This window comes from Pseudomonas sp. Os17 (assembly GCF_001547895.1).
Classification (GTDB): domain Bacteria; phylum Pseudomonadota; class Gammaproteobacteria; order Pseudomonadales; family Pseudomonadaceae; genus Aquipseudomonas.
The window spans coordinates 1,901,217-1,957,023 of the sequence record NZ_AP014627.1 but is presented as its reverse complement, the minus strand read 5'-3'; the positions used below and the strand labels follow the sequence as shown (position 1 = coordinate 1,957,023).

At 62.4% G+C, this 55,807-nt stretch carries 51 protein-coding genes, 4 tRNA genes and 2 pseudogenes (1 of these 57 running past the window's edge); 17 read left to right on the top strand and 40 right to left on the bottom strand.

The genetic code is table 11. From position 1 onward, the window contains the following. The 3 genes from POS17_RS08855 to POS17_RS08845 all read right to left on the bottom strand — a co-directional run. Positions 1 to 924, bottom strand: the 5' portion of a protein-coding gene (locus tag POS17_RS08855; protein WP_060838223.1) for an ABC transporter ATP-binding protein. It extends 9 nt beyond the left edge of the window; 924 of the gene's 933 nt are visible here — the first part of the coding sequence; its start codon is at positions 922 to 924; its stop codon lies beyond the left edge, outside the window. A gap of 131 nt (positions 925 to 1,055) precedes the next feature. Next, on the bottom strand, positions 1,056 to 1,679 hold the full coding sequence (locus POS17_RS08850) for a glutathione S-transferase family protein (RefSeq protein ID WP_060838222.1): 624 nt from the start codon (positions 1,677 to 1,679) through the stop codon (positions 1,056 to 1,058). Positions 1,680 to 1,721: 42 nt separating this feature from the next. Next, complete coding sequence (locus POS17_RS08845) at positions 1,722 to 2,381, bottom strand: transglutaminase-like domain-containing protein (protein ID WP_060838221.1); 660 nt, start codon at positions 2,379 to 2,381, stop codon at positions 1,722 to 1,724. Positions 2,382 to 2,609: 228 nt separating this feature from the next. On the opposite strand from POS17_RS08845, the gene POS17_RS08835 reads away from it, so the two are divergent. Together POS17_RS08835 and POS17_RS08830 are read left to right on the top strand one after the other, a co-directional pair. Continuing rightward, positions 2,610 to 5,057, top strand: a complete 2,448-nt coding sequence (locus POS17_RS08835; RefSeq protein WP_060838219.1) for an acyl-CoA dehydrogenase — start codon at positions 2,610 to 2,612, stop codon at positions 5,055 to 5,057. Between the two features lie 86 nt (positions 5,058 to 5,143). Next, positions 5,144 to 5,551 (top strand): PA2817 family protein, encoded by a 408-nt coding sequence (locus POS17_RS08830; protein ID WP_016968255.1) that lies wholly within the window; start codon positions 5,144 to 5,146, stop codon positions 5,549 to 5,551. Between the two features lie 157 nt (positions 5,552 to 5,708). Here the strand turns inward: POS17_RS08830 and POS17_RS08825 are convergent, their stop codons facing one another. Beyond that, complete coding sequence (locus tag POS17_RS08825; protein ID WP_060838218.1) at positions 5,709 to 6,662, bottom strand: LysR family transcriptional regulator; 954 nt, start codon at positions 6,660 to 6,662, stop codon at positions 5,709 to 5,711. A gap of 89 nt (positions 6,663 to 6,751) precedes the next feature. Between POS17_RS08825 and POS17_RS08820 the strand changes: the two genes are divergently transcribed. Both POS17_RS08820 and POS17_RS08815 read left to right on the top strand, forming a co-directional pair. Then, positions 6,752 to 7,378, top strand: a complete 627-nt coding sequence (locus POS17_RS08820; protein WP_060838217.1) for a hypothetical protein — start codon at positions 6,752 to 6,754, stop codon at positions 7,376 to 7,378. A gap of 46 nt (positions 7,379 to 7,424) precedes the next feature. Then, on the top strand, positions 7,425 to 8,057 hold the full coding sequence (locus POS17_RS08815) for a LysE family translocator (RefSeq protein WP_060838216.1): 633 nt from the start codon (positions 7,425 to 7,427) through the stop codon (positions 8,055 to 8,057). Between the two features lie 124 nt (positions 8,058 to 8,181). On the opposite strand, the gene POS17_RS08810 is transcribed toward POS17_RS08815, so the two are convergent. The 4 genes from POS17_RS08810 to POS17_RS08795 form a co-directional block, all read right to left on the bottom strand. After that, positions 8,182 to 8,257: transfer RNA gene (locus POS17_RS08810), tRNA-Gly, on the bottom strand. A 3-nt stretch (positions 8,258 to 8,260) separates the two neighbouring features. Next, positions 8,261 to 8,336, bottom strand: a tRNA-Glu gene (locus POS17_RS08805). 105 nt (positions 8,337 to 8,441) lie between these two features. After that, a tRNA-Gly gene (locus tag POS17_RS08800) sits at positions 8,442 to 8,517 on the bottom strand. 2 nt (positions 8,518 to 8,519) lie between these two features. Next, positions 8,520 to 8,595: transfer RNA gene (locus tag POS17_RS08795), tRNA-Glu, on the bottom strand. A 367-nt stretch (positions 8,596 to 8,962) separates the two neighbouring features. Here POS17_RS08795 and POS17_RS08790 point away from each other — a divergent pair. Continuing rightward, the gene (locus tag POS17_RS08790) at positions 8,963 to 9,733 is read left to right on the top strand and encodes a hypothetical protein (RefSeq protein ID WP_016968251.1); all 771 of its coding nucleotides are present in this window, start codon (positions 8,963 to 8,965) and stop codon (positions 9,731 to 9,733) included. A gap of 68 nt (positions 9,734 to 9,801) precedes the next feature. Here POS17_RS08790 and POS17_RS32645 read toward each other — a convergent pair whose 3' ends face one another. From POS17_RS32645 to POS17_RS08780, 3 genes and pseudogenes are all read right to left on the bottom strand, one after another. Then, on the bottom strand, positions 9,802 to 10,665 hold the full coding sequence (locus POS17_RS32645) for a methyl-accepting chemotaxis protein (protein ID WP_430523208.1): 864 nt from the start codon (positions 10,663 to 10,665) through the stop codon (positions 9,802 to 9,804). Next, a pseudogene (locus POS17_RS32640) lies at positions 10,663 to 10,887 on the bottom strand (HAMP domain-containing protein); the annotation flags it as partial. The pseudogene POS17_RS32640 and the gene POS17_RS32645, both read right to left, overlap by 3 nt. A 1,082-nt stretch (positions 10,888 to 11,969) precedes the next feature. Continuing rightward, positions 11,970 to 12,731 carry an SDR family oxidoreductase gene (locus tag POS17_RS08780; RefSeq protein WP_060838214.1) on the bottom strand — a complete coding sequence of 254 codons (762 nt, stop codon included), beginning with the start codon at positions 12,729 to 12,731 and terminating at the stop codon, positions 11,970 to 11,972. Positions 12,732 to 12,967: 236 nt separating this feature from the next. Between POS17_RS08780 and POS17_RS08775 the strand changes: the two genes are divergently transcribed. Next, positions 12,968 to 13,972: an NADP-dependent oxidoreductase gene (locus POS17_RS08775; RefSeq protein WP_060838213.1), complete on the top strand. Its 1,005-nt coding sequence runs from the start codon at positions 12,968 to 12,970 to the stop codon at positions 13,970 to 13,972. Positions 13,973 to 14,013: 41 nt separating this feature from the next. Here POS17_RS08775 and pyrF read toward each other — a convergent pair whose 3' ends face one another. After that, entirely contained in the window at positions 14,014 to 14,715 is a 702-nt protein-coding gene (gene pyrF, locus POS17_RS08770) for an orotidine-5'-phosphate decarboxylase (RefSeq protein WP_060838212.1), read from the bottom strand. A gap of 315 nt (positions 14,716 to 15,030) precedes the next feature. Here pyrF and POS17_RS08765 point away from each other — a divergent pair, with 315 nt between their 5' ends. The 3 genes from POS17_RS08765 to xopAW all read left to right on the top strand — a co-directional run bounded on the left by POS17_RS08765 (position 15,031) and on the right by xopAW (position 17,804). Next, a complete protein-coding gene (locus tag POS17_RS08765; protein WP_047302778.1) occupies positions 15,031 to 15,795 on the top strand; it encodes a response regulator in 765 nt (254 codons plus the stop codon). Further along, entirely contained in the window at positions 15,795 to 16,847 is a 1,053-nt protein-coding gene (locus POS17_RS08760) for a sensor histidine kinase (RefSeq protein ID WP_060838211.1), read from the top strand. Before POS17_RS08765 ends, POS17_RS08760 begins: the two co-directional genes overlap by 1 nt. A 111-nt stretch (positions 16,848 to 16,958) precedes the next feature. Next, positions 16,959 to 17,804, top strand: coding sequence for a XopAW family type III secretion system calcium-binding effector (gene xopAW, locus POS17_RS08755; protein WP_060838210.1), 846 nt, complete (start codon positions 16,959 to 16,961; stop codon positions 17,802 to 17,804). Between the two features lie 40 nt (positions 17,805 to 17,844). On the opposite strand, the gene POS17_RS08750 is transcribed toward xopAW, so the two are convergent. The 10 genes from POS17_RS08750 to POS17_RS08705 all read right to left on the bottom strand — a co-directional run bounded on the left by POS17_RS08750 (position 17,845) and on the right by POS17_RS08705 (position 26,407). Next, positions 17,845 to 18,897 (bottom strand): AI-2E family transporter, encoded by a 1,053-nt coding sequence (locus POS17_RS08750; protein ID WP_060838209.1) that lies wholly within the window; start codon positions 18,895 to 18,897, stop codon positions 17,845 to 17,847. Positions 18,898 to 18,966: 69 nt separating this feature from the next. Further along, on the bottom strand, positions 18,967 to 19,770 hold the full coding sequence (locus POS17_RS08745) for a DUF4892 domain-containing protein (protein WP_060838208.1): 804 nt from the start codon (positions 19,768 to 19,770) through the stop codon (positions 18,967 to 18,969). Between the two features lie 8 nt (positions 19,771 to 19,778). Then, complete coding sequence (locus POS17_RS08740) at positions 19,779 to 20,438, bottom strand: glutathione S-transferase family protein (RefSeq protein ID WP_060838207.1); 660 nt, start codon at positions 20,436 to 20,438, stop codon at positions 19,779 to 19,781. Between the two features lie 50 nt (positions 20,439 to 20,488). Continuing rightward, the gene (locus POS17_RS08735; RefSeq protein WP_060838206.1) at positions 20,489 to 21,343 is read right to left on the bottom strand and encodes an alpha/beta hydrolase; all 855 of its coding nucleotides are present in this window, start codon (positions 21,341 to 21,343) and stop codon (positions 20,489 to 20,491) included. After that, the gene (locus POS17_RS08730; RefSeq protein WP_060838205.1) at positions 21,340 to 22,140 is read right to left on the bottom strand and encodes an alpha/beta fold hydrolase; all 801 of its coding nucleotides are present in this window, start codon (positions 22,138 to 22,140) and stop codon (positions 21,340 to 21,342) included. Before POS17_RS08730 ends, POS17_RS08735 begins: the two co-directional genes overlap by 4 nt. A gap of 114 nt (positions 22,141 to 22,254) precedes the next feature. Further along, positions 22,255 to 22,698, bottom strand: a complete 444-nt coding sequence (locus POS17_RS08725; RefSeq protein ID WP_060838204.1) for a hotdog fold thioesterase — start codon at positions 22,696 to 22,698, stop codon at positions 22,255 to 22,257. 31 nt (positions 22,699 to 22,729) lie between these two features. Next, complete coding sequence (locus POS17_RS08720) at positions 22,730 to 24,397, bottom strand: AMP-binding protein (RefSeq protein ID WP_060838203.1); 1,668 nt, start codon at positions 24,395 to 24,397, stop codon at positions 22,730 to 22,732. Positions 24,398 to 24,569: 172 nt separating this feature from the next. Continuing rightward, positions 24,570 to 25,019: a phosphohistidine phosphatase SixA gene (sixA, locus tag POS17_RS08715; protein ID WP_060838202.1), complete on the bottom strand. Its 450-nt coding sequence runs from the start codon at positions 25,017 to 25,019 to the stop codon at positions 24,570 to 24,572. Beyond that, positions 25,016 to 25,363 (bottom strand): DUF4389 domain-containing protein, encoded by a 348-nt coding sequence (locus POS17_RS08710; RefSeq protein ID WP_060838201.1) that lies wholly within the window; start codon positions 25,361 to 25,363, stop codon positions 25,016 to 25,018. The genes sixA and POS17_RS08710 overlap by 4 nt, the downstream gene beginning before the upstream one ends. 18 nt (positions 25,364 to 25,381) lie before the next feature. Next, positions 25,382 to 26,407 (bottom strand): NAD(P)H-dependent glycerol-3-phosphate dehydrogenase, encoded by a 1,026-nt coding sequence (locus POS17_RS08705; protein WP_016965784.1) that lies wholly within the window; start codon positions 26,405 to 26,407, stop codon positions 25,382 to 25,384. Between the two features lie 195 nt (positions 26,408 to 26,602). Here POS17_RS08705 and POS17_RS08700 point away from each other — a divergent pair, with 195 nt between their 5' ends. The 5 genes from POS17_RS08700 (at position 26,603) to fabB (ending at position 33,550) form a co-directional block, all read left to right on the top strand. After that, positions 26,603 to 28,726, top strand: coding sequence for a TonB-dependent receptor plug domain-containing protein (locus POS17_RS08700; protein ID WP_060838200.1), 2,124 nt, complete (start codon positions 26,603 to 26,605; stop codon positions 28,724 to 28,726). A gap of 34 nt (positions 28,727 to 28,760) precedes the next feature. Beyond that, complete coding sequence (locus tag POS17_RS08695) at positions 28,761 to 29,657, top strand: ABC transporter substrate-binding protein (RefSeq protein ID WP_430523204.1); 897 nt, start codon at positions 28,761 to 28,763, stop codon at positions 29,655 to 29,657. Then, complete coding sequence (locus POS17_RS08690; protein WP_060838199.1) at positions 29,654 to 31,555, top strand: ATP-binding protein; 1,902 nt, start codon at positions 29,654 to 29,656, stop codon at positions 31,553 to 31,555. Before POS17_RS08695 ends, POS17_RS08690 begins: the two co-directional genes overlap by 4 nt. Positions 31,556 to 31,802: 247 nt before the next feature. Further along, the gene (gene fabA / locus POS17_RS08685; protein ID WP_011060067.1) at positions 31,803 to 32,318 is read left to right on the top strand and encodes a 3-hydroxyacyl-[acyl-carrier-protein] dehydratase FabA; all 516 of its coding nucleotides are present in this window, start codon (positions 31,803 to 31,805) and stop codon (positions 32,316 to 32,318) included. Between the two features lie 11 nt (positions 32,319 to 32,329). Then, the gene (gene fabB, locus POS17_RS08680; RefSeq protein ID WP_016963486.1) at positions 32,330 to 33,550 is read left to right on the top strand and encodes a beta-ketoacyl-ACP synthase I; all 1,221 of its coding nucleotides are present in this window, start codon (positions 32,330 to 32,332) and stop codon (positions 33,548 to 33,550) included. 79 nt (positions 33,551 to 33,629) lie between these two features. Here fabB and POS17_RS32635 read toward each other — a convergent pair whose 3' ends face one another. Together POS17_RS32635 and POS17_RS32630 are read right to left on the bottom strand one after the other, a co-directional pair. Next, positions 33,630 to 34,493 carry a methyl-accepting chemotaxis protein gene (locus tag POS17_RS32635; RefSeq protein WP_375136255.1) on the bottom strand — a complete coding sequence of 288 codons (864 nt, stop codon included), beginning with the start codon at positions 34,491 to 34,493 and terminating at the stop codon, positions 33,630 to 33,632. After that, a pseudogene (locus POS17_RS32630) lies at positions 34,485 to 35,255 on the bottom strand (MCP four helix bundle domain-containing protein); the annotation flags it as partial. The gene POS17_RS32635 and the pseudogene POS17_RS32630, both read right to left, overlap by 9 nt. Before the next feature lie 348 nt (positions 35,256 to 35,603). Between POS17_RS32630 and POS17_RS08670 the strand changes: the two are divergent. Both POS17_RS08670 and POS17_RS08665 read left to right on the top strand, forming a co-directional pair. Continuing rightward, positions 35,604 to 36,020, top strand: coding sequence for an OsmC family protein (locus POS17_RS08670; protein WP_042942143.1), 417 nt, complete (start codon positions 35,604 to 35,606; stop codon positions 36,018 to 36,020). 63 nt (positions 36,021 to 36,083) lie between these two features. After that, the gene (locus POS17_RS08665; protein ID WP_060838197.1) at positions 36,084 to 36,956 is read left to right on the top strand and encodes a pirin family protein; all 873 of its coding nucleotides are present in this window, start codon (positions 36,084 to 36,086) and stop codon (positions 36,954 to 36,956) included. 103 nt (positions 36,957 to 37,059) lie between these two features. On the opposite strand, the gene POS17_RS08660 is transcribed toward POS17_RS08665, so the two are convergent. The 4 genes from POS17_RS08660 to POS17_RS08645 form a co-directional block, all read right to left on the bottom strand. Continuing rightward, positions 37,060 to 37,788: a dienelactone hydrolase family protein gene (locus POS17_RS08660; RefSeq protein ID WP_060838196.1), complete on the bottom strand. Its 729-nt coding sequence runs from the start codon at positions 37,786 to 37,788 to the stop codon at positions 37,060 to 37,062. Between the two features lie 71 nt (positions 37,789 to 37,859). Beyond that, positions 37,860 to 39,764: a molecular chaperone HtpG gene (gene htpG / locus POS17_RS08655; protein WP_060841901.1), complete on the bottom strand. Its 1,905-nt coding sequence runs from the start codon at positions 39,762 to 39,764 to the stop codon at positions 37,860 to 37,862. Between the two features lie 90 nt (positions 39,765 to 39,854). Beyond that, positions 39,855 to 40,307 carry a PaaI family thioesterase gene (locus tag POS17_RS08650; protein ID WP_060838195.1) on the bottom strand — a complete coding sequence of 151 codons (453 nt, stop codon included), beginning with the start codon at positions 40,305 to 40,307 and terminating at the stop codon, positions 39,855 to 39,857. Further along, on the bottom strand, positions 40,304 to 40,780 hold the full coding sequence (locus tag POS17_RS08645; RefSeq protein ID WP_060838194.1) for a PaaI family thioesterase: 477 nt from the start codon (positions 40,778 to 40,780) through the stop codon (positions 40,304 to 40,306). The genes POS17_RS08650 and POS17_RS08645 overlap by 4 nt, the downstream gene beginning before the upstream one ends. Positions 40,781 to 40,938: 158 nt before the next feature. Between POS17_RS08645 and POS17_RS08640 the strand changes: the two genes are divergently transcribed. Next, a complete protein-coding gene (locus POS17_RS08640) occupies positions 40,939 to 41,190 on the top strand; it encodes a hypothetical protein (protein WP_016968094.1) in 252 nt (83 codons plus the stop codon). A 68-nt stretch (positions 41,191 to 41,258) separates the two neighbouring features. Here POS17_RS08640 and POS17_RS08635 read toward each other — a convergent pair whose 3' ends face one another. From POS17_RS08635 to sdhC, 12 genes are all read right to left on the bottom strand, one after another. After that, positions 41,259 to 41,660 carry an MAPEG family protein gene (locus POS17_RS08635; protein ID WP_060838193.1) on the bottom strand — a complete coding sequence of 134 codons (402 nt, stop codon included), beginning with the start codon at positions 41,658 to 41,660 and terminating at the stop codon, positions 41,259 to 41,261. Beyond that, entirely contained in the window at positions 41,660 to 42,397 is a 738-nt protein-coding gene (locus tag POS17_RS08630; protein ID WP_060838192.1) for a DUF599 domain-containing protein, read from the bottom strand. Before POS17_RS08630 ends, POS17_RS08635 begins: the two co-directional genes overlap by 1 nt. A 162-nt stretch (positions 42,398 to 42,559) precedes the next feature. Next, a complete protein-coding gene (gene brnQ / locus POS17_RS08625; RefSeq protein ID WP_060838191.1) occupies positions 42,560 to 43,873 on the bottom strand; it encodes a branched-chain amino acid transport system II carrier protein in 1,314 nt (437 codons plus the stop codon). Between the two features lie 460 nt (positions 43,874 to 44,333). Then, complete coding sequence (gene sucD, locus POS17_RS08620) at positions 44,334 to 45,215, bottom strand: succinate--CoA ligase subunit alpha (protein WP_003223019.1); 882 nt, start codon at positions 45,213 to 45,215, stop codon at positions 44,334 to 44,336. Continuing rightward, positions 45,215 to 46,381, bottom strand: a complete 1,167-nt coding sequence (sucC, locus tag POS17_RS08615; RefSeq protein WP_009047768.1) for an ADP-forming succinate--CoA ligase subunit beta — start codon at positions 46,379 to 46,381, stop codon at positions 45,215 to 45,217. The genes sucD and sucC overlap by 1 nt, the downstream gene beginning before the upstream one ends. Before the next feature lie 230 nt (positions 46,382 to 46,611). Beyond that, a complete protein-coding gene (gene lpdA, locus POS17_RS08610; protein ID WP_060838190.1) occupies positions 46,612 to 48,048 on the bottom strand; it encodes a dihydrolipoyl dehydrogenase in 1,437 nt (478 codons plus the stop codon). A gap of 103 nt (positions 48,049 to 48,151) precedes the next feature. After that, complete coding sequence (gene odhB, locus POS17_RS08605; protein ID WP_060838189.1) at positions 48,152 to 49,372, bottom strand: 2-oxoglutarate dehydrogenase complex dihydrolipoyllysine-residue succinyltransferase; 1,221 nt, start codon at positions 49,370 to 49,372, stop codon at positions 48,152 to 48,154. A gap of 42 nt (positions 49,373 to 49,414) precedes the next feature. Then, the gene (locus POS17_RS08600) at positions 49,415 to 52,246 is read right to left on the bottom strand and encodes a 2-oxoglutarate dehydrogenase E1 component (RefSeq protein ID WP_016968088.1); all 2,832 of its coding nucleotides are present in this window, start codon (positions 52,244 to 52,246) and stop codon (positions 49,415 to 49,417) included. Positions 52,247 to 52,509: 263 nt separating this feature from the next. After that, positions 52,510 to 53,214 carry a succinate dehydrogenase iron-sulfur subunit gene (locus tag POS17_RS08595; RefSeq protein ID WP_022643104.1) on the bottom strand — a complete coding sequence of 235 codons (705 nt, stop codon included), beginning with the start codon at positions 53,212 to 53,214 and terminating at the stop codon, positions 52,510 to 52,512. A gap of 12 nt (positions 53,215 to 53,226) precedes the next feature. Then, positions 53,227 to 54,999 (bottom strand): succinate dehydrogenase flavoprotein subunit, encoded by a 1,773-nt coding sequence (sdhA, locus tag POS17_RS08590; RefSeq protein WP_060838188.1) that lies wholly within the window; start codon positions 54,997 to 54,999, stop codon positions 53,227 to 53,229. Between the two features lie 3 nt (positions 55,000 to 55,002). Next, complete coding sequence (sdhD, locus tag POS17_RS08585) at positions 55,003 to 55,371, bottom strand: succinate dehydrogenase, hydrophobic membrane anchor protein (protein WP_011060049.1); 369 nt, start codon at positions 55,369 to 55,371, stop codon at positions 55,003 to 55,005. Next, on the bottom strand, positions 55,365 to 55,739 hold the full coding sequence (gene sdhC, locus POS17_RS08580) for a succinate dehydrogenase, cytochrome b556 subunit (protein ID WP_011060048.1): 375 nt from the start codon (positions 55,737 to 55,739) through the stop codon (positions 55,365 to 55,367). Before sdhC ends, sdhD begins: the two co-directional genes overlap by 7 nt. Positions 55,740 to 55,807 lie beyond the last annotated feature (68 nt).

Genomic DNA, 55,807 nt, shown 5'->3' with positions numbered 1-55,807 from the left:
CACCTTCGACAGATTCTTCTCCACCAGGGACACGAACAGCTCCTCAAGTCGGTTGGTTTTGTTACGCAGGCTCAAGACCTCGATGTTCTGCAGGGCCAGCTGACCGAACAGCGCGGTGATGCCGACGGCCTTGTCCACCTGGACTTCCAGGGTGTGGCTGTCGACCAGCCGGGTCGGATAGCCGGCCAACTGCGGCGCCACGCTGAGGTCGTGCTTGAGGTCGAGCAGGAAGGTTTCCACATGCAGCTGACTCAGCAGCTGACGCATGCTGGTGTTCTCGACGATGGTGCCGTGGTCGATGATGCCGATGTTGCGGCACAGCTGTTCAGCCTCTTCCAGGTAATGGGTGGTGAGGATGATGGTGATGCCTTTCTGGTTGAGCTCGGTGAGGAAGGTCCACATCGAGCGACGCAGCTCGATGTCGACCCCGGCAGTGGGTTCGTCGAGGATCAGCAGGCGCGGCTCGTGGACCAGGGCCCGAGCGATCATCAGGCGTCGCTTCATACCACCGGACAGGGAGCGTGAAGGCACATCGCGCTTGTCCCACAGGCCGAGCTGGGTCAGGTACTGCTCGGCCCGCTCCTTGGCGATTCTTGCCGGAATGCCGTAGTAGCCGGCCTGGGTCACGACGATGTCGAAGGTCTTCTCGAACTGGTTGAAATTGAATTCCTGCGGCACCACACCGATGCAGCGCTTGAGCGCCGCCGGCTCACGATCAAGGTCGTGGCCGAAGACATTGACGCTGCCGCTGGTCTTGTTCACCAGGGTCGAGAGAATGCCGATGGTGGTGGATTTACCGGCCCCGTTAGGGCCGAGCAGGGCGAAGAAATCACCTTCGGCGACGTCCAGATCGATACCACTCAGGGCCTGGAAACCGTTGCCGTAGGTTTTGGTTAGCTGCCGGATGGACAGAGCGGAACTCATATCGGATTCATGCACCAAGAAGGGGAATTGAATAAGTAAGGGCGGTCCGGTCGGATTGCAACGACGCCGGACGCACGCCATGGTGCGGGTCCAAGCCACGCAAGTACAGTCACGCTTGTTGATAGTGGGTATTAAGTCAAAGCGGTCATGACTGCCTGACGATAGGCCGGGCGCTGCTTCAAACGCTCATACCAGGCTTGCAGATGGGGCATCGACGGCCGCTCGATGGGCATTTCAAACCAGGCATAGATGAAGCTGCCCAGCGGGATATCGCCGACCCCGATCTCCTCTCCCGACAGATAGGGCTGCCCGGCCAGTGTCTGCTCGACCCGGGCCAGCAGCTCGACGCAGGTTGCCTTGGCGGCATTGATCTGTTGCCAGTCCTGCTGCGCCGCCGGAGTGCGCAATATGCCCCAGAACAGATGGCGGAAAGGTTCGGCGAAGGTCGAGGTGGTCCAGTCCATCCACTTCTCGGCACTGGCCCGGGCCTGCACATCGGCCGGATACCAGTGGCTGTTGGCGGCATGCCGAGCAGCCAGGTAACGCACGATGGTGTTGGACTCCCAGAGCACGAAGCCGTCGTCTTCAATCAACGGGATGCGCCCGTTGGGGTTCAGCGCCCGGTAGGCCGGAGTGTCCACCACGCCAAAGGCGCCCCCGGCATCCAGGGACTCATAGGCCAGCCCCAGCTCTTGGGCACACCACAACGCCTTCCTGACATTCGACGAGTTCTTGCGACCCCAAATCTTCAGCATGACCATCCCTCAGTTATGAATGCCGGGGCAGTCTACGCCGGATCAGCCGCGACTCAAATCACGGCGGATGTCCCCCTGCAGAACGCCTCCCTGCTCGCCGAACAGATGGGGATAGCATGCCTGCAGGTGGCTGAAGAACAGCGCCTGCGGCACATCGGCGAAGTGCCCATGGTCCACCAGGTACTCCATCGACTGGTCGCCCTGACGGTTGAAGGGGTGAAAGACACTGTCCTGCACCCCGTCAAACTCCAGCGGCGCCACATCGAACAGCTCGCACAGACTCTGGTTGAACGCCGGCGTGGCCTTGACCCAACGCCCCTGCAGGTACAGCTCGGTGTAGCCGTGCATGGCGAACACATCACTGCGCAACAGCTCCAGCAGACGCGGGGTCGACAAGTGATTGCGCACGTCCGCCAGGCCGATGCGCGCGGGGATCCCGCAATGCCGGGCACAAGCGGCCAGCAGAGTGGCCTTGGGCACACAGTAGCTTTCGCCGGCGGCCAGGGCATGACTGCCCCGCAGGGTTTGCGGATCAGGGCTGAAGGAATAGAAGTTGTAACGCACGGCCTCACGCACCGCGTAATAAAGGTTCACCGCCTGCTGCCGCGGATCGCCGCCGGCACCGCGATGAAATTCGGCGAACTCCACCACCGCAGGGTGGTCACTATCGATGAAGCGGCTGGGACGCAAGTACTGGTTCATGGGCAAAACCTCCAAGCGAAGCCTGGAGTCTATCGAGACGTCCGCCCTGGCGATAACGACGTTTCGGCCAAAGATCGGGGTCGGCCCGAGTACCACCAGCCGTTCGTCAAAGCCCCCGCTGGCCGGCAAAGTCAACCGTTGCACCCGCACCGCCGCGATCACCCGCTTTGTCGGAGGCCGACTAAGCTCTGAGGGTGATTTGGCCCCTGGCTTCATGGAGGATTGAATATGCTGTTGTTGTGGATACTGGTTTTGCTGGTCGGGGTCGCCTACCTGGCGCACCGTCGCACCGCTCCCCTGCCCGCCCTGGGCGCCGTCGCCGTCTACCTGCTGGCCATGGGTGCCTTCAGCCGGGCTCCCGGCTGGCTGCTGCTGGTGTTCTGGATAGTGCTGGCGGCCGTTGCCGCGCCGCTGTTGCTGCCCGACCTGCGCCGCAAGTACTTCAGCGCCCCGTTGTTCGCCTGGTTCCAGAAAGTTCTGCCGCCCATGTCGCAAACCGAGCGCGACGCCATCGATGCCGGCACCGTGTGGTGGGACGGCGAGCTGTTCAGCGGCCGCCCCGACTGGAACACCTTGCTGGCCTATCCCAAGGCCCAACTGACCGCTGAAGAACAGGCGTTCATCGACGGCCCCACCGAAGAACTCTGCGCCATGGTCAGCGACTGGCAGATCGGCCAGCACATGGACCTGCCTGCCGCGGCCTGGGCCCATATCAAGGAGCACGGCTTCTTTGCCCTGATCATTCCCAAGGAGTACGGCGGCAAAGGCTTTTCCGCCTACGCCCACTCCCAGGTGGCGATGAAACTGGCCACCCGCAGCGGCGACCTGGCCTCGACCGTCATGGTCCCCAACTCCCTGGGCCCGGCCGAACTGCTGTTGCATTACGGCACCGATGAACAACGCAATCACTACCTGCCGCGCCTGGCCCGCGGTGACGACATTCCCTGCTTCGCCCTCACCGGCCCGCTGGCAGGCTCCGACGCCGGCGCGATGCCCGACACCGGCATCATCTGCAAGGGTCAATGGCAAGGCGAGGAAACCCTCGGCCTGCGCCTGAACTGGGAAAAGCGCTACATCACCCTGGGCCCGGTGGCCACCCTGCTGGGCCTGGCCTTCAAGGCCCACGACCCGGACCATTTGCTGGGCGAGCAGGAAGACCTGGGCATCAGTCTGGCGTTGATCCCCACCGACACCCCGGGGGTGGAGATCGGCCGCCGCCACCTGCCCCTGGGCGCCGCCTTCATGAACGGCCCGAACTCCGGCAAGGACGTGTTCATTCCCCTGGACTACCTGATCGGCGGCCGGGAGATGCTCGGCAAAGGCTGGATGATGCTGATGAACTGCCTGTCGGTGGGACGCTCGATCTCCCTGCCGGCGGTGGGCACCGGCGCCGCCAAGTTCACCAGCCTGGTGACCGGCCAGTACGCCCAGGTGCGCGAACAGTTCAACGTGCCACTGGCAGCCTTCGAGGGCATCCAGGAAGCCCTGGCCCGCCTCGGCGGCAACGCCTGGCTGATGGACAGCGCGCGCATGCTCACCGCCAATGCCGTGGACCTGGGGGAAAAGCCCTCGGTGCTCTCGGCCATCCTCAAGTACCACCTCACCGAGCGCGGACGCGAGTGCATCAGCCACGCCATGGACGTGCACGGCGGCAAGGGCATCATCATGGGGCCCAACAACTACCTGGGCCGCAGCTGGCAGGGCGCACCGATCTTCATCACCGTGGAAGGCGCCAACATCCTCTCGCGCAACCTGATGATCTTTGGCCAGGGGGCGATCCGCTGCCACCCGTTCGTGCTCAAGGAAATGGCCCTGGCCGGACGCGAGGACCATGACCAGGCGCTGAAGGAGTTCGATGCCCTTCTGCTCCAGCACATTGGTTTTGCCGTGAGCAATGCCGCCAGCACCCTGGTGCTGAACCTGGGCCTGGGCCACTTCGAACAGGCCCCCGGCGACCCGCTCAGCCAGCGCTACTTCCGCGCCCTGAACCGCCAGGCCGCGGCCTTTGCCCTGCTGGCCGACTTTTCCATGATGCTCCTGGGAGGCGAGCTCAAGCGGCGCGAGCGGCTCTCGGCGCGCCTGGGCGATGTGCTCAGCCACCTGTACCTGGCCTCGGCGGCACTCAAGCGCTATCACGATCTGGATTCACCGGAGTACCTGCGGCCCCTGCTGACCTGGGCCCTGGAAGAAAGCCTCGGCCACTCCGAACGCGCCCTGGACGAGTTGCTCAGCAACTTCCCCAGCCGCCTCTTCGGCTGCCTGCTACGGGTCTTGGTGTTTCCCTTCGGCCGTCGCCATACCGGGCCGTCGGACCGCCAGGATGCCGAAGTGGCGCAAATCATTGGCCGCGCCCAGGGCGACCCGGCCCTGGAAGCGGTACTCGCCGGCTGCTATCGCCCGCAATCCACGGACGATCCGGTAGGCGCCCTGCAGCACGCCTGCAACCTGCTGAGCGCGAGCCATCCACTGCAGAAAAAACTCCACGAAGCGCTGAAAAGCGGCCAGGTCAAACCGGCGGCCGGTGAATCGGCCATCGATGCGGCCCTGGAGGCCGGCGTGCTGCAAGCGGCCGAAGCCCAGAGCCTGCGGGATGCCGAAGCGGCGCGACGCAAAGTCATCGACGTGGACGACTTCGCCAAGGAGGATCTGACCTTGATTGAGGGCAAGACCCGCTGAACGGCGGCCCTTGAGGCAGGCCGATTATGAAACCGGGCGCTGGGGCTATATACTCCCGCGCCCGTTTTGCTCTTGAGGACCCTGTCATGTCCAACGTCGTCGCCGATCATCTCGTCCTCCTGGACCACCTGCGCAGCATCCTGGTGGCGGTGGGAGAAGCCGAACAGGTTCCCGAGGAAAGCCATGCGCTGTTCCTGGAGCGCTTCGACGAACTGCGCGCCTCGCTGCCGATCGACCCGATCGAAAGCCAGTACCTGGGCCAGGACCTGCTGTGCCAGATCATGCAGCGCTATCCGCAGATCGCTCACCTGGTACCTCGCGACCTGCTGTGGTTCTTCGCCGGCGACTGCCTGCACTACATGCCCGATGAAGAAATCGACCTGTACCAGGCCCTGGAAGAACGCCGCTTCGAAGCCGAGCAGAACGACGAGCCCTTCGACTGGAACCAGGAAAAACAGCTGCTGGCGCTCTCCGCCCAGGACAGCAAGCACTGATCGCCGCGCCTCGCGCAGCCAAGGCCCGCCCGGTTCGTCCGGCGGGCCTTTTTTGTGCCCGCCTTAGCGCGTCGTCCTCGTAGGAGCCGGCTTGCCGGCGAAGAGGCCCTTGGGTCTTGCATCGCCCTCAGAGACACCTTCGCTGGCAAGCCAGCGCCTACAAGATGCGTTCGCCCTTGCCGGGGCGGTGCAGGGTCGGCTCCCTGGCCAGGCACTCCACCAGATAGTCGATGAACACCCGCAGCTTGGGCGGCAAGTAGCGGGTCGGCGAATGCAGGAGCCAGGCCCCGCCGTGGTAGGAGGCAAGAAAGGTCCACTCCGGCAGCACCTGGACGATCAGTCCCTGCTCCAGGGCATGACGCGCGGTGAAATACGGCAGGCTGCCGATGCCCAGATGCTGCAGCACCGCGTCCAGGCGCACACCGGTGTGGTTGGCGGCGTAACGCCCGCGCACACCGACAGTCACCGCCTTGCCGCCCTGGGTGAATTTCCAGCGGGCGTCGCTGGGGGTCTCCCCGAGATAGATGCAACTGTGCTGACGCAGATCCTGTGGGTGCAACGGCGTGCCATGTTCCGCCAGATACTGCGGGGTGGCACACAGCAGGTGATCGATGCGCAACAACTGGCGCCCGATCAAGCCCGGCGGCGGGCGATCGGTGATGCGGATCGCCAGGTCGACATTGTCTTCGATCAGGTCGATATCCCTGTCTTCATGCAGCAGTTCGACATCCACCTTCGGGTAGCGCCGCAGAAACTCCGGCATATGGGGATGCACCACGAATCGTCCCACCGCCTTGGGCACGCTGACTCGCACCACGCCTTCGGCCTCATGGGTGAACTGACCACTGATCTCCATGACCGAACGGGCCGCGCTGACCATTTCGCTGCAACGCTTGAACACCTCTTCGCCGCCGTCGCTCAAGCGCAACTTGCGGGTGGTGCGTTGCAGCAGGCGGGTGGCCAGGGCCTTCTCCAGGCGCGAAATGCTGCGACTGACGGCAGACGGCGAGGACCCCAACTGGCGCGCGGCTTCGGAGAAGCTGCCGGTTTCCACCACCCTGACGAAGATGGCCATTTCCGCCAGTAATGGCAGCGGTAGATTTATGCTCATGACGCAATAGTCCATTGAGTTTTGAACGGATTATCACGCAATTACCCAGGCCCCATAATAAAAAATCATTTGGATTCAGGGTTTGAGAAATGACGCTTCGCCTGTACTACGAACATGACCTGCTGACCGCTCAGGTCGAACTGCTGAGCTGCCTCCCCCGGGACGGGCTGTTTGCCGCAACCTTGCATGCCACGCCCTTTCACCCCCAGGGCGGCGGCCAGCCCAGCGACACCGGCTGGATCGGCGCGGCGCAGGTGCTGCGGGTCGCCCAGGAAGATGAGCAGATCGTGCATTACCTGAACCAGCCTCTGACACCGGGAAGCCACGCAGCTCGCGTGGATGAGCCGCAGCGCCTGTTCAACAGCCGCATGCATTCGGCCGGGCACCTGATCGGCCACTTTGTGCAAAGCCAGGGCTGGACGCCGATCAAGGCCCATCACTGGCCGGGAGAGGGCCGGGTCTCATTCAAACCGGGCGAACAACCTGGGGAAATCGACTGCGCCAGGGTGCAAAACGCCCTCGAACAATGGATTGGCGAGGATTTACCCCGACATATTTCCCTGGCGGCCGGAACCCGCCAGGTCGGGTTTGGCCCGCTGCCCGCCTATGGTTGCGGTGGCACCCATGTCCAGCACCTGCAACAACTGGGACGGGTGAGCATCGACTCGGTCTCGCAGAAGAAAGGCATTCTCTCGGTCAGCTACAGCCTCGACTGAAAACGCCCGCGCCCTCCCCCCCTCCAAACTGCTTTGCGGAGTCAGCATGCTGTCCAATTATCTTGGCGAGTTTCTCGCCCTGGCCCTGGTTCACTTCCTCGCCGTGGTCGCCCCGGGGCCGGACTTTGCCGTCACCATCCGCCAGAGCGTGCGCTTCGGCCGGATGACCGGGGTCTGCACCGCCCTGGGGATCGGCGCCGGCATTTCGGTGCATGTGCTCTACACCCTGCTGGGAGTCGGCGCCTTGATGCACGCGACGCCCTGGCTGCTGAGCGCCGCCAAACTGCTGGGCGCCGCCTACATTCTGTACCTGGGTGTCAGCCTGTTGCGCAGCAAGGCCAAGACCGCGATCCCGGGCGAAACCGCGCAGGATGAACCACAACAGACCCTGCTGCGGGCCTTTACCACCGGATTCCTGACCAACGCCACCAACCCCAAGGCGACCCTGTTTTTCCTGGCGATCTTCACCACCCTGGTCAGCGCCACCACGCCGCTGGGCATTCAGGCGGCGTATGGGGCCTGGATGTGCCTGGTCAACGCTTTGTGGTTCGTGATCGTCGCGCTGTTCTTTTCCAGCGCCCGGGTGCGCCTGCTGTTCATGCGCCTGGGGCACTGGTTCGAGCGCTGCATGGGACTGATCCTGCTGCTGTTCGCCGGACGCCTATTGCTGTCGCTGTAAGCGCCCCAAGACAAAGGCCCGCACAGTCGTCTGACTGGCGGGCCTTTTTTTGTCCAGGGCAGGACGAAGGGCTGAATCGCGGACAAACAAAAACGCCGCTCGATGAGCGGCGTTTTTGTGAATTTGGAGCGGGAAACGAGACTCGAACTCGCGACCCCGACCTTGGCAAGGTCGTGCTCTACCAACTGAGCTATTCCCGCAAATGGCGTCCCCTAGGGGACTCGAACCCCTGTTACCGCCGTGAAAGGGCGGTGTCCTAGGCCACTAGACGAAGGGGACACGCTACCCGGAACACATGGTGTGTGTTTCGGTGTCCAGACCCTGGTCCTAAGACTTCGGTTCTGGTTTCACTCGGCCCCGCCCGAAAGCAGTGCCGTTTAAAATTGGAGCGGGAAACGAGACTCGAACTCGCGACCCCGACCTTGGCAAGGTCGTGCTCTACCAACTGAGCTATTCCCGCATTGGCGTCCCCTAGGGGACTCGAACCCCTGTTACCGCCGTGAAAGGGCGGTGTCCTAGGCCACTAGACGAAGGGGACACGCTACAACATTCACTGCCTTCAACGTTTCGCGCTTTGCTTTCCGTTGAAAGTGGCGCGCATTCTATGGATGCTTTGGGAGGCCGTCAACCCCCAGATATAATTTTATTTAAATCAATGACTTCGGGGCAGTTTCAGACCCGCTGCGGGGTTTTCTGTGGTCCAGGCTTTGACGCCTATATTCTGTCACTCGACAAGGCGTTATAGTCCTCCGCAGCCGGTAATGGCAATTTGAACCCGAGGTGCTGCCCGGACCATTGCCATCTATATAAGCAGTACCCGCCATGCCCGGCTCGTCGAGCGGCGCTATGCGCCTAAATGCCAAGCCACTACACTCGCACGCGAATCCTATAACGAGGTTTTAACGGTGACACCACTCATGATCACCCTGCTGGTAATAGCCGGGATCGCACTATTGATCGCCATTGGCTACATGAACCATGTGGTGGAAAACAACAAACTGGAAAAGGCCCGCACCAAGGTCGAACTCAATGACCGCCTGCGCCGCTGCGGCGAGATCACCGAAACCTTCCCCGGCCAGTTCATGACCCCGGCCCTCAAACTGCTGCTGACCCGCCTGGAGCTGAACGTGGTGCAGCGCATGCTCAGTCTCGACAAGACCGACAACGCGCTCAAGGCACGCCAGGCCGAGCTCAACACCCTGATTGGCCAGGGCGAATCGATTCCGGTGAACAACCCGCCGGCCCCCATCCAGACCGAAGCCAAGGCCAAGGATGTGCGCTTCCTGCTGGAGGCGATGCACGGCCAGGTCACCCGTGCCGCCCACGACGGTTTCCTGCAACCCAATGAGGCCAAGCGCTGGATCAAGGAAATCCGCCACATCCTGGTGCTGCTGCACATCGAGTTCTTCAACAACCTGGGGCAGTACGCCCTGCAACAGAACCAGCCGGGCCAGGCCCGCCTGGCCTTCGAACGCGGCGTGCAATACCTGCGCAAGCAACCGGATCCGGCGGTCTACAAGGAACAGCTGGAATACCTGGACAAGCTCCTGGTTCGCGCCAACTCCATGGTGCTGTCGACCCTGGAGCCGGCGGAAGATGAGGTCAACGAGCTGACCCAGGGTCTGAAGACCGTGGAAGCCGACGCCGACTGGAAAAAGAAAGCCATCTACGACTGAAATAAAAAACCCTTGTCCGGCGCACCCGCGCCGGACAAGGGTTCGATAGCGCTACGCCCTCCCCGCCGCTACAAGCGGAAATGCCCCACCATCCCTTTCAATTCCACCCCCAACTGCGCCAGCTCGATGCTCGACGCGGCATTGCCCTGCATGGCCAGTGACGACTGATCGGCACTGGCACGAATGCTGGTCACGCTGCGGTTGATCTCCTCCGCCACCGAACTCTGCTGCTCGGCGGCGGCGGCGATCTGCTGGTTCATCTGCTGGATCAACGACACCGCCGCGGCAATGCTGCCCAGGGCGCTCTCCGTCTGCAGGGCATCACTGACCGCCAGCTTCACCAGCTCGCCACTGCTCTGGATCTGCTGCACCGAAGAATCGGCGGCGGCATGCAACGCCGTCACCAGGCGCGCGATCTCCTCGGTGGATTGCTGGGTCCGCTTGGCCAGGGCCCGCACTTCGTCGGCCACCACGGCAAAGCCCCTGCCCTGCTCCCCCGCCCTGGCTGCCTCGATGGCGGCATTGAGGGCCAGCAGGTTGGTCTGCTCGGCCACGCTCTTGATCACATCCAGCACACTACCGATGTTGTCGATCTCGGCGCTCAGGCTTTCGATGCCGCTGCTGGCCCGGGTCGCGGAGTCCGCCAACTGCTCGATCCGCTGCATGCTCTGGCGCACCACCTGTTGCCCGCTCTCGACCTTGTCATCCGCAGCCTGGGCCGCCTGGGCGGCTTCCTCGGCGTTACGCGCCACATCGTGCACCGTGGCGGTCATCTGATTCATGGCGGTGGCCACTTGCTCGGTTTCCTCTTTCTGGCTGCTGACTTCCAGGTTGGTCTGCTCGGTCACCGAGGACAGCGACTGGGCCGAACTGGCCAGTTGCTCGATCCCGGCCTGCAGGCCGCTGACGATACCGCTCAGGCCGCTGCCCATCTGCTGCATCGCCTGCATCAACTGGCCGATCTCGTCCCGCCGGGTCACCGCCACGCTGGCCGTCAGGTCCCCGGCAGCGATCTGCTGAGCCACATGCATCACGCTGCGCAGCGGCCGCACGATCAGGCGCGTGATGCTCAGGGCCGCCAACAGCCCCACCAGCAGGGCCAGGGCCGAGGAGCCGATGATCAGCAAGGAGTTCTTGTCCAGCTCGCCCTGCATCGCCAGGTCCTGGGCGACATAGGCCTGGTCGACCCGCGCCATCACCTGGGCCGCGCGCTCATGCAGCGTCTGATAGACCTGTTTTTCCTGAGTCAGCAGACCGGTGTATTCGTTGAGTTTTTCACTGAAGTTGCCGATGTGCCCCGACACCTCGTTGAGCACCGTCTGGTAACCCGCATCCTTGACGGCGGTCTTCAGCTGTTCGGCCTGAGCCAGCGCCTGCTCGGCCTGTTCGATCTTGCCCTGCTCGGCACTGGCCTGCTCATCGCCCTTGCGGTTCTGGTCCAGGCGCAACCGCGCTTCGTTCATGGCCTGCAGCATCAGGCGTGAAACCTGGCTGATCTGGTTGGCCTGCTCGATGAACTCCGCACCCTCCTTGCCCTGGGAATCCTTGAGGGTGTAGGCGCCGTCATCCGCCAGCCCGGCCTGCAGTACGTCAAGGTTGTTGGCCACGCTGGACACCGACCAACTGGCCATTTCCAGAGCCAGGTCCTTGGCCTGGGTCAGCTCGACGAATTCGTCGAAGGCCTTGCGATAGTCCGCCAGCGCCAACTCGACATCGGCCATCGCCGTCTGGTTGGCCGCCGACTGCCCCTTGAGCTGCTGGGCCAGCCGCAACAGCCCCTCCAGGCTCTCGTGCAGGCTGTCCACGGTCTGGCTGTCGCCATGCAGGGCGTAGTCCTGCTCCAGCAGCCGCACCTTGAGCACGCCACTGTTGAGCTGGGACATCTGCTTGAGGCCATCGAAGCGCTGGCTGATGGTCTGCAGCGACCAGACGCCAATGCCGGCCACCAGGGCCGTCAAGAGCAACACCAGGGCAAAACCGATACCCAGTTTCTTTGCCATGCCCAGGTTGGCAAAACGTCCACTCGCGGCCGAAGTCATGGTGCGCAGTCCCCTTCCAATCCCCAATGGCCATAGGGCCATCCGTCTGTGCGAAGGGTCGCAACGGCGTGCACCGACGCACAAGTCTTCACAGCCGGAATAATGGCAAAAAGCTACGCGGAGGTCGTTTTCAGGACACTGGAGGTCGATTCCATCCAGCCCCCGCGGCGACAGGCGCCGGGGGGCCGGCCGAGGGCTCAGATCGCGGTGGCACCACCATCCACCGCCAGCGCATGACCGGTGGTGAAGGCCGCGCCATCGCTGCACAGGTAAAGCACGGCGCTGGCGATTTCCTCGACCTTGCCGATACGCCCCACCGGGTGCATCGCCGCGGCGAACTCGGCCTTCTTCGGATCCGCTTCATAGGCCCGACGGAACATGTCGGTGTCGATGACCGCCGGACAGACCGCGTTGACCCGGATCTTTTTCTTGGCGTACTCGATGGCCGCCGATTTGGTCAGGCCGATCACCGCATGCTTGGACGCCGCATAGATGCTCATTTTCGGCGCCGCGCCCAGGCCCGCCACCGAGGCGGTATTGACGATGGCCCCGCCGCCCTGGGCCAGCAGCAACGGCAGCTGGTACTTCATGCACAGCCAGACGCCCTTGACGTTGACCCCCATGATGGCGTCGAACTCGTCCAGGCTGCCCTCTGCCAGGCGGCCCTTCTCGATCTCGATCCCGGCGTTGTTGAAGGCATAGTCCAGACGGCCATAAGCCTCGAGGGTACGGGCCATCAGCTGCTGTACATCCGCTTCCTGGGTGACGTTGCAGGGCACGAACACCGCCTCGCCTCCCGCCGCGCGGATCAGCGCCACGGTGCCTTCGCCCCCGGCCACGTCCAGATCCGCCACCACCACCTGCAAGCCTTCAGCGGCAAACGCCAGGGCCGTCGCCCGGCCGATTCCATTGGCCGCGCCGGTCACCAGGGCCACCTGGCCGGAAAACGTCATGCTCATTGCAAAGATCCTCGTTCAGATACGGGTCAGCTGTGGGGCCCATCTAGCCATAGCCGTCCCGGTCGGCGTCAGCATTATCAGAAGGCCGGTTGAGGTCTTATGCATCCTGGTGATGAAAATGCCGGGGCGTTCATCACCACACTGGATCGACACCCATTCGCTGAATCGGCAAACCTTGCGACAACCCACCTGAGGGTCTATCAACTAGGGCTTCATCCACCCCTTGAGTGCCTGCCATGACCAGCCTGACCAATCGCCAGTTCCTGCTCGCCAAACGCCCCGTCGGCCCGGCTACCCGCGACACCTTCACCTACCAGCAGGTAGCCGTGGGCGAGCCCGCCGCCGGGCAGATCCTGGTGAAGAATGAATACCTGTCCCTGGACCCGGCCATGCGCGGCTGGATGAACGAGGGCAAGTCCTATATTGCGCCGGTGGCCATCGGCGAAGTCATGCGCGCCCTGGGCGTGGGCCAGGTGATTGCCTCCAACAACCCCGGATTCGCCGTCGGCGACTACGTCAATGGCGCCCTCGGGGTGCAGGACTACTTCCTCGGCGAGCCCCGTGGCTTCTACAAGGTCGACCCCAAGCTGGCCCCTCTGCCACGCTACCTGTCGGCCCTGGGCATGACCGGCATGACCGCCTACTTCGCCCTGCTGGACGTCGGCGCGCCCAAGGCCGGCGACACCGTGGTGCTGTCCGGCGCCGCTGGCGCGGTGGGCAGCATTGCCGGGCAGATCGCCAAGATCAAAGGCTGTCGCGTGGTGGGCATTGCCGGCGGCCAGGACAAATGCAAGTTCCTCATCGACGAACTGGGCTTTGACGGCGCCATCGACTACAAGAGCGAAGACGTCAACGCCGGGCTCAAGCGCGAATGCCCGAAAGGCGTCGATGTGTATTTCGACAACGTCGGCGGCGACATCCTCGATGCCGTGCTCAGCCGCCTGAACGTCAAGGCGCGGGTGGTGATCTGTGGCGCCATCAGCCAGTACAACAACAAGGAAGCGGTCAAGGGACCGGCCAACTACCTGTCGCTGCTGGTCAACCGGGCGCGCATGGAAGGTTTCGTGGTCATGGACTACGCCGCGCAGTTCGCCGCGGCCGGGCAGGAAATGGCCGGCTGGATGGCCAAGGGGCAGCTCAAGAGCAAGGAGGATATTGTCGAAGGCCTGGAGACTTTCCCGGAGACGCTGGGCAAGCTGTTCAGCGGCGAGAACTTCGGCAAGCTGGTGCTGAAAGTCTGAACCTGCGGGAGCCGGCTGGCCGGCTCCTGCAGGCCCGGGTGTTACAGGGCCAGTTCGGCGACCACGTCAGCCAGGGCCTTGGCCGGGTCGGCCGCCTGGCTGATGGGACGACCGATCACAAGGTAATCGGAACCGGCATCCAGGGCCTGGCGCGGAGTGAGGATCCGCCGCTGGTCATCCTGGGCACTGCCCGCCGGACGAATCCCCGGCGTCACCAGTTGCAGGGTCGGATGGGCGCTCTTCAGGGCCTGGGCTTCCAGGGCCGAGCACACCAGGCCGTCCATCCCGGCTTTCTGCGCCAGCGCGGCCAGGCGCAGCACCTGCTCCTGGGGCTCGATGTCCAGGCCGATGCCGGCCAGGTCTTCACGCTCCATGCTGGTGAGCACGGTGACGCCGATCAGCAGCGGCTTGGGACCACTGCGCTGGTCCAGCACATCGCGGCAGGCAGCCATCATGCGCAGGCCGCCGGAGCAGTGCACATTGACCATCCACACGCCCATTTCCGCGGCGGCCTTGACCGCCATGGCGGTGGTGTTGGGAATGTCGTGGAACTTCAGGTCCAGGAACACTTCGAAACCCTTGTCGCGCAGGGTCCCGACAATCTCGGCGGCGCAGCTGGTGAACAGCTCCTTGCCGACTTTGACCCGGCACAGTTTCGGGTCCAGTTGATCGGCCAGTTTCAGTGCGGCGTCACGGGTGGGAAAATCCAGGGCGACGATGATAGGAGTCTGGCAGGCGGACATGAAGGGGCTCTCAGGCAAGTCGAAATCGGCGCGGATTGTAGCGCAAGCCGGGACGATCCGGGACCCGATCAGAGGTAAATCCTCCTCAACGGTGCCAGGGATCTTCGATCCGCCGGCAAATCCGCGGGCCGCCCGGCATTTGTATCAACGCAGATACACTGACGACACGCCAGCAACAATACCCGGCGCTACCCTCGCCAGCCGCAACACCCTCGAACAGCACTTCCTGCCCCCGGGCCGGACGCCTATGCTGAAGCCATAACCTCGCCGTCGCCTCCTGATGGCCGGCAGCCTACCTGGCAGATGAACGCACCCATGCATAACACTCCAGCCCCTCTGAACGACGACTCCAAAGCCGTGGCCAATGGCGACGACAAGCGCTGGAACACTCGGGCCCTGATCGTCGATGACGACGTGCCGATCCGCGAACTGCTGATCGACTATCTGGCGCGCTTCAACATCCACGCCAGCGGTGTCACCGACGGTGCAGCAATGCGCCAGGCCTTGCAGGCCGAGCACTTCGACGTGGTGGTGCTCGACCTGATGCTGCCCGGTGAAGACGGCCTGTCCCTGTGCCGCTGGTTGCGTAGCGAATCGGACATTCCGATCCTCATGCTCACCGCCCGCTGCGAGCCCACCGACCGCATCATCGGCCTCGAACTGGGGGCCGACGACTACATGGCCAAGCCCTTCGAACCGCGGGAGCTGGTGGCGCGGATCCAGACCATCCTGCGCCGGGTCCGCGACGATCGCAGCGAACAGCGGGCCAATATCCGCTTCGACAACTGGCGCCTGAACAGCGTCCTGCGCCAGCTGATCTCCGCCGACGGGCTGGTGGTGCCGCTGTCCAACGCCGAGTTCCGCCTGCTCTGGGTATTCATTGAACGCCCGCGCCGGGTGCTGAGTCGCGAACAACTGCTGGACGCGGCCCGGGGCCGCTCCATCGAGGCCTTCGATCGCAGTATCGACCTGCTGGTGTCGCGCCTGCGGCAGAAGCTCGGGGACGACCCGAAATCGCCGCAACTGATCAAGACCGTGCGTGGCGAAGGCTACCTGTTCGACGCACGAGACATCGGCTGATGCGCGGGCGCTTCGATACGCTGTTCGGCCGGCTGTTTGGCCTCCTGCTGATCGCGATCGTGCTCGCCCACCTTCTGGCGTTTTTCTGGTTCCACCATTACGGACACCCGCCGCCGCCCCCTCCACCGCCACCGCCGCCGGTGGCCCTCGGCAATAGCCCTCCTGGGCCGCCGCCGTACTTCCCGCAACGTCCGCCACGCCCCTGGTTCGGCGGACCTTTAGTGCCTCTGACCTTCCAGCTGATCTCCCTGGTCATTGCCGCCTGGTACGGCGCCAAGCTGCTCTCGCGGCCGATCCAGCGCCTGAGCGACGCCGCCGAACGCCTGAGCGAAAACCTCGACAGCCCGCCCCTGGAAGAGGTCGGCCCGCGGGAAGCACGACAGGCCGCCAGCGCCTTCAACCAGATGCAGAAACGCATACGGGAACAGGTCCAACAACGCGGGCGCATGCTCGGCGCCGTGTCCCATGATCTGCGCACACCGCTGTCACGCCTGAAGCTGCGCCTGGAACAGATCGAGGACAGCAAGCTGCAGGGGCAGATGCGCCAGGACCTGGACGACATGATCAAGATGCTCGACGCCACCCTCAGCTACCTGCATGAACAGCGCACCAGCGAGGCCGAGCAATGGATGGACGTGCAGGCGCTGGTGGAGTCGCTGTGCGAGAACGCCCAGGACCAGGGCGCCGATGCCCAGGCCCAGGGCCATTGCGCCCCGCTGCTGGTCCAGCCCATGGCCCTGCAGTCGTGCATCAACAACCTGCTGGACAACGCCCTGCGCTACGCCGGCCATGCCACTCTGGCCCTGGAAGACCATCGGGATCAGTTGCTGATCCGGGTCATCGACCATGGTCCCGGCATCGCCGCCGACAAACGCGAGGCCGTGTTCGAACCCTTCTTCCGCCTCGAAGGCTCACGCAACCGCAACTCCGGCGGCGTCGGCCTGGGCATGACCATCGCCCGCGAAGCGGCAGAGCGCATGGGCGGCCAGTTGCTGCTGGAAGAGACTCCCGGCGGCGGCCTGACCGCGGTGCTGCGCCTGCCCCGCCCCTGAGTCCCTTGTGTAGCCACGGGTACAAAGCGCCCATACCCAGGACAACTCCAGCCTTGAGGCTGCATGAGCCGGTGCCTCCACCGGATCCATTCATCCCAAGGAGCGAGTCCAATGATAGGTAGCGTCAGCAGCAACTATTCGAGCTATTACAGCTCCAGCAGCAGTGCCTCCAGCACCAGCCGCGGCCAACAATTGCAGAAGGACCTGTTCGCCAGGCTCGATAGCAACGGCGACGGCGAGGTGAACCAGGACGAGCTGAACAACGCTCTGTCGAACAAGGGCGACAAGGGTGTCCTGGTCAGCCTGAGCAAGAACTTCAGCGAACTGGACAGCGATGGCAACGCCAGCCTGAGCAGCGATGAAATGGCCGCCATGGCGCCACCGGCGCATCACGGCCAGGCACCCGGCACCGAACTGGCGGACGCCCTGCTCAGCGCTCTGGACAGTGACGGCGACGGCGTCATCAACAGTGACGAACTGAGCAGCGGCTTGAGCAGCGCCGGTAGCAGCGCCGACAGCAAGCAGCTCTTCTCGGCCCTGGACAAGAATCAGGATGGCAACGTCAGTGCAGACGAACTGGCCGCCAGCCTGACGCCGCCTCCACCGCCCCCGCAACAGCTCTCCGGCGAGCAACTGTTCGGCCAGCTCGACAGCGACGGCAACGGCAGCATCAGTGCCGACGAACTGAGCAGCGCCCTGCAGTCCGGCGACAAGAACTCGGCCAGCAACGACAGCAGTTCGGCATTGCTGAAAATACTCGACAGCGACAGCAGCGGCGGCATCAGCAGCGATGAGCTCAAGGCTGCGCTGCAGGCCGGACGCAACCAGGACAGCGAGACTCAGAACCCGCAGGCCAACCTGACCGAAGCCCTGGGCAAGATGATCGCCAACCTCAGCAAGCAGTATCAGCTGAACCCTGCCAGCAGCGTCGGCAACAGCGTCAACGTCGCCGCCTGATGGGTGCTTGCCGCTCCCCTGTCGAGCGGCAAGCCGCGGCTCAGCGCGGCTCCTGGGTCCGGGCCTGACTGGCGCTCCAGTCCAGCAGCAGGCTGTAGGCCACCGCCAGCAGGGTCGGACCGATAAACAGACCGATAAAGCCGAAGGCGATCAGGCCGCCGAACACCCCGAGCAGCACAATCACCAGGGGCAGGTTGCCACCGCGACTGATCAGGTAGGGTTTGAGCACGTTGTCGACGCCGCTGATGATGAAAGTGCCCCAGATCCCCAGAAACACCGCCATGCCGTATTCGCCCTTCCAGGCCAGCCAGGCCGTGGCCGGAATCCACACCAGGGGCGGCCCCATGGGAATCAGGCTGAGCAGGAAGGTGACGATCCCCAGCACCAGCGCCCCTGGCACCCCGGCAATCAGAAAGCCGATCAGCGCCAGCAGGCCCTGGGCCGCAGCGGTGCCGATCACCCCGTTGACCACCCGTTGCACGGTGCCGGCGACCAGATCGATGTAGTAGCCGGCCCGATCGCCGATCAACCGCTCCAGCAGCTTGTGTACGAACAATGCCAGGCGCGGACCGTCACGGTAGAAGAAAAACACGAAGACGATGCTCAGGGTCAGTTCGAGAATACCGCCGCCGATCTGTGCACTGCGGGCCAGCAGCCAGTTGCCCACCTGCCCCAGATACGGCTTGACGGCCAGCATCAGCGCCGCGCCCTGTTGATCGATGCTGTTCCACAGCCCGACCAGACGCTCCCCTACCAAAGGCAGGCTGCCCAGCCAGGCGGGAGCCTCGGGCAGGCCGTCCACCTGCACATCCTTGATAAAGGCCGTGGCATCGCGCACGTGATCCGCCAGGTTGAGCCCGAGCCAGACCAGCGGCGCCGCCACCAGAACCATCCAGCCCAGGGTCAACAGGGCCGCCGCCAGGGACTCGCGGCCATTGAGCCAGCGGGTCAGCAAACGCATCAGCGGCCAGCTGGCAAAGGCCAGCACCGCGCCCCAGAACAGCGCCGACCAGAAAGGCGCCATCACCCAGAAGCTGGCACCGAACAACACCAGGAGCAGAATCTGCACCAGCAGGCGATCGTTATTGGGCATGAAATGTCTCGCACAAGGGTAAACGGAGAAGAGTAGGCGAACCCGCGAGTGCAGGCCGCCTGAAACAGCTTAACGCAGCAGTTCGAAGTGCAGCCCGGCGGCTTGGGAGTCGCCGGTTTCCATGCGCGTCGCCAGCACGCCCTGGCCAATCAGGGCCTGGCGCCAGGCCTCGGCCTGCTGGCCGGACAGGCTGACCCGCAGCGTGGTGTCCAGGTTCAGCCCGCGGGAAAGCAGGTTGAGCCAGGCGGGCTGGGGATCGGTCAGCTTGGGCAGGTCCAGCTTGCCCGTGTCCTTCAGTTGCCGCAGCAGGGTCGCCGAAGTGGGCAGCAAGTCGCCCAGGGCAGCGCTGGCGTCGAACTGCTCCACGTGCAGGTAGGCCCGGCGGTTACCCCGGGTAATGCTGTACAGGGCCACCAGGGAGTTGTCCTGGGGCGCCGCCAGGCGCAACAGCAAATAGGCTTGCTGCTCGTCGGCGCCAAACAACTTGGCGTTGCCGAAGACCTCATTGGCCCACAGGCTGCTCTCGCCACAATCCCGGGCCTGGCACCAGAACAGCAGCTCTGCCCCCTGTTTCTGCAGGGCTTCGCGAGCCAGGGTGAAGGCTTCGTTGGAAGTGCGTTCGGCGGGCAATTGGTAGGTGATGGCCGTGAGCTTGCCCCGGGCATTGACCTGACCGTCAAAGCGCAGTTGGCCGCTGATTCTGCGGATCGAGCCCAACGGGTAGACACGCTCCTGCTCCACTTGCGGACGGTAGTCGACGATTTGTGCATCGGTCAGACGGGGCACCAGGGGCAGGTCATGGCTGCCGGGCAGATCGGCGGCAAGGGCCAGGGTGCTAAGGAAGGACAAGCCCAGAACACTGAGTGAACGCATGGAAACTCTCATCGGATAAGCATGGCCTGGGCGCCCTTGACGACGCTGGCGTCGTCACTGCGTTGCGGAACCTGCAAGCCACGCTGGACCGCAGGCCGGGCCTCCAGGGCCGCCATCCAGCGTTGCAGGGCCGGCAAGCCCTGTACCGAAACACCGGACCACTCATGACCGCGCACCCAGGGGAAGGTGGCGATGTCGGCAATGCTGTAGTCCCCGGCCAGGTACTCGACCTGTTGCAGGCGGGTGTCGAGGACTTCATACAGGCGCCGGGTTTCATGCTGATAGCGATCGATGGCGCCCTGGAGCTTTTCCGGAAAATAGCGGAAGAACACGTTGGCCTGGCCCTGCATGGGCCCGATGCCGCCCATCTGGAACATCAGCCACTGCATGACGATCGAGCGGCCCTTGGTATCGCTGGGCAGCAGTTGGCCGCTGCGCTCGGCCAGATACACCAGGATCGCGCCGGATTCGAATACGGGAAAATCGCCATTGTCTCGGTCGACGATGGCCGGAATACGCCCATTGGGATTGATCTTCAGAAACGCCGGCGCCTTTTGCTCGCGCTTGTCGAAACTCAGGGCATGCACCGTGTAGGGCAATCCGAGCTCTTCAAGCAGGATGGAAACCTTGTGGCCATTGGGGGTCGCAGCGGTGTACAGATCTATCATGGTTGTCTCCCATTTCAACCCGCCCAGCCTCGACAGTTGACCCCGTCAAGTCAAGGAACGGCGAAAAACCGATTGAAACAGTCTGCGACAGAGGTTGCGCCGGCCTCATCGTTGAGGTGCAGATGATGGCCGCCCGGCAGCTGTTCCCGGCTAAAGGGTAGACGCTGCAGCAGGGACTCGTGCCGAACCAGCATGCCGTCGGCAGCCACCACCAGCTGCGTCGGGCAACTGACCCGCTCGACGAAGGACATGGCCTGCTCCTCGGTCAGACGCAGCGGCGATGCCAGGGTCAGGCGGCTGTCGCTGCGCCAGGTATAGCCACCGGGCACCGGCATCAGACCACGCAGGGCCAGCAGCTCGGCAGCCTCGCGACTGACCGCCACCAGCCCCTTCATCCGCGCTTCGATGGCTCGCTCCAGCGTGCTGTAGACCGGCTTGCGCTTGTCCTGCAGGTCCAGTTGCGCCTGCAAGGCCATGCCCAGCCGCTCGGCGGCACCTGCAGCGCTGGCGGTCGGAGGAATCACGCCGTCGATCAGGGCCAGATGGCTGACCCGCTCCGGCAGCGCCGCCGCCAGCACCAGCGACACGATCGCTCCCAATGAATGTCCCATCAGGGCAAAGCGCTTCCAGCCCAGCTGTTCAGCCACTTGCAGCACGTCATGGACGTAATCCCACAGGGCATAACCCGCGCCCGGCGGACGGTGCCCGGAATGCCCGTGACCGGCCATGTCCAGGGCCACGATGCGCAGGCCTTTGAGCTTGGGCGCCAGCCGGGCGAAGCTGTTGGCGTTGTCCAGCCAACCATGCAGGGCGATCACCGGCAAGCCGTCCTCGGGCCCGAACAGATGGGCCGCCAGCTCGATGTGGGGCAGGTTCAGGCGAACTTCCTCGACGACCTGGCTCATGCACAGCTCCGGCGCTGTTCCCAGCGGGTGAAGAGTTCCTTGAGCAGGGTGGCGGTGGCTTCGGGCCGCTCAAGAGGAAACATGTGGCCGCCGGGCATGGTCAGGGACTCGCCCAGGGGCATACGCCCCACGGCACTGGTGTGATGCCGCATCACCACCCGACTCTGCTGGCCGCGCACCACGGCCAGGGGCACCTTGAGCTGGCGAGCGCTGCCGGGGCTGGTGTGCGGTACGCCGCGATAGATGCTGATCTCGGTCGCCGGATCGAAACGCAGGCGCAAGCGGTCACCCACCTGCTGCAGGCCATGCTGCAAGTACGCGTCCAGGCAATCGGGGTCGAAGGCTCGGAACAGCGTCTTGCGGGCAAAGTAGCTGCGCGCCGATTCGACATCGGCAAACTCCTCGCGGCGCCCCAGGGTTCGCCCGGCGGGAGTCAGGCGGTCGATGAAACCAAAGCGCTTGGCGGCGCGGATCACCCACTGGTCGGCCCGGGTCAGCACTGGCGAATCGAGCATCACCACCCCCCGATACAGCTCCGGGCAGCGCAGGGCCGCGTGCAGGTGCAGCACGCCCCCCAACGAGTGCCCCACGCCCCACACCGGCTGCGCCTGCTGTTGCAGGTGGTGGATCAGCTCATCCACCAGACTCTGCCAGTTGTCGTCCACCGGAAAGCGCGGGTCGTGGGCATGCTGCTGCAAATGAGCCACCTCGAACTCCGGCGCCAGGGCAGCAAACAGCTTGCCGTACGTGCCGGAGGGAAACCCATTGGCGTGAGCGAAAAACACCTGTTGCGACATACCGACCTATCCATCCACCAAACCAACACCGATTGTCCGCAGGCCCTTGCACCAGGGCAATGACCGTAACGGACAGGAATACTGACACCCAGGCTCAGCCTATGGCGCGCTCACTCATTGCGCCGGCGGCGTTTGCCCCAGAGGCACCACGGCCATGGTCAGGCGCGAAATACAGCTGGCCTTGCCTTCATCGCTGCTCAGGCGGATATCCCAGACATGGGTGGTGCGCCCGATATGAATGGCCCGGGCCACCGCCGTCACCCGGCCGCTGCGCAAGCCGCGCAGGTGATTGGCGTTGATCTCCAGGCCCACGCAATAGAACTTGCTGGCATCGATACACAGGTAGCTGGCCATGGAGCCGACGGTTTCCGCCAGCACCACCGAAGCCCCGCCATGCAGCAACCCGTAGGGCTGGTGGGTGCGATGGTCGATGACCATGCTTGCGCTCAGCGATTCCTCATCAAACGACTCGAAGCGAATATCCAGCACTTCGCCGATGGTGTTCTTCTGTGCCGCGTTCAGTTGCTCGATGTTCGGAGTGGTACGCCATAGGCTCATCGCTGCTTCCCTTCTGGGTGGTTATTGTCGATCAATCCTGCCACAGCACGGCTTCGCTGCGCTCGCTCCAGCGTTGAAAACTGCCGCCATAGGTGGCCTCGATCACATTGCGCTTGATCTTCAGGGTCGGGGTCAGAAAGCCGTTCTCCACGGCCCAGTTGTCCTTGACCACCACCAGCCGATGCAGCCGTTCATGCTTGTCCAGGCCGCCATTGACCTGGGCCAGCAGGTTTTCCAGGCTGCTGTGCAGCCCTTCCCGGGCGCTGCCTGCCGCGGCCTGCAAGCCCGCCGCCGAAAGCACGCACAACCCCAGAGGAGCGCTCAGACCGTCCCCCACCACGCACACCTGCTCGATATGGGCATGCACGGCCAGGCGATTCTCGATGGGTGCCGGGGCCACGTACTTGCCCTTGCTGGTCTTGAAGATTTCCTTGAGCCGACCGGTCAGGCGCAGATTGCCGGCTGCGTCCTGTTCGCCCTTGTCGCCGGTGCGCAGAAAACCGTCCTCGGTGATGGTTTCGGCGGTCTTCTGCGGGTCCTTGTAATAGCCCTGCATGGTGGCCCCGCTGCGCACCTGGACCTCGCCCGCGTCATCGATACGCACTTCAACCCCGGGACAGGGCCGACCGATCCAGCCCGGCACCTGCTCCCCGGAACGGCCGATATGGGAATAACCGCAACTCTCGGTCATGCCATAGACCTCCAGTACGTCCAGGCCCAACCGCCGATACCAGTGCAACAGTGCCTGGGGCACCGGCGCCGCCCCGGACAAGGCCACCCGCAAGGCGTCCAGCCCAAGCCCGGCCAGCACCTTGTGACCGACGCGCTTGCCGATCAACGGCAGGCTCAAGAGAACGTCCAGGCGCCTGGCCGGCACCTTGCTGTAGACCCCCATCTGGAACTTGGTCCAGATTCGCGGCACGCCGAACAGGGCTGTGGGCCGGGCCCGCCGCAGGTCCGCCAGGAAGGTATCGAGGCTCTCGGCGAAGAACACGGTCTGCCCGGTATAGATCGCCGCCATCTCGACAAACATGCGCTCGGCCACATGACACAGCGGCAGATAGGACAGCAGTCGATCCCCCGGGCCCAGGCCGAAGAGTTGTGTCCCGTGAGTGGCGGCAAAACCCAGATTGCCGAAGCTGTGCATCACCCCCTTGGGCAGGCCCGTGGTACCGGAGGTGTAGATGATGGTGGCTAGTTGCTCGGCCGGTGGACTTGGATTGTCAGCCAACGGCTGACAGCCTTGCAGATCGTCCCAGGTGCAGTCGAAAGTGCCTTCAGGGGCCAGCGGCAGGCGCACAGTGGGCAGACCGGGCCTGATCCCCGGGGCCATGCCCGGCCAGTCATCGAGCTTGCCGATGAACACCAGGGCCGACTCTGAATGCTCCAGTACCTGGGCCACCGAATCGGCGGTGAGGTTGGGATACAGCGGCACCGACACATGCCCGGCCATCCAGATCGCCAGGTCGCTGATGATCCAGTGCGCGGAATTCTTGCCAATGATTGCGATATGACTGCCGGGGGGCAACTGGCGCTCCCGCAGCCATTGGGCGGCGCGACGGGCCTGCTGGCCGACCTCGAACCAGCTCAGCTCCTGCACCTGACCTCCGGCGCTGGGCTGAACCAGAAAACATTGCTGGGGATGACGAGCCTCGCGCTCGTAGAACACTTGCAGCGGCAAACGAAAAGCAGCAGCCATGACTCGCTCCTTTGTTTTTATTCTGTTCGCGACACCAACCAAGCACTTGCTCGGTCGACTATTCCACGCACAAAGGAGGGCTGCAAGTTAAGAAATGTAGCGCCGCACAACCGGGTGTCGGTCACCCCGACGGACCGGCGGCGGCCAGGAACCGTCTGGCCGCCGAGGCGCTCTAGGGGTGCTTGACGCTATTGAGGGTCATCAGCCCCGCCAGCGGCCAGTCGCCTTCCAGCTCCGCCAGGCTGGCGGTATTCATGGGCTGGGGATCACGCAGATGACCGTGCTGCAACAGGCCGATCAGGTTGCCGACCAAGGGTTGGTGGCTGACCAGCAGCAGGTTGTCCGCACTGTCCAGATGCTCCAGCACCTGCAATGGGTTGGCCTCCGGGGTCAACCAGGGCACGGTGAGGATCTCGCCCTCGAAGCCCAGGGCCTGACGCACCAGTTGCGCCGTTTGCTGGGCCCGCACATAGGGGCTGGCGATGATCGCACTGATGGGCTGGCCAATCAGCTGCGCGGCGCTGCCCAGCACTTCCTGGCGGCCGTGGGCCGTAAGGTTGCGCTGGTCATCGCTGGCCGCATGGGATTCGGCCTGGCCGTGACGCAGTACCCACAACTTCACAGCTTGGGCTCCTCGTCACGCACCGGGTGGGGCGCCGGCGGCACACTGTGGGGGGCCTCCCCTTCAGGGGCCCGCGGGGTCGGCCAATCGGCGAACGGCCAGGGTTTCTGCTCGGTGTGGAAGCTGCCGAACCGGCCAATCTGCGCCAGGAACTGGCTCAGGCTGTCGCCAAAGTTCATCAGCCCGGCATTCGGCGCGCCGTAGATCAGGCGATAGATCAGTTGCACCAGGACCAGGGCGCCCAGAAGAAACTGCGCCACCTGCCACACCATCACGAACACCAGCATCCACAGCACGCGCAGGAGGATGGATTCGTATTTGGCTTCGGAATTCGTATCGTTCATGTCTGGCTCCTGTGCTACTCAGTTGAATCCGCTGGTGGAGATAAAGTCGACGTCGGTTTTCGGCTCGCCACGCATCAGCAGCTCGATCACCTGATTCAGCGTCCGCCCTTCGAACAGAATCGCATGCAGGCCGGCGACCAGCGGCATGTAGACGCCCAGTTCCTGGGCCTTGGCCTTGAGCACCTTGAGGGTGTTGACGCCCTCCGCCACTTCGCCCAGGCGGGTCACCGCGTCCTCCAGACTCAGGCCCTGCCCCAGGGCAAAGCCCACCTGGTAGTTGCGGCTCTTGGGCGAGGAACAGGTGACGATCAGGTCGCCGACTCCGGCCAGGCCGAGGAAGGTCATGGGATTGGCGCCCTGGCTGACGGCAAAACGGGTCATCTCCGCCAAGGCACGGGTGATCAGCATGCTCTTGGTGTTTTCCCCCATGCCCAGGGCCACCGCCATGCCGGCGATGATCGCGTAGACGTTCTTCAACGCCCCGCCCAGCTCGACGCCAAAGCGGTCGGCACTGGCGTAGACGCGGAAGGTCCGCCCGTGCAATGCCGCCTGGACCCGCTGGCACAGCTCTTCATCTTCACTGGCGACCACGGTGGCGGTCAGAGCATGCTCGGCCACTTCCCGGGCCAGGTTGGGACCCGACAACACGCCAATGCGCGCCGCCGGGGCTATGTCCTCAAGGATCTCGCTCATCAGCTTGAAGGTCTGGGCCTCGATGCCCTTAGTCAGGCTGACCAGCAGCTTGCCGCTCAGCAACTGCGCGTGGGGCGCCAGTACCGAGCGCAGGGCGCTGGAAGGCAAGGCGACGAAGCACAGGTCACAGTCATTCAGGGTGGCCAGCAGGTCGGTGACCGGCTCCACCGCCGGATGAATCTTGATGCCTTTGAGATAGCGCGGATTCTCGCGATTGACCCGAATGGCCTCGGCCTGCTCGGGATCACGCATCCATTGCCGCACCGGGTGACCGTTTTCGGCCAGCAGATTGGCCACGGCGGTACCAAAACTTCCGCCTCCCAGGACCGCAATAGGGCGCTGTTGTGTCATATGCAATCCGTTTATCCATAGCAGTGGCGATGGCGGCATTATACGGGGCGCTTTTCCCACCACCAGCCCCACCGGCCATTCAGGCAACCTGTCGGGAACACGCGCTGTCATTCGGGGAATGTCGGGCTTATCGACTGGAAAACTCGACTATCTCGGTTAACATGCGCGCCATCTTTCAAGATTCAAGGCTGTGCCGTGTCCGTTGGTCCCTCACCTCTTCGTCTGTCGCTGCTGCTGGGCATGCTCTTCGGCCACCCGGTGCTGGCCGACGATCTGTTTCTCGACGGCAGCGCACTGCCCGAGGTGTTGACCGCCACACGCCTGAAACAATCCCCCGCCGCCGTGCCGGGCAGCATGACCGTGCTCGACAACGAACTGATCAGGGCCAGCGGCGCCCGGGACGTCAGCGAGCTGCTGCGCCTGGTGCCCGGGATGATGGTCGGGGCCATCAGCGGCAACCAGGCCACGGTCAACTACCACGGCACCAACGCCAGCGAAGCGCGGCGCATGCAGGTGCTGATCGACGGGCGCTCGGTGTACCGCGCGGGCCTGGCCACGGTGGACTGGAGCGACATTCCGGTGGCCATGGAAGACATCGAACGCATCGAGGTGTTTCGCGGCCCCAACACCGTCAGCTACGGCGCCAATGCGCTGATGGCGGTGGTCAACATCATTACCCGCGCACCGGCCAACAGCCACGGCACCCGGTTCAAGGTGACCCGGGGCCAGCGCGGCATCAGCGACTGGTACGCCAGCCAGGGTACGGGCTGGGAAACCGGCGACCTGCGCCTGTCGTTGTCCGGACAGGAAGATGACGGCTTCGACCACAATCGCCTGGGCGCCGACTACCGCGACAGCAAGCGCTTGAACCGCTTCAGCCTGTCGGTGAGCCAGATGCTCGACGAGCAGCAGAGCATCGATTGGCAATTGAATGCCAAGGAAGGCACCAACCAGCGGCCTTATACCTATAAACCGGTGTTCTACGGCGTATCCCAGCAGGGCAAAGACTCCGATGTGATCGCCAAGGACTACGCCGGGTCACTGCGCTGGAACCTGGAGCTCAATGCGCAGCACAGCCTTTATATCCAGGGCTCGGCCCAGCACTGGGATCGCCAGCAAACCTGGCGCGCCTGTGACGCAGCCATTTCCTTCAGCCCCGAACTGACGCGCCTGTGGCAAATCAACCCGAATTACGCCGAGCGCCTGGCGCGCCACATGCCCGATTACTTGAGTGGGGCGCCTAGCGGAACCACGACGGAACAGGCGTTGGCCAACCAAGTCATCGATCAATGGAAAAACGGCGGAGGCAAGAATACCGTCTGCGGCAACATCGACCAGAGCACCCGCGAAACCCGTTACGACCTTGAACTGCAGGACACCCTGAGCCTCAGCGATAACCTGCGACTGGTCAGCGGCATGAACTATCGTTACGACCGGGCCGACTCCGAAACCTATTTCAACGGCACCCTCGACGACACCACCTGGCGCCTGTTCGGCCAGCTGGAGTGGCGAGCCAGCGAACACTGGCTGATCCAGGGCGGGGCTATGTACGAAGACACCCAGCTGACCGGCAACTCGCTGACGCCACGGATCGCCGTCAACTACCTGATCAACCCGCGCCACGGGCTGCGGGCGGTGTATTCGGAAGCCATCCGCTCCCCGGACATGTTCGAGAACAACGTCAACTGGAGCTACCGGGTCACCGGCCTGAGCAGCCCGGTCTACGGCCAGAGCAGCGCCCAGTACTTCGTCAAGACCCGGGGCCCGGGCAACCTCGATCAGGAACACATGCGCTCCCGCGAGCTGGGCTACAACGGCTACTTCGTCGACCAGGCCCTGAACCTCGACATCAAGCTGTTCTACGACGAAATCAGCGGCATGATCAGCGAGCCGCTGCGCAACAACCAATACATCGCCAGCAACAGCAATTCCTCACGCTTCTCCGGCACCGAAAGCCAGCTGGACTGGCAATTGAGCCACGCCGACCGCCTGCGCCTGACCTACGCCTATGTCCACGCCCAAGCCAGCAACCCCCTGGACCAGCGCCTGACCGCCAGCAACAGCGGCTCCGCCGGCTGGCTGCGCAATTGGGGCCGGGGCTGGTCCAGCGCGTTGTTCTATTACGCTGACAGCGCCCTCAACGGCTACCGCTTCGAACGCGTCGACACGCGCATCGCCAAGCGCCTGGCCCTGGGCAAGGCCAACCTGGAACTGGCGGGCACACTGCAACAACGACTCGACCACCAGCCCAGCACCTTCGCCGACAACCGCTACGACTCGCGGCACCTGGTCTATTTCAGCGCCGAGCTGGAGTTCTAGCGTGGCCCGGCAGCGGCCCTCGGGGGCCTTGGACTTGCGTCGCCGACTCGGCTGGGGCCTGTTCCTGCTGAGTCTGCTGCTGTGCGCACCGCTGCGCGCCGCCGACGTCTTGCTGACCGCCAGCGAGGACAACCCGGCGGTACGCACCTTCACCGCAGAGCTGGCCGCCCAACGCCCCCAGGACCAGGTGCGCTTCGTACCGCTGGAGCAACTGCCGGCGCCGGGCCAGTTGCCCAGCGCCACGCGCCTGATTCTGCTGGATCCGCAAAGCCTCGACTGGCGCCTGCAAGATCCCCAGGGCCCGGCCACCCTGGTCCTGCGCATCAGCCGCCTGCAAGCCGAACAGCGCCTGCAAGGCCTGCACCACCCCGAGCTCAGCCTGCTCTGGAGCGATCCACCGCCGAGTCGTCAGTTGCACCTGATCCGCCAGGTCTTGCCCCAGGTGCGCCGGGTTGGCGTGCTGTACAGCGAGGACAGCCAGTTCCTGCTCAAGGAGCTGCGCGGCGCCGCGCAATCCCTGGGCCTGGAAATCGTCGCCGAAGCCTGGGACAGCACCCACGACAGCCGGCCATTGCAAAACCTGCTGCGCAACAGCGACGTGCTGCTGGGCCTGGATGACCCCAAGCTGTACAACCCGAAAACCGTGAAGAACCTGCTCCTGAGCAGCTACGCCCAACAGCGGGCGCTGATCGGCCCCAATGCCGGCTTCGTCAGGGCCGGCAGCCTGGCCAGCACCTACAGCGACCAGCAGGACTGGCTGCAGACCCTGGACAGCCTGCTTGAGCAGGCGCCGAATCGCTGGCCCCGGGCACTGTACCCGGCGGCCTTCAAAGTACTGAGCAATCCACAGGTGGCACGCTCACTGGGCATCGAGGAAATCGACCCGCAAGCCGTCGCGCGCCAACTGAGTGAAGGAGAGCAACGCCCATGAAATTGCGTCGCCGATGGGACATCCACACCCGCACGCAGCTCATCAGCCTCGGCCCGGCCTTGCTCCTGACCCTGTTGCTGATCAGCTTCTTCACCTTCGTGCGCATTCAGGACCTGCGCCAGGAGCTCAACCACACCGGCCAACTGATTGCCAACCAGCTGGCGCCAGCCACCGAGTACGGCGTGATCTCCGGCAACAACGAAGGCCTGGAAAGCCTGTTGCAGGCCACCCTGGCCACGCCCCACGTGCACTTTCTGGAGGTCCAGGACAGCGCCAACAACATCCTGGTGTATGTCGAGCAACCGTCTGCCACTCATAAACAGGCGCAACAGATCAAGGTGTTCCAGGCGCCGGTGCGCTTGCAGCGCATCCAGGTGCACAACGACTTCCTGGAAGACGACCCGACCAGCCTCGGGCCCCAGGGTGACGGGTATCTGGGACGGGTCATTGTCGGCATGTCCAACGACGCCTTCAGCCAGCGCCAGCAGGAAATTCTCCTCAAGGCCGCGATCCTCGCCCTGTTCGCCCTGCTCTTCACCTTCCTCCTCGCACGGCGCCTGGCTGCCGGCCTGGCGCAACCCATCAGCGCCATGGGTAACGCGGTCAAGGCGATCCAGGAAGGCGACTTCAAGGCGCCGCTGCCGATTGTCGACGACGGCGAGCTGGGCAATCTGGCACGCCACATCAACAACCTCGCCGCCGGCCTGGAGCTGGCCAGCCGCGAGCAGCAACAGGCCATGTCGCAACTGATCCAGACCCGGGAGGAAGCGGAACGGGCGAACAAGGCGAAATCGGATTTCCTGGCGATGATGAGCCACGAACTGCGCACCCCGATGAACGGCGTGCTGGGCATGCTGCAGCTCCTGGAAACCACCGAGATGACCCAGGAGCAGAGCGAATACGCGGCGCTGGCTTCGGAGTCCACCGAACACCTGCTGAAGGTGATCAACGACATCCTCGATTTCTCGCGCATCGAACGCTCGGCCCTGGAGCTGGAACACATCCCGTTCAACCTCGCCGAACTGATCGGCAGCTCGGCCCAGGCCTTCCAGCACAGCGCCCTGCAGCGCGGCCTGGACCTGCAACTGCGCCTGCCACCGGGCATGGAGTCGCTGCAGGTCAAGGGCGACCCGACGCGGATCCGGCAGATTCTGGTCAACCTGATCGGCAACGCCCTGAAGTTCACCGAACAAGGCAGCGTGATCATCGAGGCCCAGTGGCAGGCCCTGGATCATGAGCTCCTGTGGTTCACCTGTGCGGTGCGCGACAGCGGAATCGGTATCAGCCCCGCCAGCCTGGAGCTGATGTTCGATGCATTCCAGCAGGCCGACAGCAGCATTTCCCGGCGGTATGGCGGCACCGGCCTGGGCCTGCCCATTGCCCGCACCCTGGCCGAACGCATGGGCGGCACCCTGCGGGCCCAGAGCGAGGAAGGCCGTGGCTCGGTGTTCACCCTGGAGATCCCCCTGGCGCTGTTCCAGCAAAGCCTGCCGGTGCTGGCACCACGCGTCAGCACCGCCGCTCACCAGGGCGAGGGCCGCAATGTGCTGCTGGTGGAAGACAACCCGGTGAACCAGACCGTGATCCAGGCCATGCTGCGCAGCCTGGGCTTCACCGTGAGCATCGTCACCGACGGGGCCCAGGCGGTGCGCAGCGCCGAGAGCCTGATTTTCGAGGCGATTCTGATGGATTGCCGACTGCCGCTGGTCGATGGTTATGAAGCCACCCGGCAGATCCGCCAATTGCCCGGCTGCGCCGATCTGCCGATCATCGCTCTGACCGCCAACGCCTTGCAGGGCGACCGCGAAGCCTGCCTGGCAGCGGGCATGAACGACTACCTGGCCAAGCCGTTCAAGCGTGCGGATCTGCAGCAGATTCTCCAACGTTGGGTGCAGTAACAGGCTATTTTCCAACAGGTGCGACTGGCGTGACGGGCGAAAGTGCGGCAGTCTTAGGCACCCGACGGGGCCCTGAAAAGGCCCTCAAAAAAAATTTCAGTGAACAAGTGTACTTTCATACCCTTGGCGCTGTGACTTTCACTACAACGCAATAGTCTATGAGTAGGCTGCCGGCTCGAGGCATGAACGCTTCGATCGGCCGGGAAGATTGCCCAACCCTGCCGCACGGGACTATTGAGGAGCTCGCATGACCAAACAAAACGCCTTTACTCGGGAAGACCTGCTGCGCTGCAGTCGCGGTGAGCTGTTCGGCCCAGGTAACGCGCAACTGCCCGCCCCCAACATGCTGATGGTGGATCGCATCACCCATATCAGCGAAGAGGGTGGCAAGTACGGTAAAGGTGAATTGGTCGCTGAGCTGGATATCACTCCAGACCTGTGGTTCTTCGCTTGCCACTTCGAAGGCGATCCGGTGATGCCGGGCTGCCTGGGCCTGGATGCCATGTGGCAGCTGGTCGGTTTCTTCCTCGGCTGGCAAGGCCTGCCGGGCCGCGGTCGCGCCCTGGGTTCGGGAGAAGTGAAGTTCTTCGGCCAGGTTCTGCCGACGGCGAAAAAGGTCACCTACAACATTCACATCAAGCGCGTGCTCAAGGGCAAGCTGAACATGGCCATCGCCGATGGCTCGGTCAGCGTTGACGGCCGCGAAATCTACACCGCCGAAGGCCTCCGGGTCGGCGTGTTTACCTCCACTGACAACTTCTAAGGGTTATCCGCATGCGCCGCGTCGTTATCACTGGTCTGGGCATTGTTTCGTGCCTGGGCAATGACAAAGAGACCGTCTCCGCTAACCTGCGTGCAAGTCGCCCTGGCATCCGCTTCAACCCGGAATATGCCGAAATGGGTCTGCGTAGCCAGGTTTCCGGCTCCATTGACCTGAACCTCGAAGAACTGATCGATCGCAAGATCTATCGCTTCGTCGGCCACGCGGCGGCTTACGCCTACCTGGCCATGAAAGACGCCATCGCCGACTCCGGCCTGAGCGAAGAACAAGTCTCCAACCCGCGTACCGGCCTGATCGCCGGTTCCGGTGGTGCCTCGACCCTGAACCAGATGGAAGCGCTGGACATCCTGCGCGAGAAAGGCGTCAAGCGCGTTGGCCCATACCGCGTCACGCGGACCATGAGCAGCACCGTTTCCGCCTGCCTGGCCACACCGTTCAAGATCAAGGGCCTGAACTACTCCATCGCTTCTGCCTGCGCGACCAGTGCTCACTGCATCGGCACCGCCATGGAACAGATCCAGATGGGCAAGCAGGACATCGTCTTCGCCGGCGGCGGTGAAGAAGAGCACTGGACCCAGTCGTTCCTGTTCGACGCCATGGGCGCCCTGTCCACCCAGTACAACGAAACCCCGGAAAAAGCCTCCCGCGCCTACGACGCCAAGCGTGACGGTTTCGTCATCGCCGGCGGTGGCGGCATGGTGGTGGTCGAGGAGCTGGAACACGCTCTGGCCCGTGGCGCCAAGATCTACGCGGAAATCGTCGGCTACGGCGCCACTTCCGACGGCTACGACATGGTGGCCCCAAGCGGCGAAGGCGCTATCCGCTGCATGCAGATGGCCATGTCCACTGTCGACACCCCGATCGACTACCTGAACACCCACGGCACCTCGACTCCGGTCGGCGACGTCGCGGAAATGAAAGGCGTGCGTGAAGTGTTCGGCGACAAGGCTCCAGCCATCAGCTCCACCAAGAGCCTGTCGGGTCACTCCCTGGGCGCCGCCGGCGTTCACGAAGCGATCTACTGCATGCTGATGATGGAAGGCAACTTCATGGCCGGTTCGGCCAACATCGACGAGCTGGACCCGGAAGTGGCCGACATGCCGATCCTGACCAAGACTCGCGAAGACGCCACCATCAACACCGTGATGAGCAACAGCTTCGGCTTCGGTGGCACCAACGCCACCCTGGTGCTGAAGCGCTGGCAGGGCAAGTAAGCCTCGCCGCTTCGCGACATGAAAAAGCCCCGACCGGTTCGGGGCTTTTTTTTGCCTGCCATTTTCCGGCGCCAGCGGCTCAGACGGAAAAACGCGCCACCATGCTGTTCAGGTCCACCGCCAGCCGCGACAGTTCCTGGCTGGCCGCGCTGGTCTGATTGGCCCCGGCCGAGGTCTGCAACGCCAGGTTGCGGATGTTCATCAGGTTGCGGTCCACTTCCCGCGCCACCGCCGCCTGTTGCTCCGAGGCACTGGCGATCACGATGTTGCGCTCGTTGATCAGGGTGAAGGCCGAAGCGATTTCCTCCAGCGCCTGCCCCGCCGCCTTGGCCACTTCCAGGGTCGAATGGGCGCGGCTATTGCTCTGCTGCATGGAGCTGACCGCCTGATCGGTGCCCTGCTGGATACCGCCGATCATTTGCTCGATTTCCTGGGTCGACTGCTGGGTCCTATGGGCCAGGGCCCGCACTTCATCGGCCACCACCGCGAAGCCGCGCCCGGCATCCCCGGCCCGCGCCGCCTCGATGGCCGCGTTCAGGGCCAACAGGTTGGTCTGCTCGGCGATGGAGCGAATCACCTCCAGCACCTTGCTGATGCCGTAGACCTTCTGCGCCAGCTGTTCGACCTGACTGGCATTGGCTGTCACATCCTCGGCCAGCGATTCGATGGACAGCACGGTCTGATGCACCTGTTCGCGACCGTGCTGGGCGATCCGATCTGACTCCCGGGACGCTTCGGAAGTAGCCACCGCGTTGCTCGCCACCTCCTCCACCGCGGCGGTCATCTGATTCACTGCCGTGGCGGCCTGTTCGATCTCCTGGCTCTGCTGATGCAGGCCCCGGGTCGCATCCTCGGTGACGCAACTGAGCTCCTCGGAAGCCGAGGCAAGCTGGCTGGAGGAATCGGAAATGCGCCGGATAGTCTCGCGCAAGCTGTGCTGCATGGCCTTGAGCGCCAGCAACAGGCGCGCCGGCTCGTCCTTGCCGATCACCGTGATGTCTCCGGTCAGGTCGCCGCCGGCCACCACCTCGGCGACGCGCAAGGACTGCGCCAGCGGCAGGACGATGCTGCGGGTCAACAACAAGGCCAGACCAATGGTCACCAGGGCCGCCACCACGATCATCGCCACCACCCAGACGCGCGACTGGCTGAACACTGCCTGAGCCAGATCCGTGGCCTGGGTCGCACTTTGCTTGTTCAAGTCGATCAGCTCGTGCAGTGTCGCGGCCATTTCATCGGCCAACTGGTTCATTTCACCGTTGACCACCTTGACCGCCTCCTCCAGCTGATTCTGGCTGGAGAAGGCCATGACCTGGGCCTGCCGCTGCAGGTACTGCTGCTCCACGTCCTTGAAGCGATCGAACAGGACCCGCTCCTGGGGCAGCACGATCAGCGACTCATAGCGCCCCTGGGCAACGCCCAGGCCACTCTTGATGTCCTTGATCTTGGCCTCGTTCTGGGCCAGGGCCTGGGGGTCGCGATTGATCAGCAGGCGCAGGGTCAGGGCGCGAAGACGCAACAGATCCTGGCTCATGTCGCCCACCGACATGACGCTGGGCAACCAGTTGCTTTCCACCTCATCGGACTGCTGGCGCATGTTGGCCATCTGCATCAGGGCAAATGCGCCGAGGACAAACACCATCAGCGCCAGCAAGCCAAAACCCAGGCTGGCGCGGGGGGCGATGTTGAGACTTCTGAGACTCATTCCTTTGGCTCCTTCCTAGAGCGCTGCAAGAGCTTGCAGCAGGGTGCTCTTAGACGGTATCGGGCCGGCGGAAATTTGCGTAAGACAAAAACGTGATATCAAAACGCCCTATGACTTCGATACCTCAGAGTAAAACGATTCAGCTCACAGAAAATCGACATTTTCCGATCAAACAGTACAGCTTCCACCTCGAAACCCGCTGCGACGTCGCTGCTTGCACATTCATCGGCGTGCCAACGGGCCATCGGCTACCGCCAGTAAAAACCTGAACGCCTGCGCCGGCCGATGCTCTATAACTTCAGCACCTTTACCACCCGATCCGACATTCATCACTGCCTGAGGTTTGCCATGACCATTACCGTCAATACCGAGTCCAGCGAAGGTTTCCGCCACAGCATCCAGGTCGACGACCATCAGTTGTTCACCGACCTGCCCCAGTACGCCGGTGGCGAAGGCACCGCGCCCGAGCCCCACGATTATTTCGATGCCGCCCTGGGTGCCTGCAAGGCCCTGACCCTCAAGCTCTACGCACAGAAGAAAAACATCCCGCTCACCGGCGTCACGGTGGAGCTCAAGCACGACAACAGCCAGGAACAGCAAGGCAAGTACGCCCTGCACGTGAAACTGACCCTCAAGGGCGTGCTCACCGACGCCCAGCGTGAGGAGTTGCACCGGGTGGCCGACCGCTGCCCGATCCACAAGCTGATGACCACCAGTGAAGTCAGCATCGAGACTCACCTGTCCGAAGGCGCCTTCAGCCAGTAGCGGCAAGGCTGGCATCCGGGGGTTATGCTTGCGGGCATACCCCCGGTCAGCCTGGAATCCGCCATGAATTCACCCCTAGTGATCCGCCCCCGCGTCGAGGACGTCGAAGGCCAGCCTATCCTCCGCCCCCTGCCTTCGGCACAGTGCCGCAGCGTCGGCCCCTTCGTATTCTTCGACCACATGCTGAGCACCTCCTACCCCGCCGGCAAAGGCATGAACATCCGCCAGCACCCGCATATCGGTCTGTCCACGCTGACCTACCTGTTCGCAGGACAGATCCGCCACAAGGACAGCCTCGGCTCGGACCAGATCGTCCTCCCCGGGGACGTCAGCTGGATGACCGCAGGCAGTGCCATCGCCCACGTCGAGCGCACGCCCGAGGCCTTGCTGAGCCAGGCTTTCACCCTGCATGGCTTGCAGGTCTGGCTGGCCTCGCCCAAGGAGCATGAACAGGGACCCGGGCACTACAGCCATCACCCCGCGGCCACACTGCCGGTGAGTGACAACCTCGGGGTCACGATCCGCATGATCGCCGGCAGCGGCTTCTGCCTGGAGTCGCCGGTGCCGGTGCTCTCCCCGACCCTGTATGCCGAACTGCACCTGCAGACCGCCACCAGCCTGCTGATTCCCACCGAGCATCAGCAACGCGCGCTGTATGTGCTGGACGGCGAGGCACAACTGGACGGCGAGCCATTGCCCCCGCACTCGCTGGTGGTGTTGCCGGAGGGAGAAAACGCCACGCTGTTCGCCGAGAGCGACTGCCATGCGGTACTGCTTGGCGGTGCGCCTCTGGACGGGCCGCGACGGATCAACTGGAACTTTGTCGCCAGCGACCCGCTGTTGATCGAGGCCGCACGCGGACGCTGGGCAGCCAGGGACTGGCCGCAAGTGCCGGGAGAAAGCGAGCGCATCGAACTGCCCGCTTCCCGCCACTGATCTGCAGGAGCCGGCTTGTCGGCGAACAGGCCCACAGGCCTTGCATCGCCCACAGGCCCCTCTATCGCCGGCAGGCCGGCTCCTGGCGGATCAGGGGATGCCGTCAGCCCTGGAACACTTCGTCCAGCAGGTAGTACAGGGTGGCGAAGGCCCGGGCCGAGGTCTTGGCGTCATACATCATCTTGCCCGGGACATTGGCCTGGGGATCGGTGAAGGAATGCACCGCGCCGCCGTAGCTGACCAGTTGCCAGTCAACACCTGCGGCATTCATCTCCGCCTCGAAGGCCGGCAGTTGTTCCTTGGCCACCAGCGGATCGGCCGCACCGTGCAGCACCAGCACCGAGCCCTTGATGTTCTGCGCATCCGCAGGATCTGGCGTGTCCAGGGTGCCATGGAAGGAAGCCGCGGCCTTGACTGGCGCCCCGCTGCGGGCCAGCTCCAGCGCGCAGCAGCCGCCAAAGCAGAAACCGAAGGTGGCCAGCCTGGACAGGTCCACCGCGGCCTCGGCCTGGCTCTGCAGGGCGCTGAAGGCCGCCTGCATCCGCCGACGCAACAGCGCCCGGTCATTCTTCAGGGGCATCATCGCCGCACCGGCCTGATCGGCGTCGCTGGGGCGTACCGACTGGCCATACAGGTCGGCGATCAGCACCACATACCCCTTGGCCGCCACTGACTCGGCGAGCTGCTGCGCGCCGGCGCTGACACCCATCCAGTTCGGCGCCATCAGCAACCCCGGGAGCGCGCCTTTATGGGCGGCATCAAAGGCCAGCAGGCCTTCATAGGGCTGGCCATCGATCTGATAGACCACGGAACGCACGGTGATTTGACTCATGACTCATCTTCTCCAGTAGGGGGACACCAGAATGAAAAAACCCGCCGAAGCGGGTTTTTCCTGCAACCTGGTTAAACCGACAGTTCAACCAGCAGCTTGTTCAGTCGGCGCACATAGGCCGCCGGGTCTTTCAAGCTGTCGCCGGCCGCCAGGGCCGCTTGATCGAAGAGGATGTGCGACAGGTCGCCAAAGCGCTCTTCGTTCTGCTCGCCGTCGAGTTTCTCGATCAACGGGTGAGTCGGGTTGAATTCGAAGATCGGCTTGGAATCCGGAACCTTCTGCCCGCTGGCTTCGAGGATCTGACGCATCTGCAGCCCCAGGTCCTGCTCGCCGATGGCCAGGATCGCCGGGGAGTCGGTCAGGCGGTGGGAAACCCGCACTTCGCTGACGCTCTCGCCCAGCGCGGTCTTGATCCGCTCAACCAGGCCTTCCTTGGTCTTGGCGACTTCCTCGGCAGCCTTCTTGTCCTCTTCCGAGTCCAGGTTGCCCAGGTCCAGGTCGCCACGAGCCACGTCGACAAAGCTCTTGCCGTCGAACTCATTGAGGTAGCTCATCAGCCACTCGTCGATGCGGTCGGTGAGCAGCAGCACTTCGATGCCTTTCTTGCGGAAGACTTCCAGGTGCGGGCTGTTCTTGACCTGGGCGTAGGATTCGCCGGTGAGGAAGTAGATCTTGTCCTGACCTTCCTTGGCGCGAGCCAGGTAGTCGGCCAGGGACACGGTCTGCTCGCCGTCGTCGCCCTGAGTGGAAGCGAAGCGCAGCAGGCCGGCGATCTTTTCCTTGTTGGCGAAGTCTTCGGCCGGGCCTTCCTTCATCACCTGGCCAAAGTTCTTCCAGAAGCCCTTGTATTGCTCAGGCTCGTTCTTCGCCAGTTTTTCCAGCATGTCCAGCACGCGCTTGGTCAGCGCCGACTTCATCGAATCGATGATCGGGTCTTTCTGCAGGATTTCCCGCGAGACGTTCAGCGACAGGTCGTTGGAGTCCACCACGCCCTTGATGAAGCGCAGGTACAGCGGCAGGAAGGACTCGGCCTGATCCATGACGAACACGCGCTGTACGTAGAGCTTGAGGCCCTTCGGCGCTTCACGCTGGTACAGGTCGAACGGTGCACGAGCCGGCACGTAGAGCAGCGAGCTGTATTCCAGCTTGCCTTCAACCTTGTTGTGGCTCCAGCTCAGCGGGTTCTCGAAGTCATGGGCGATGTGCTTGTAGAACTCCTGGTATTCCTCGTCCTTGATCTCGGTACGCGGACGGGTCCACAGGGCACTGGCGCGGTTGACGGTTTCCCACTCCAGCGCCGGTTTCTCTTCGCCTTCGGCGGCAGCGGCTTCTTTGGGCAGCTCGATCGGCAAGGCGATGTGGTCGGAATACTTCTTGATGATGTTGCGCAGGCGCCAGCCATCGGCGAATTCGTCTTCACCGGACTTCAGGTGCAGGACGATACGGGTGCCGCGTTCGGCCTTGTCGATGGTCGCAACCTCGAACTCGCCTTCGCCCTTGGACGACCAGTGCACGCCCTCGCTGGCCGGCAGGCCGGCACGGCGGCTGAACACTTCGACCTGATCGGCAACGATGAATGCGGAGTAGAAGCCCACGCCGAACTGACCGATCAGGTGCGAGTCCTTCTTCTGGTCGCCGGTGAGGTTTTTCATGAAGTCGGCGGTGCCGGACTTGGCGATGGTCCCCAGGTGAGTGATGACATCTTCACGGCTCATGCCGATACCGTTGTCTTCGAGGGTGACGGTCTTGGCGTCCTTGTCGAAGCTCACACGGATTTTCAGTTCGGCGCCACCTTCCAGCAACTCGGGCTTGGACAGGGCTTCGAAACGCAATTTGTCGACGGCGTCAGAGGCGTTCGAGATCAATTCGCGAAGGAAGATTTCCTTATTGGAATACAACGAATGGATCATGAGGTGCAGCAGTTGCTTCACCTCGGTCTGGAAGCCCAGGGTTTCCTTTTGAGTTTCCACACTCATGGTCATCAAACTCCAATCAGATGGCTGTGGTCGCGCTCCGGAAGCGGAGAACGGCGGGATGACATGGAAGTGGGGGTAGCTCGCCGGATTTCAAGGGGCGGGTGCCTCTTCGATCTTGAAATGTGCACGGGCGGTGGCAATCGGCTCGTCGGCGGTGCTCTGCCAGGCGGTGATCGCGACGTTGGCCACGCGCCGCCCCTGACGCCAGACCTGGCAGCGGGCAAAGGTGTCGCGAAACTGCCCGGCACGCAGGTAATCCAGGGAAAAATCGATGATCTTCGGCACCCCGGGAGCGCCGGTAAAGATCAACAGATGCACAGCCGCCGCCAATTCCATGAAACCGGCGATCACTCCGCCATGCAGCGCCGGCAGCAAGGGATTGCCGATGTTGTCCTTGTTGGCCGGCAAGCGAAACAGCAACTCGTCCCCCAGCCGCGAGCATTCGATGCCGATCAGGGCGGCGTAGGGAATCTTCTGCAGCAAGGGACCGTAGTCGCCCTGTTGGTGAGCCTGCTCCAGCAACACCTTGAGATCTTCGCTCATGGACGCGCTCCCTTGAGGGCCGTGGCAAAACCCGGGGTGCCCTTGAGGCCCTTGCCCATGCGCATGAACGTACCGACCACATGGGCTACCGGGCGCTGCGGATCGTCCTGATAGGCAAAACCGCGGGTAAAGATCACATCGGTGGTGACCCGGTAGCACTGGGCAAAACCATGCACGTCGTGATGAGGCACCGCCGGGTGCATGTAGTCGATGCGCAGGTCCAGGGTCGGGCAAACCTCGAACTCCGGCAGCACGCACAACGTGGCCATGCCACAGGCCGTGTCCATGAGGGTGGTCAGGGCGCCACCGTGGATGATTCCAGTGTGGGGATCGCCGACGATCTGCGGGCTGTAGGGCAAGGTCAGGGTCATGCCCTGCGCTGATGCGCTATGCACGCTGATGCCCAGCACCTGGCAGTGTCGCAAGGCGGAAAGAAAGCGCAATGCACGCTCGAAAACAGGATTCTGCGCCATGGGTTATCTCTCTTGTTAGTGTCAGGAATCGATGGTTGGCCAGGGCGATAAAAGTTCCGTAGAACAAATACTTAATATATCTAGGAACCCCAAGGAACTTAAATCACAAGACCATGATCGAAAGGCCAGTAGATATCTTCACTAAGGAGAAACACCCCATGCGTAAGACTTTAGCTATTGCCCTGATGCTGACCGCTTCCCTCGGTCTGGCTGCCTGTGACAAAAAATCCGAGGACAAAGCTCAAGATGCCAACCAACACGCTGAGCAAGCTCAACAAAAAATGAACGAAGCTCAGGATAAAGTGAACGAAGCTGCCAAGGAAAACGCCGAAGCTGCCAAAGACCAGGCTGAATCCAACAAGGCCGCAGCCGAAGAAAGCGCCAAGGAAGCAGCCCCTAAAACCAACTAACTCGGTTTTAGCGCAAGATATAAATAAAGCCCGCCAAGTGCGGGCTTTATTGTGTCCGAAAGAAATGACTAGATCAGCAACCAGCGAAAAGTTGGACTAAGCATCAACAACAAGGAACACAAGATTCCCACCGCCCAGAACAGACTTCGCTGCCAGGTCAAATCCGCCAGATAGCACGCCAGATAGAAGACCCGGGCAATCACAAAGGTGATGGCCAGAACGTCGATCAACCAGCCTTGAGTCTGGGTGACATGGGCCATCAGCACCCCGACCGCAAACAGCATGAAGGCCTCGAAACTGTTCTGATGCGCCGCCAGGGCCCGCGCGCCCAGCCCGGTCAGTTGGGCCTGTTGCTGACGTGGCAGATGGTTGTTGTAACCGCCCTGCTCTTTCATGGCCTTGGCCACCGGAATGCGCGCAATGAAAATCAGCAACGCACTGATAAACACGCACCAGAACGAAGTACTCATCAGCCTAGCTCCTTGTTTGTCTCGGGCAATGGCGCCTCCGTAGGGGTATAGACCATCACATCCAGCACGTCGGAATGAAACTCGCGACGATAAAGCACCAGCACCACCCCCGCGCTCATCACCATGAACAGCCAGGGGCTGACAAACCAGGCCAGCATGCTCATGCCGAAGTAATAGGAGCGCAGGCCGAAGTTGAACTGGTTGGCAGCCATGGAAATGACCCGTGCCGCCCGCGAAGCGAAAGCCTTGCGCTCCTGCTCGGACACCTGGCGCTCACCGATCATTGGCGCCGAGCCCACCAGAATGGCGGCGAAGTTGTACTGGCGCATGCACCAGCTGAAGGTGAAGAAGGCGTAGACGAACACCAGCGCCAGACACAGCAGCTTAATCTCCGACATACCCTGGGACGCCTGCTGGACCATGGGAATGTCCGCCAGGAGCGACACCGCGCGTTCCGAGGCTCCAAGCACGGTAAGAATGCCCGCCAGAATGATCAGGGTGCTGGAGGCGAAGAACGAGGCGTTGCGTTCCAGGTTGCCGATCACACTGGCGTCGGCGATACGGTTGTCACGCAACAGCATGCGGCGCATCCAGTCTTCGCGATACAGGTGCAGGACACTGGCCAGGCAGGCGGTGTCCCGTCCCTTCCAGGTGGCATAACGGGTATAGCCGCCCCAGCAGATGACGAACCACAAAGCGGCCAGTAAATGGATCAGGTTGGCTTGGACGAACGACATGCAAATTCCTGTAGGGCGTGGCAGAGGACACAGCTTCGACGCCACGCAAAGGAAAAAGGCACTGCACGAGCCCCATAAAAAATGCCCCGTATCGATCGATACGGGGCATTGTTCTGGATGCTCATGAGCCGCTTGTGGCGACCCTGAACCCTTGCCGACAGATCAAGCCAGCGCTTCGGCCGGCTTGCCCAGGATACGGTCGAAGATCACGGCAACCGCCAGGATGATCACCGAAGGCACCAGCCAGGCCAGGCCTTGCTCGCTCAACGGCAGGTGCGCCAGCTGGCTGGGCAGGCCATCGGCCAGGCCGGCGCCCTTGAGCGCATCGATCAGGCCGAAGACAAAGGACACCAGCATCACCGGACCGACGATGCGGCGCTGATCCTGCCAGAACTCCTTGCAGAAGCTCAGGGCCACCAGGGCAATGCAGGGCGGGTAGATGGCGGTCAGCACCGGAATCGAGAAGGCGATGAGCTTGGTCAGGCCAAGGTTCGATACCAACAGCGAGAAAACCGCGAGGATCACGACCAGCGTCTTGTAGGACAAGGGCGTTACGCGGCTGAAGTACTCGGCACAGGCGCAAGTCAGACCCACGGCGGTCACCAGGCACGCCAGGGAAATCAGCACCGCGAGGAAACCGCTGCCCAGGGAGCCGAAGGTGTGCTGCACGTAGGCATGCAGTACCGCTGCGCCGTTGGTGGCACCGGCTGCCACTTCATGGCTGCCCGAACCGAGGCGGAACAAACTGACGTACACCAGCGCCAGGCCAACCCCGGCGATCAGGCCGGCGATCACCGCATAGCGGGTGATCAGTCGAGGCGACTCGACTCCGCGCGAGCGAATGGCATTGACGATGACGATGCCGAACACCAGGGCGCCCAGGGTATCCATGGTCAGGTAGCCATTGATGAAGCCCTGGGAAAACGGTGCGGCGACATACTCGGGCGTGGCATCGCCAATGCTGCCGGCCGGCAGGGCGAACGCTGCGATCCCCAGCACCGCCAGGGCGATGATCTTCAGCGGCGCCAGGAAACGGCCAACGGTATCCAGCAGACGACCTGGATACAGGGAGATGAAGAACACCAGCAGGAAATACGCCGAACTGTAGAGGAACAGTGCCAGCGGGCTCTCGCCGGTCAGGGGTGCCAGGCCCACTTCAAAGGACACAGTGGCGGTGCGCGGCGTGGCGAACAGCGGGCCAACCGCCAGGTAGCAGACCGCCGCCAACAGACCGCCGGCGACTTTACCGATAGGGCTGCTCAACGCATCCATGGCGCCACCGACCTTGGCCAGGGCAACCACGGTGATCACCGGCAGGCCCACCGCAGTGATCAGAAAGCCCAGCGCCGCCATCCAGACATGAGGTCCGGACTGCAAGCCGACGATGGGTGGGAAAATGATGTTGCCAGCCCCGACGAACAGGGCAAAAGTCATGAAGCCGAGCGCCAGAATGTCCTGGCCTTTCAACACTTTCATTAAGGAAATACCACACTACTGAATCGGAATTTAGAGAGGGATTTCCCTTATGGGTGAGGGAAATGCTGTCAGTCCGTATAAGACTGACCCGTTTAGCGCGCCGATACCTTGTGGGCAGCAGACGCATAAAGAGGCGGCTAGCCTACCGAATCTGTAAGACGAACGCACCGGCGCAATGAGAATTTTCTGATATGCGACATGGGGATGTCGCCTTTTTGAAACTATTTTTCCACCGGAATGAATCCCCCCGCGCAGCCACCACTCAGCTGGCGCCTGCGTTGCCCAGAGCCTGGTTCGCCCAGGGGCCGGCTCGTGTCGGAGCAGGCCCGCCAGCGCCGGCCTCGCCAAGGACAACACCCCGCGCACAGGCCCTTTCGCCGGCAAACCGGCTTGCGCCAGAAAGCACAAAGGCCACCCGAAGGTGGCCTTTGCTGGAAGAACTACAAGCTAAGCGCGAGGCTTACTTGACAGCCCAACCGGTCAGCTCGGCCAGGGCCTTGCCGATGTCTGCCAGCGAACGCACGGTTTTCACGCCTGCGTCTTGCAGTGCAGCGAATTTCTCGTCTGCAGTGCCTTTGCCGCCAGAGATGATTGCGCCAGCATGGCCCATGCGCTTGCCCGGAGGAGCAGTCACACCAGCGATGTAGGAAACAACCGGCTTGGTCACGTGAGCCTTGATGTAGGCAGCCGCTTCTTCTTCAGCCGAACCGCCGATCTCGCCGATCATCACGATCGCTTCGGTCTTCGGGTCTTCCTGGAACAGCTTCAGGATGTCGATGAAGTTGGAGCCTGGGATCGGGTCACCACCGATGCCGACGCAGGTGGACTGACCGAAACCGGCGTCAGTGGTCTGCTTGACGGCTTCGTAAGTCAGGGTGCCGGAACGGGAAACGATACCGACCTTGCCTGGCAAGTGAATGTGACCTGGCATGATGCCGATCTTGCATTCGCCTGGAGTGATCACGCCTGGGCAGTTAGGGCCGATCAGGGTCACGCCCAGCTCGTCGCACTTAACTTTAGCGTCCAGCATGTCCAGGGTAGGAATGCCTTCGGTGATGCAGACGATCAGCTTGATGCCGCCGAAAGCCGCTTCCAGGATCGAGTCCTTGCAGAAAGGAGCTGGAACGTAGATCACGCTGGCGGTGGCGCCAGTGGCCGCTACAGCGTCTTTCACGGTGTTGAACACTGGCAGGCCCAGGTGCTCGGTGCCGCCTTTGCCTGGAGTTACGCCGCCAACCATCTTGGTGCCGTACTCGATGGCTTGCTGGGTGTGGAAACTACCTTGCGAACCGGTAATGCCCTGGCAGATAACTTTGGTGTCTTTATTGATCAGGACGCTCATTATTTGCCCTCCGCAGCTTTGACAACTTGTTGAGCAGCGTCGGTCAGGCTGGTAGCAGCGATGATGTTCAAGCCGCTTTCTGCCAGTACTTTAGCGCCCAGTTCCGCGTTGTTGCCTTCAAGGCGAACAACAACCGGGATTTTCACGCCGACTTCTTTCACGGCGCCGATGATGCCTTCGGCAATCATGTCGCAGCGAACGATGCCGCCGAAGATGTTGACCAGTACTGCAGCGACGTTGGTGTCGGACAGAATGATCTTGAAGGCTTCGGTCACGCGCTCTTTGGTAGCACCACCGCCCACGTCGAGGAAGTTGGCTGGCTTACCGCCGTGCAGGTTGACGATGTCCATGGTACCCATGGCCAGGCCGGCACCGTTGACCATGCAGCCGATGTTGCCTTCCAGGGCTACGTAGTTCAGTTCGAACTTGGCAGCGTGCGCTTCGCGCGGATCGTCCTGCGACGGATCGTGGAAAGTCTTCAGCTTAGGCTGACGGTACATGGCGTTGGCGTCGATGTTGATCTTGGCGTCCAGGCAGTGCAGATCGCCGTCAGCCTTGATCACCAGCGGGTTCACTTCCAACAGGGCCAGATCGTGATCCTGGAACAGTTTGGCCAGACCCACGAAGATCTTGGCGAACTGGGCAACTTGCTTGCCTTCCAGACCCAGTTGGAAAGCCAGCTCGCGACCTTGGAATGGCTGAGCGCCAACCAGTGGATCGATAGTGGCTTTCAGAATTTTTTCTGGAGTGTCGTGAGCGATTTTCTCGATGTCCACGCCACCTTCGGTGGAAGCCATGAACACGATGCGACGGCTCGAACGGTCAACGACAGCGCCCAGGTACAGCTCTTTAGCGATATCAGTGCACGATTCAACCAGGATCTTGGTGACAGGCTGGCCATTGGCGTCAGTCTGATAGGTCACCAGACGCTTGCCCAACCACTGCTGAGCGAATGCCTTAGCGTCTTCTTTGCTGCGAACCAGCTTAACGCCGCCCGCTTTACCGCGACCACCGGCGTGAACCTGGGCTTTGACAACCCACTCGGAGCCGCCGATTTTGTCGCAAGCTTCTGCTGCTTCTTCCGGGGTGTCTACCGCGTAGCCTTTGGATACTGGCAGGCCGTATTCAGCGAACAGCTGCTTACCCTGATACTCGTGAAGATTCATGCTTTTTACCGTCTTCGTTAGGTACTGCGCATTCGGCGCTGCGCTCAATATTGAGTGCCGCACCACCTGTGACCGCTACTCTCAAACCAGCGCCACACCCTGAACCCGGAGCCTGGGCCCCGATCCAGTGTGTGGCGCTACCTCAAGAGGTCGAGTCCAGCGGATATTCCGCGGTGAGTCTTGCGCACAAGGCTCACGACGGGCCAACCGCCGTGGTTTCTTATTATTGCTTAGCGTTTCTTGCGGTTGGCAATGTGGATGGCGCCGCCATTCACAGCCAGAGCTGCTTCGTGCAGGGCTTCGGACAGGGTCGGATGGGAGAAAACCATCATGCCCAGGTCTTCGGCGCTGGTGCCGAATTCCATGCCGATCGCACCTTGCTGAACCAGTTCCGCAGCGCTTGGGCCAATCACGTGGACGCCCAATACGCGGTCAGTCTTGGCATCGGCGATGACTTTGACGAAACCACCGGTGTCGTTGGCTGCCATGGCACGGCCGCTGGCGGCAAACGGGAAGGTGCCGACGTTAACTTCAACGCCTTCAGCTTTCAAGGCCTGCTCGGTTTTACCGACCCATGCAATTTCCGGGTGAGTATAGATAACCGAAGGGATCAGGTCATAGTTCATCTGGGCCTTGTGGCCCTTGATGCGCTCGGCGACCATGACGCCCTCTTCCGAGGCCTTGTGAGCCAGCATCATGCCGCGCACCACGTCACCAATGGCGTAGACGCCCGGTACGGTAGTGGCGCAGTGATCATCAACGTGCACGAAGCCGCGCTCGTCCAGAGTCACGCCGCAATCGGCAGCCAGCAGATCGGTGGTCACCGGACGGCGACCAACGGCAACGATCAGCTTGTCGAAAGTGATGGTCTGCTCGCCGTTGGCGTCGGTGTAGGTCACCACGACTTCTTCGCCGTTGACCTTGGAGCCGGTCACGCGAGCGCCCAGCTTGATGTCCAGGCCCTGTTTGGTCAGGGTTTTCAGCGCTTCCTTGGAAACAGCGGTGTCAGCTGCCATCAGGAAGGTGTCCAGTGCTTCGAGGACAGTCACTTGCGCGCCCAGACGCGACCAGACCGAACCCAGCTCCAGGCCGATGACGCCAGCGCCGATCACGCCCAGACGTTTTGGAACGGATTGGAATTCCAGGGCGCCGGTGGAGTCGACGATGACGTTCTGATCGACCGGAGCCGGTGGAATGTCGATCGGACGCGAACCTGGAGCCAGGATCACGTTTTCGGCTTCGATCACTTCAACCGAACCGTCCGGCTTGGTGACTTCGACCTTCTTGCCAGCCAGCAGCTTGCCGTGGCCCTGGATCGAAGTGACGCCGTTGGCCTTGAACAGGGTGGCAACACCGCTGGTCAGGCCTTTGACGATGTTGGCCTTGCGACCGATCATGGCCGGCACGTCCATGGTCACGCCAGCGTGCTGGATACCGTGGATGGCAAAACCGTCCTGCGCTTCGTGGAATTTCCAGGAGCTGTCCAGCAGCGCCTTGGAAGGAATGCAACCGACGTTCAGGCAAGTACCGCCGAGGGCCAGCTTGCCCTCTTTATCGGTGTACTTCTCGATGCAAGCAGTCGTCAGGCCAAGCTGTGCTGCCTTGATTGCAGCTACATAACCGCCTGGGCCCGCGCCAATCACTACTACGTCGAATTTCTGAGTCATAAAAAGGTTCCTTTTAACGGCAAGCTAGAAGCCGCAAGCCGCAAGCTTGAAGCCCCTCGCCCTGGGGGCTTGGAGCTTGTCGCTTGCAGCTTGCAACTGCTTTTTAGATGTCCAGAAGCAGACGCGCCGGGTCTTCCAGCAGGTTCTTGATGGTTACCAAGAATGTCACAGCTTCTTTACCGTCGATCAGACGGTGATCGTAGGACAGCGCCAGGTACATCATCGGACGGATTACTACCTGACCGTTGATCGCCATAGGACGTTGCAGGATGTTGTGCATGCCCAGGATAGCGGCTTGCGGTGGGTTGACGATCGGGGTCGACATCATCGAGCCGAAAGTACCACCGTTGGTGATGGTGAAAGTACCACCGGTCATTTCTTCCATCGACAGCTTGCCGTCGCGAGCCTTCTTGCCGAAGGTGGCGATGCCGCCTTCGATTTCGGCCAGGCTCATCAGCTCGGCATTACGCAGAACCGGAACCACCAGGCCACGGTCGCTGGAGACCGCAACACCGATGTCGGCGTAGCCGTGGTAAACGATGTCGGAACCGTCGATCGAGGCGTTGACCGCAGGGAAGCGTTTCAGCGCTTCGGTGGCGGCCTTGACGAAGAACGACATGAAGCCCAGGCGCACGCCGTTGTGGGACTTCTCGAACAGGTCCTTGTACTTCGAACGCAGGGCCATGACTTCGGTCATGTCGACTTCGTTGAAGGTGGTCAGCATCGCCATGTTCGACTGGGCTTCAACCAGACGCTCGGCAACCTTGGCACGCAGACGGGTCATTGGTACGCGCTTCTCGACGCGATCACCGGCAGCGAACACCGGAGCAGCGGCAGCCGGGGCCGGAGCCTTGGCAGGCGCGGCAGCCGGAGCGGCTTTCTTGGCGGCAACGGCAGCCACTACGTCTTCCTTGGTCACACGACCACCTTTGCCGGTACCGGCAACGGAAGCGATGTTGATGCCGTTTTCTTCAGCCAGCTTGCGCGCGGCAGGAGCGGCGATTGGATCGTCTTCGCCGTCAGCGGCAGCCGGGGCAGCAGCGGCAGCGGCCGGAGCAGCGGCAGCAGGAGCAGCGGTAGCGGCACCGCCTTCAACGATGGAGCCCAGAACTTCGTCGGACAGAACGGTGTCGCCTTCGTTCTTGACGATAGCGCCCAGCACGCCGTCAGCGGTGGCCAGAACTTCCAGCACAACCTTGTCGGTCTCGATGTCGACGATCAGCTCGTCGCGCTTGACGGCTTCGCCCGGTTGCTTGTGCCAGGTGGCAACGGTGCCATCGGCAACCGATTCCGGGAAAGTGGGGGCTTTGATCTCGATAGCCATTATCTGTGGTTCCTTAAATTCGGTTTCAGGTGCGCGAAGGCGTTAAACAGTGAAAGCATCTTGCAGCAGTTTTTCCTGCTGCTCGGCGTGCATCGACGCGTAGCCACAAGCAGGCGCAGCAGAGGCGTCACGGCCGGCGTACTCGAGTACGAGCGACTTGTCGTGATTGCCTACGATGCGACGCATGTGGTGCTGGCTGCAGTACCAGGCGCCCTGGTTCATCGGCTCTTCCTGACACCAGACCACGTGCTTGAGGTTGGTGTACGGAGCCAGGACTTCGTTCAGGTCGTCCTCAGGGAACGGGTACAGCTGCTCGATACGCACGATGGCGATGTCTTCACGACCTTCGGCACGGCGTTTTTCCAACAGGTCGTAGTAGACCTTGCCGCTACACAGAATCAGGCGCTCGACCTTTTTCGGGTCCAGTGCGTCGATTTCCGGAATAACGGTCTGGAACGAACCTTCGGCCAGATCTTCCAGAGTCGAGATGGCCAGCTTGTGACGCAGCAGCGACTTCGGAGTCAGTACCACCAGCGGCTTGCGCAGAGGACGGATCACCTGGCGACGCAGCAAGTGGTAGATCTGTGCCGGCGTGGTCGGCATGCACACCTGAATGTTGTGCTCGGCGCACAGCTGCAGGTAACGCTCCAGGCGCGCCGAGGAGTGCTCGGGGCCCTGACCTTCGTAACCGTGAGGCAGCAGCATGGTCAGACCGCAGAGACGGCCCCACTTGTGCTCGCCGCTGGTGATGAACTGGTCGATCACCACTTGCGCACCGTTGGCGAAGTCGCCGAACTGGGCTTCCCAGATCACCAGCGCGTTCGGCGTGGTGGTCGAGTAGCCGTATTCGAATGCCAGTACCGCCTCTTCCGACAGGAAGGAGTCGTACAGGTCAAAGCGCGGCTGACCTTCGAACAGATGCTTGAGCGGCACGTAAGTGCTGGCATCTTTCTGGTTGTGCAGAACAGCGTGGCGGTGCGAGAAGGTGCCGCGGCCGATGTCCTGGCCGGTCATGCGGATCGGGTGACCTTCAAACGCCAGGGTCGCGTACGCCATGGTTTCAGCGTAACCCCAGTTGATCGGCAGGCCGCCGGCTTGCATCTTCTGACGGTCTTCGTAGATCTTCGCGACCTGACGCTGAACCACGAAGCCTTCTGGCAATTCCAGCAGCTTGGCGGACAGTTCCTGCAGGGTCTTGAGATCGAAGGTGGTGTCGTGACGCGCGGTCCAGGTGTGGCCCAGGTATGGGCGCCAGTCCACGAACAACTCTTTGTTCGGTTCCTTGACCAGGCTCTTAACTACGTGCAGACCGTTGTCCAGCGCATTGCGGTACTCATCGACTTTCGCCTGAACACGCTCTGCGTCAAGCACACCGCTCTGGATCAGGCGATCGGCATACAGCTCACGGGTGGTGCGCTGCTTGGTGATCTGCTGATACATCAGTGGCTGGGTGCCGCTTGGCTCGTCGGCCTCGTTGTGGCCGCGACGACGGTAGCAGACCAGGTCGATCACCACATCGCGCTTGTACTGCATGCGGTAGTCGATGGCCAGCTGGGTCACGAACAACACGGCTTCCGGATCATCACCATTCACATGGAGGATCGGCGCCTGGATCATCTTCGCAACGTCGGTGGCGTACTCGGTGGAACGCGAGTCCAGCGGGTTGCTGATGGTGAAACCAACCTGGTTGTTGATCACGATGTGCACAGTGCCGCCGGTACGGAAACCGCGGGTCTGGGACATCTGGAAGGTTTCCATCACCACGCCCTGACCGGCAAATGCCGCGTCACCGTGGATCGAGATCGGCAGAACCTTGTCACCGGTCTGGTCGTTGCGACGGTCCTGACGAGCGCGCACCGAACCTTCGACCACCGGAGAAACAATTTCCAGGTGGGACGGGTTGAACGCCATGGCCAGGTGAACTTCGCCACCGGTGGTCATCACGTTGGACGAGAAGCCCTGGTGGTACTTGACGTCACCGGAGCCCAGCTCGACCTTCTTCTTGCCTTCGAACTCGTCGAACAGCTCGCGCGGGTTCTTGCCGAAGGTGTTGACCAGCACGTTGAGGCGGCCACGGTGGGCCATGCCGATCACGACTTCCTTGGTGCCGTAGGAACCGGAACGCTGGATCAACTCGTCGAGCATCGGAATCAGGCTTTCGCCGCCTTCCAGGCCGAAACGCTTGGTGCCCGGGTATTTGGTACCCAGGTATTTTTCCAGGCCTTCGCCGGCGGTGACGCGCTCGAGCAGGTGGCTCTTGATGTCGGCGGAATAGGTCGGACGGCCGCGCACGCTTTCCAGACGCTGCTGGAACCACTGGCGCTGCTCGGAATCGGTGATGTGCGTGAATTCAGCGCCGATGGTGCGGCAATATGTCTGCTGCAACGCTTCGTGAATTTCGCGTAGGCTCGCTTCCTCTTTGCCGATGAACAGGTCGCCGGCACGGAAGGTCGTATCAAGATCGGCATTGGTCAAGCCGTAATGATTGATCGACAGGTCTGCAGGTGCAGGACGCTGCCACAGCCCCAGCGGGTCAAGCTGGGCTGCCTGGTGGCCACGCATCCGATAGGCCTGGATCAATCGCAGCACTTCAACTTGCTTCTTCTCGTGCTCACTGCTCACGCTGCCGGCGGATACCGGTTGGGCGCGGCGCTGGTTCTTTGCCAGCAAGACGAAATGATCGCGGATTGTCGAGTGCGAAACATCGATGGCAGTGCTGCCGTCGGTAGGCAACTTCTGAAAGTAAGTGCGCCACTCTTCTGGCACAGCGTTAGGGTCGTGCAGGTAGAGCTCGTAGAGCTCTTCCACATAGGCAGCGTTACTACCGGATAGGTAGGCGCTGTTCCACATGCGCTGCATCACGCTTTCTTGCATGCTTGGTCACCCTCGGTTAGGGGAACACCACCGGCGAAGACACCGAGCAAGCTTGCAGAAGTCCGAATGCAGCGACCAAAACAAGCCACTTAGGATCACGCTGATAGTCCGGGTACCAGCCCGGATGCCCCTGCTTGTCTCATTTCTTCAAAAATAAGAGCAGCCACTTTGTGAGCTGCTGCTCAGGTTAGAGCCATGACGCGGGTTGAAGCCCGCGCCTTGGCCTTTACGGGTACAGCGGTCCTACGGGTACAACAGCTGAATCACACGCCGCTCTGCAGCAGCATGTTACGAATGTGACCGATGGCCTTAGTCGGGTTCAGGCCTTTGGGACATACGTTGACGCAGTTCATGATCCCCCGGCAGCGGAATACGCTGAACGGGTCGTCCAGAGAAGCCAGACGCTCGGATGTCTTGGTGTCACGGCTGTCTGCCAGGAAGCGGTAGGCTTGCAGCAGGGCAGCTGGACCCAGGAACTTGTCCGGGTTCCACCAGAAGGACGGGCAAGAGGTCGAGCAGCAAGCGCACAGGATGCACTCGTACAGACCGTCGAGCTTCTCGCGCTCTTCCGGGGACTGCAGACGCTCGATGGCCGGAGCCGGCGTATCGTTCTGCAGGAATGGTTTCACCTTCTCGTATTGCTTGTAGAAGATGCTCATATCGACGACCAGGTCACGGATAACCGGCAGACCTGGCAGCGGACGAATAACCAGCTTGTTCTTCTTGACCACGGCAGACAGCGGCGTGATGCACGCCAGGCCGTTCTTGCCGTTGATGTTCATGCCATCGGAACCGCAAACGCCTTCACGGCAGGAACGACGGTAGGAGAAACCCTCGTCCTGCTCTTTGATCAGCGCCAGCACGTCCAGCACCATCAGGTCCTTGCCACCGGTGTCGACCTGGAAAACCTGGGTTTTCGGAGCCGAGTCGGTGTCTGGGTTGTAACGATAAACTTCAACTTGCAACATATCGATCACCCTTTAGTAAGTCCGGACTTTTGGTTCAAAAGTCGGAACAGTCTTCGGCGAGAAGTTGACCGCACGCTTGGCAACGCGCTTCTCACCCGGGAAGTACAGGGTGTGGCACAGCCAGTTTTCGTCGTCACGGTCTTCAAAGTCTTCACGGGCGTGAGCGCCGCGGGACTCTTTACGCACTTCGGCAGCGATGGCGGTGGCTTCAGCCACTTCCAGCAGGTTCTGCAGCTCAAGTGCTTCGATACGTGCAGTGTTGAAAGCCTGAGACTTGTCGTTGATCTTGACGTTGGCGATACGCTCGCGCAGATCGGCCAGCTGGGCGATACCCTTCTGCATGTATTCGCCAGTACGGAATACACCGAAGTAGTTCTGCATGCAGCTCTGCAGCTCGCGACGCAGGGTTGCAACGTCTTCACCGGTGGTGCGCTCGTTGAGCTTGGCCAGGCGGTTCAGGGCTACGTCGACGTCGGTGTCGCTGGCGTCGCGGTATTCGATACCGTCGGACAGCGCTTTTTCCAGGTGCAGGCCAGCTGCACGACCGAACACCACCAGGTCCAGCAGCGAGTTGCCGCCCAGACGGTTGGCACCGTGTACCGATACGCAAGCCACTTCACCCACTGCAAACAGGCCAGGGATGATAGTGTCTTCGCCAGCAGCGTTCTGAGTGATCGCCTGACCATGAATGTTGGTGGCAACGCCGCCCATCATGTAGTGGCAGGTTGGAACGACCGGAACCGGAGCAACCACCGGGTCAACGTGGGCGAAGGTCTTGGACAGCTCGCAGATGCCAGGCAGGCGACTGTGCAGCACTTCCTCGCCCAGGTGATCGAGCTTGAGCATCACGTGGTCGCCATTCGGGCCACAGCCGTTGCCGGCGATGATTTCCTTGACCATGGAGCGCGCTACAACGTCGCGACCAGCCAGGTCTTTGGCGTTCGGAGCATAACGCTCCATGAAACGCTCGCCGTGCTTGTTGATCAGGTAGCCACCTTCACCACGGCAACCTTCGGTTACCAGTACACCGGCGCCGGCGATGCCGGTCGGGTGGAACTGCCACATTTCGATGTCTTGCACCGGAACGCCGGCACGCAGCGCCATGCCTACACCGTCACCGGTGTTGATCAGGGCGTTGGTGGTGGAAGCGTAGATACGACCTGCACCGCCGGTAGCCAGAACGGTGGCCTTGGAGCGGATGTAGGTGGTTTCGCCGGTTTCGATGCAGATAGCGATCACGCCAACAAAGGCGCCATCCTGGTTCTTCACCAGATCGACTGCGTACCACTCGTTGAGGAAGGTGGTACCGGCTTTCAGGTTGCCCTGATAAAGGGTGTGCAGCAGCGCGTGACCGGTACGGTCGGAAGCTGCGCAGGTACGAGCCGCCTGGCCGCCCTTGCCGTAGTCCTTGGACTGACCGCCGAAAGGACGCTGGTAGATACGACCGGTTTCGGTACGGGAGAACGGCAGACCCATGTGGTCCAGTTCGAAGACCGCAGCCGGGCCTTCCTGACACATGTATTCGATAGCGTCCTGGTCACCGATGTAGTCGGAACCCTTGACGGTATCGTACATGTGCCAGCGCCAGTCATCGTTCGGGTCCGCCGAGGCGATCGCGCAGGTGATGCCGCCCTGGGCAGACACAGTGTGCGAACGGGTCGGGAACACCTTGGTGATCACGGCAGTCTTGTGGCCACCCTGGGCCAGCTGCAGTGCGGCACGCATGCCGGCGCCGCCGCCGCCAATGATGATGGCGTCGAAAGAAATGGTTGGAATGTTAGCCATGAATCAGATACCCCAGAGAATCTGCACACCCCAGACGAAGTAAGCGAACATCGCGACGCCGCATACTGCCTGGAAAAGGAAACGCACTGCTGTCGCCGACTTGCCCAGCGCCATCGGCGTCAGGTAGTCAGTCGAGATGGTCCACATGCCGACCCAGGCGTGAGCGCCCAGGGCCACCATGGCCAGCAGACTGAAGATACGCATCCAGTTGTTTGCGAACAGGCCATGCCACTGGGTGTAGTCAATGCCCGGATTCGCTACGAGGTATCCGATCAGGAAAATGAAATAAGCCGCGAGAACGACCGCAGACACACGTTGTGCCATCCAGTCATAAAGGCCCGAACGCGACAGGTTCGTAACGCTGGTTACCATATCCAAACTCCCGCCAGAACGATTACCACCACGGATACGGCGATAACGATTTTCGAGCCCAGCTTGCCGCCTTCCAGCGTCTCACCGATGCCCATGTCCATAATCAGATGGCGTACACCGGCCACCAAGTGATACAGCAAGGCGGACAGGAGGCCCCATGCAACGAATTTGGCCAGCGGACTGGTCAAGCACGCCTTCACCTCGGCATAGCCTTCCTCGGAACCCAGGGATTTGCTCAATGCATAAAGCATGATGCCGATGCCCAGGAAGAGGATGATGCCGGAAACACGGTGAAGAAACGACGTAACGCCGGTGATGGGGAGTTTGATGGTCCTTAGGTCTAGGTTTACAGGTCGTTGGCTATTCACGGCTTTTTTTCACACTGAAGAGCCCCTAACAATCAGGGCAAAGTTGTTGGGGAGTGCACTGGTCAGGT

Excerpts from the sequence above, each read along its gene's own strand:
- odhB (WP_060838189.1), bottom strand. The coding sequence starts at position 49,372 with ATGGCTATCGAGATCAAAGCCCCCACTTTCCCGGAATCGGTTGCCGAT.
- POS17_RS32635 (WP_375136255.1), bottom strand. The coding sequence starts at position 34,493 with ATGCAGCACAGCTTGCGCGAGACTATCCGGCGCATTTCCGATTCCTCC.
- POS17_RS08640 (WP_016968094.1), top strand. The coding sequence starts at position 40,939 with ATGCGTAAGACTTTAGCTATTGCCCTGATGCTGACCGCTTCCCTCGGT.
- POS17_RS08820 (WP_060838217.1), top strand. The coding sequence starts at position 6,752 with ATGACGCTTCGCCTGTACTACGAACATGACCTGCTGACCGCTCAGGTC.
- POS17_RS08730 (WP_060838205.1), bottom strand. The coding sequence starts at position 22,140 with ATGTCGCAACAGGTGTTTTTCGCTCACGCCAATGGGTTTCCCTCCGGC.
- POS17_RS08845 (WP_060838221.1), bottom strand. The coding sequence starts at position 2,381 with ATGAACCAGTACTTGCGTCCCAGCCGCTTCATCGATAGTGACCACCCT.
- brnQ (WP_060838191.1), bottom strand. The coding sequence starts at position 43,873 with ATGAAAGTGTTGAAAGGCCAGGACATTCTGGCGCTCGGCTTCATGACT.
- POS17_RS08690 (WP_060838199.1), top strand. The coding sequence starts at position 29,654 with ATGAAATTGCGTCGCCGATGGGACATCCACACCCGCACGCAGCTCATC.
- POS17_RS08595 (WP_022643104.1), bottom strand. The coding sequence starts at position 53,214 with ATGTTGCAAGTTGAAGTTTATCGTTACAACCCAGACACCGACTCGGCT.
- POS17_RS08750 (WP_060838209.1), bottom strand. The coding sequence starts at position 18,897 with ATGCCCAATAACGATCGCCTGCTGGTGCAGATTCTGCTCCTGGTGTTG.
- sdhA (WP_060838188.1), bottom strand. The coding sequence starts at position 54,999 with ATGGCTAACATTCCAACCATTTCTTTCGACGCCATCATCATTGGCGGC.
- POS17_RS08780 (WP_060838214.1), bottom strand. The coding sequence starts at position 12,731 with ATGAGCATGACGTTTTCCGGCCAGGTGGCCCTGGTGACCGGCGCGGCC.
- POS17_RS08630 (WP_060838192.1), bottom strand. The coding sequence starts at position 42,397 with ATGTCGTTCGTCCAAGCCAACCTGATCCATTTACTGGCCGCTTTGTGG.
- POS17_RS08710 (WP_060838201.1), bottom strand. The coding sequence starts at position 25,363 with ATGAACGATACGAATTCCGAAGCCAAATACGAATCCATCCTCCTGCGC.
- sucC (WP_009047768.1), bottom strand. The coding sequence starts at position 46,381 with ATGAATCTTCACGAGTATCAGGGTAAGCAGCTGTTCGCTGAATACGGC.
- POS17_RS08815 (WP_060838216.1), top strand. The coding sequence starts at position 7,425 with ATGCTGTCCAATTATCTTGGCGAGTTTCTCGCCCTGGCCCTGGTTCAC.
- POS17_RS08830 (WP_016968255.1), top strand. The coding sequence starts at position 5,144 with ATGTCCAACGTCGTCGCCGATCATCTCGTCCTCCTGGACCACCTGCGC.
- xopAW (WP_060838210.1), top strand. The coding sequence starts at position 16,959 with ATGATAGGTAGCGTCAGCAGCAACTATTCGAGCTATTACAGCTCCAGC.
- POS17_RS08775 (WP_060838213.1), top strand. The coding sequence starts at position 12,968 with ATGACCAGCCTGACCAATCGCCAGTTCCTGCTCGCCAAACGCCCCGTC.
- POS17_RS08635 (WP_060838193.1), bottom strand. The coding sequence starts at position 41,660 with ATGAGTACTTCGTTCTGGTGCGTGTTTATCAGTGCGTTGCTGATTTTC.
- POS17_RS08745 (WP_060838208.1), bottom strand. The coding sequence starts at position 19,770 with ATGCGTTCACTCAGTGTTCTGGGCTTGTCCTTCCTTAGCACCCTGGCC.
- POS17_RS08665 (WP_060838197.1), top strand. The coding sequence starts at position 36,084 with ATGAATTCACCCCTAGTGATCCGCCCCCGCGTCGAGGACGTCGAAGGC.
- POS17_RS32645 (WP_430523208.1), bottom strand. The coding sequence starts at position 10,665 with ATGGGCAGCGGCCTGAGCGGTATCGTCAGCGGCCTGCAGGCCGGGATC.
- POS17_RS08645 (WP_060838194.1), bottom strand. The coding sequence starts at position 40,780 with ATGGCGCAGAATCCTGTTTTCGAGCGTGCATTGCGCTTTCTTTCCGCC.
- POS17_RS08850 (WP_060838222.1), bottom strand. The coding sequence starts at position 1,679 with ATGCTGAAGATTTGGGGTCGCAAGAACTCGTCGAATGTCAGGAAGGCG.
- POS17_RS08725 (WP_060838204.1), bottom strand. The coding sequence starts at position 22,698 with ATGAGCCTATGGCGTACCACTCCGAACATCGAGCAACTGAACGCGGCA.
- POS17_RS08825 (WP_060838218.1), bottom strand. The coding sequence starts at position 6,662 with ATGAGCATAAATCTACCGCTGCCATTACTGGCGGAAATGGCCATCTTC.
- sdhD (WP_011060049.1), bottom strand. The coding sequence starts at position 55,371 with ATGGTAACCAGCGTTACGAACCTGTCGCGTTCGGGCCTTTATGACTGG.
- POS17_RS08705 (WP_016965784.1), bottom strand. The coding sequence starts at position 26,407 with ATGACACAACAGCGCCCTATTGCGGTCCTGGGAGGCGGAAGTTTTGGT.
- fabA (WP_011060067.1), top strand. The coding sequence starts at position 31,803 with ATGACCAAACAAAACGCCTTTACTCGGGAAGACCTGCTGCGCTGCAGT.
- pyrF (WP_060838212.1), bottom strand. The coding sequence starts at position 14,715 with ATGTCCGCCTGCCAGACTCCTATCATCGTCGCCCTGGATTTTCCCACC.
- POS17_RS08740 (WP_060838207.1), bottom strand. The coding sequence starts at position 20,438 with ATGATAGATCTGTACACCGCTGCGACCCCCAATGGCCACAAGGTTTCC.
- htpG (WP_060841901.1), bottom strand. The coding sequence starts at position 39,764 with ATGAGTGTGGAAACTCAAAAGGAAACCCTGGGCTTCCAGACCGAGGTG.
- POS17_RS08760 (WP_060838211.1), top strand. The coding sequence starts at position 15,795 with ATGCGCGGGCGCTTCGATACGCTGTTCGGCCGGCTGTTTGGCCTCCTG.
- sucD (WP_003223019.1), bottom strand. The coding sequence starts at position 45,215 with ATGAGCGTCCTGATCAATAAAGACACCAAAGTTATCTGCCAGGGCATT.
- POS17_RS08670 (WP_042942143.1), top strand. The coding sequence starts at position 35,604 with ATGACCATTACCGTCAATACCGAGTCCAGCGAAGGTTTCCGCCACAGC.
- POS17_RS08660 (WP_060838196.1), bottom strand. The coding sequence starts at position 37,788 with ATGAGTCAAATCACCGTGCGTTCCGTGGTCTATCAGATCGATGGCCAG.
- POS17_RS08650 (WP_060838195.1), bottom strand. The coding sequence starts at position 40,307 with ATGAGCGAAGATCTCAAGGTGTTGCTGGAGCAGGCTCACCAACAGGGC.
- POS17_RS08600 (WP_016968088.1), bottom strand. The coding sequence starts at position 52,246 with ATGCAAGAAAGCGTGATGCAGCGCATGTGGAACAGCGCCTACCTATCC.
- POS17_RS08735 (WP_060838206.1), bottom strand. The coding sequence starts at position 21,343 with ATGAGCCAGGTCGTCGAGGAAGTTCGCCTGAACCTGCCCCACATCGAG.
- POS17_RS08765 (WP_047302778.1), top strand. The coding sequence starts at position 15,031 with ATGCATAACACTCCAGCCCCTCTGAACGACGACTCCAAAGCCGTGGCC.
- POS17_RS08835 (WP_060838219.1), top strand. The coding sequence starts at position 2,610 with ATGCTGTTGTTGTGGATACTGGTTTTGCTGGTCGGGGTCGCCTACCTG.
- fabB (WP_016963486.1), top strand. The coding sequence starts at position 32,330 with ATGCGCCGCGTCGTTATCACTGGTCTGGGCATTGTTTCGTGCCTGGGC.
- lpdA (WP_060838190.1), bottom strand. The coding sequence starts at position 48,048 with ATGACTCAGAAATTCGACGTAGTAGTGATTGGCGCGGGCCCAGGCGGT.
- POS17_RS08720 (WP_060838203.1), bottom strand. The coding sequence starts at position 24,397 with ATGGCTGCTGCTTTTCGTTTGCCGCTGCAAGTGTTCTACGAGCGCGAG.